General features: G+C 67.5%; 51 protein-coding genes and 1 pseudogene (2 of these 52 only partly in view). 27 read left to right on the top strand and 25 right to left on the bottom strand.

Going from position 1 to position 55525, the window contains the following annotated elements; all coding sequences use genetic code 11:
* On the bottom strand, positions 1 to 635 hold the 5' portion of the coding sequence (locus tag ACA097_RS25575; RefSeq protein ID WP_043252887.1) for an efflux RND transporter periplasmic adaptor subunit. It extends 508 nt beyond the left edge of the window; the window shows 635 of its 1143 coding nt (coding positions 1–635); it begins with the start codon at positions 633 to 635; the stop codon falls past the left edge of the window.
* The gene (locus tag ACA097_RS25580; protein WP_371366864.1) at positions 625 to 3825 is read right to left on the bottom strand and encodes an efflux RND transporter permease subunit; all 3201 of its coding nucleotides are present in this window, start codon (positions 3823 to 3825) and stop codon (positions 625 to 627) included. Before ACA097_RS25580 ends, ACA097_RS25575 begins: the two co-directional genes overlap by 11 nt.
* 196 nt (positions 3826 to 4021) lie before the next feature.
* Here ACA097_RS25580 and ACA097_RS25585 point away from each other — a divergent pair, with 196 nt between their 5' ends.
* Positions 4022 to 4432, top strand: a complete 411-nt coding sequence (locus tag ACA097_RS25585; protein ID WP_371366867.1) for a hypothetical protein — start codon at positions 4022 to 4024, stop codon at positions 4430 to 4432.
* Positions 4433 to 4494: 62 nt separating this feature from the next.
* Complete coding sequence (locus tag ACA097_RS25590) at positions 4495 to 4902, top strand: hypothetical protein (protein WP_371366869.1); 408 nt, start codon at positions 4495 to 4497, stop codon at positions 4900 to 4902.
* Between the two features lie 82 nt (positions 4903 to 4984).
* On the opposite strand, the gene ACA097_RS25595 is transcribed toward ACA097_RS25590, so the two are convergent.
* From ACA097_RS25595 to potE, 6 genes are all read right to left on the bottom strand, one after another.
* Positions 4985 to 5620 (bottom strand): winged helix-turn-helix domain-containing protein, encoded by a 636-nt coding sequence (locus ACA097_RS25595; protein WP_052355296.1) that lies wholly within the window; start codon positions 5618 to 5620, stop codon positions 4985 to 4987.
* Positions 5621 to 5628: 8 nt separating this feature from the next.
* Positions 5629 to 7008: a sensor histidine kinase gene (locus tag ACA097_RS25600; protein WP_371366871.1), complete on the bottom strand. Its 1380-nt coding sequence runs from the start codon at positions 7006 to 7008 to the stop codon at positions 5629 to 5631.
* Positions 6986 to 7669 (bottom strand): response regulator transcription factor, encoded by a 684-nt coding sequence (locus ACA097_RS25605; protein ID WP_043252883.1) that lies wholly within the window; start codon positions 7667 to 7669, stop codon positions 6986 to 6988. Before ACA097_RS25605 ends, ACA097_RS25600 begins: the two co-directional genes overlap by 23 nt.
* Before the next feature lie 126 nt (positions 7670 to 7795).
* Positions 7796 to 9112: an OprD family porin gene (locus ACA097_RS25610; RefSeq protein WP_371370575.1), complete on the bottom strand. Its 1317-nt coding sequence runs from the start codon at positions 9110 to 9112 to the stop codon at positions 7796 to 7798.
* 298 nt (positions 9113 to 9410) lie between these two features.
* Positions 9411 to 10307 (bottom strand): amino acid ABC transporter substrate-binding protein, encoded by an 897-nt coding sequence (locus tag ACA097_RS25615; protein ID WP_371366874.1) that lies wholly within the window; start codon positions 10305 to 10307, stop codon positions 9411 to 9413.
* Positions 10304 to 11641, bottom strand: coding sequence for a putrescine-ornithine antiporter (gene potE / locus ACA097_RS25620; RefSeq protein WP_371366876.1), 1338 nt, complete (start codon positions 11639 to 11641; stop codon positions 10304 to 10306). The genes ACA097_RS25615 and potE overlap by 4 nt, the downstream gene beginning before the upstream one ends.
* A gap of 312 nt (positions 11642 to 11953) precedes the next feature.
* Here potE and ACA097_RS25625 point away from each other — a divergent pair, with 312 nt between their 5' ends.
* From ACA097_RS25625 to ACA097_RS25655, 7 genes are all read left to right on the top strand, one after another.
* Complete coding sequence (locus ACA097_RS25625; RefSeq protein ID WP_371366878.1) at positions 11954 to 12934, top strand: quinone oxidoreductase; 981 nt, start codon at positions 11954 to 11956, stop codon at positions 12932 to 12934.
* A gap of 11 nt (positions 12935 to 12945) precedes the next feature.
* The gene (locus ACA097_RS25630) at positions 12946 to 13794 is read left to right on the top strand and encodes a TauD/TfdA dioxygenase family protein (RefSeq protein ID WP_371366880.1); all 849 of its coding nucleotides are present in this window, start codon (positions 12946 to 12948) and stop codon (positions 13792 to 13794) included.
* A gap of 53 nt (positions 13795 to 13847) precedes the next feature.
* Positions 13848 to 14900 (top strand): 3-keto-5-aminohexanoate cleavage protein, encoded by a 1053-nt coding sequence (locus ACA097_RS25635; RefSeq protein ID WP_371366882.1) that lies wholly within the window; start codon positions 13848 to 13850, stop codon positions 14898 to 14900.
* An 88-nt stretch (positions 14901 to 14988) separates the two neighbouring features.
* Entirely contained in the window at positions 14989 to 16272 is a 1284-nt protein-coding gene (locus tag ACA097_RS25640) for an MFS transporter (protein ID WP_371366884.1), read from the top strand.
* The gene (locus ACA097_RS25645) at positions 16266 to 16931 is read left to right on the top strand and encodes a DsbA family oxidoreductase (RefSeq protein ID WP_371366886.1); all 666 of its coding nucleotides are present in this window, start codon (positions 16266 to 16268) and stop codon (positions 16929 to 16931) included. Before ACA097_RS25640 ends, ACA097_RS25645 begins: the two co-directional genes overlap by 7 nt.
* The gene (locus tag ACA097_RS25650) at positions 16928 to 17263 is read left to right on the top strand and encodes a Rieske (2Fe-2S) protein (protein ID WP_371366888.1); all 336 of its coding nucleotides are present in this window, start codon (positions 16928 to 16930) and stop codon (positions 17261 to 17263) included. The genes ACA097_RS25645 and ACA097_RS25650 overlap by 4 nt, the downstream gene beginning before the upstream one ends.
* Positions 17260 to 18270, top strand: a complete 1011-nt coding sequence (locus tag ACA097_RS25655) for a YeiH family protein (RefSeq protein ID WP_371366890.1) — start codon at positions 17260 to 17262, stop codon at positions 18268 to 18270. Before ACA097_RS25650 ends, ACA097_RS25655 begins: the two co-directional genes overlap by 4 nt.
* Positions 18271 to 18417: 147 nt before the next feature.
* Here the strand turns inward: ACA097_RS25655 and ACA097_RS25660 are convergent, their stop codons facing one another.
* From ACA097_RS25660 to ACA097_RS25675, 4 genes are all read right to left on the bottom strand, one after another.
* Complete coding sequence (locus tag ACA097_RS25660) at positions 18418 to 18939, bottom strand: DUF3304 domain-containing protein (protein ID WP_371366893.1); 522 nt, start codon at positions 18937 to 18939, stop codon at positions 18418 to 18420.
* A 37-nt stretch (positions 18940 to 18976) separates the two neighbouring features.
* Positions 18977 to 21520, bottom strand: a complete 2544-nt coding sequence (locus tag ACA097_RS25665) for a phospholipase effector Tle1 domain-containing protein (protein WP_371366895.1) — start codon at positions 21518 to 21520, stop codon at positions 18977 to 18979.
* The gene (locus tag ACA097_RS25670; protein WP_371366897.1) at positions 21508 to 22119 is read right to left on the bottom strand and encodes a DUF3304 domain-containing protein; all 612 of its coding nucleotides are present in this window, start codon (positions 22117 to 22119) and stop codon (positions 21508 to 21510) included. The genes ACA097_RS25665 and ACA097_RS25670 overlap by 13 nt, the downstream gene beginning before the upstream one ends.
* Before the next feature lie 297 nt (positions 22120 to 22416).
* Positions 22417 to 23430, bottom strand: a complete 1014-nt coding sequence (locus ACA097_RS25675) for an AraC family transcriptional regulator (RefSeq protein WP_371366899.1) — start codon at positions 23428 to 23430, stop codon at positions 22417 to 22419.
* 347 nt (positions 23431 to 23777) lie between these two features.
* On the opposite strand from ACA097_RS25675, the gene ACA097_RS25680 reads away from it, so the two are divergent.
* The 6 genes and pseudogenes from ACA097_RS25680 to ACA097_RS25705 form a co-directional block, all read left to right on the top strand.
* Positions 23778 to 24341 carry an RBBP9/YdeN family alpha/beta hydrolase gene (locus ACA097_RS25680; protein ID WP_371366902.1) on the top strand — a complete coding sequence of 188 codons (564 nt, stop codon included), beginning with the start codon at positions 23778 to 23780 and terminating at the stop codon, positions 24339 to 24341.
* A gap of 131 nt (positions 24342 to 24472) precedes the next feature.
* Entirely contained in the window at positions 24473 to 26320 is a 1848-nt protein-coding gene (locus ACA097_RS25685) for a DUF1302 domain-containing protein (RefSeq protein ID WP_371366904.1), read from the top strand.
* Positions 26321 to 26360: 40 nt separating this feature from the next.
* The gene (locus ACA097_RS25690) at positions 26361 to 27719 is read left to right on the top strand and encodes a DUF1329 domain-containing protein (protein ID WP_043252870.1); all 1359 of its coding nucleotides are present in this window, start codon (positions 26361 to 26363) and stop codon (positions 27717 to 27719) included.
* A 61-nt stretch (positions 27720 to 27780) separates the two neighbouring features.
* Entirely contained in the window at positions 27781 to 28845 is a 1065-nt protein-coding gene (locus ACA097_RS25695) for a WD40/YVTN/BNR-like repeat-containing protein (RefSeq protein ID WP_371366907.1), read from the top strand.
* A gap of 26 nt (positions 28846 to 28871) precedes the next feature.
* Complete coding sequence (locus ACA097_RS25700; RefSeq protein ID WP_371366909.1) at positions 28872 to 31307, top strand: RND family transporter; 2436 nt, start codon at positions 28872 to 28874, stop codon at positions 31305 to 31307.
* Positions 31308 to 31578: 271 nt separating this feature from the next.
* Positions 31579 to 31788 (top strand): annotated as a pseudogene (locus ACA097_RS25705) (transposase); the annotation flags it as partial.
* A gap of 96 nt (positions 31789 to 31884) precedes the next feature.
* Here the strand turns inward: ACA097_RS25705 and ACA097_RS25710 are convergent.
* Complete coding sequence (locus tag ACA097_RS25710) at positions 31885 to 32256, bottom strand: hypothetical protein (RefSeq protein WP_160287367.1); 372 nt, start codon at positions 32254 to 32256, stop codon at positions 31885 to 31887.
* A gap of 215 nt (positions 32257 to 32471) precedes the next feature.
* On the opposite strand from ACA097_RS25710, the gene ACA097_RS25715 reads away from it, so the two are divergent.
* Positions 32472 to 32786, top strand: a complete 315-nt coding sequence (locus ACA097_RS25715) for an I78 family peptidase inhibitor (RefSeq protein ID WP_371366911.1) — start codon at positions 32472 to 32474, stop codon at positions 32784 to 32786.
* Between the two features lie 41 nt (positions 32787 to 32827).
* Here the strand turns inward: ACA097_RS25715 and ACA097_RS25720 are convergent, their stop codons facing one another.
* Positions 32828 to 33754: a LysR family transcriptional regulator gene (locus ACA097_RS25720; protein ID WP_371366913.1), complete on the bottom strand. Its 927-nt coding sequence runs from the start codon at positions 33752 to 33754 to the stop codon at positions 32828 to 32830.
* A 118-nt stretch (positions 33755 to 33872) separates the two neighbouring features.
* Between ACA097_RS25720 and ACA097_RS25725 the strand changes: the two genes are divergently transcribed.
* Entirely contained in the window at positions 33873 to 34631 is a 759-nt protein-coding gene (locus ACA097_RS25725) for a 3-oxoacyl-ACP reductase family protein (protein ID WP_371366915.1), read from the top strand.
* Between the two features lie 17 nt (positions 34632 to 34648).
* Here ACA097_RS25725 and ACA097_RS25730 read toward each other — a convergent pair whose 3' ends face one another.
* Positions 34649 to 35746: an FUSC family protein gene (locus tag ACA097_RS25730; RefSeq protein ID WP_371366917.1), complete on the bottom strand. Its 1098-nt coding sequence runs from the start codon at positions 35744 to 35746 to the stop codon at positions 34649 to 34651.
* Positions 35747 to 36004: 258 nt separating this feature from the next.
* Here ACA097_RS25730 and ACA097_RS25735 point away from each other — a divergent pair, with 258 nt between their 5' ends.
* Both ACA097_RS25735 and ACA097_RS25740 read left to right on the top strand, forming a co-directional pair.
* The gene (locus ACA097_RS25735) at positions 36005 to 36970 is read left to right on the top strand and encodes a metallophosphoesterase (protein WP_242411174.1); all 966 of its coding nucleotides are present in this window, start codon (positions 36005 to 36007) and stop codon (positions 36968 to 36970) included.
* 90 nt (positions 36971 to 37060) lie between these two features.
* The gene (locus ACA097_RS25740; protein ID WP_043252861.1) at positions 37061 to 39127 is read left to right on the top strand and encodes a bifunctional diguanylate cyclase/phosphodiesterase; all 2067 of its coding nucleotides are present in this window, start codon (positions 37061 to 37063) and stop codon (positions 39125 to 39127) included.
* Here ACA097_RS25740 and ACA097_RS25745 read toward each other — a convergent pair.
* Positions 39102 to 39977 carry a LysR family transcriptional regulator gene (locus ACA097_RS25745; protein WP_371366920.1) on the bottom strand — a complete coding sequence of 292 codons (876 nt, stop codon included), beginning with the start codon at positions 39975 to 39977 and terminating at the stop codon, positions 39102 to 39104. The genes ACA097_RS25740 and ACA097_RS25745 overlap by 26 nt on opposite strands.
* Before the next feature lie 112 nt (positions 39978 to 40089).
* On the opposite strand from ACA097_RS25745, the gene ACA097_RS25750 reads away from it, so the two are divergent.
* Both ACA097_RS25750 and ACA097_RS25755 read left to right on the top strand, forming a co-directional pair.
* The gene (locus tag ACA097_RS25750) at positions 40090 to 40545 is read left to right on the top strand and encodes a nucleoside deaminase (protein WP_371366922.1); all 456 of its coding nucleotides are present in this window, start codon (positions 40090 to 40092) and stop codon (positions 40543 to 40545) included.
* Positions 40542 to 41762, top strand: coding sequence for a CynX/NimT family MFS transporter (locus ACA097_RS25755; protein WP_371366924.1), 1221 nt, complete (start codon positions 40542 to 40544; stop codon positions 41760 to 41762). Before ACA097_RS25750 ends, ACA097_RS25755 begins: the two co-directional genes overlap by 4 nt.
* Here the strand turns inward: ACA097_RS25755 and ACA097_RS25760 are convergent.
* From ACA097_RS25760 to ACA097_RS25790, 7 genes are all read right to left on the bottom strand, one after another.
* On the bottom strand, positions 41732 to 41908 hold the full coding sequence (locus ACA097_RS25760) for a hypothetical protein (protein ID WP_167333370.1): 177 nt from the start codon (positions 41906 to 41908) through the stop codon (positions 41732 to 41734). The genes ACA097_RS25755 and ACA097_RS25760 overlap by 31 nt on opposite strands.
* 109 nt (positions 41909 to 42017) lie before the next feature.
* Positions 42018 to 42983 carry a biotin/lipoyl-binding protein gene (locus tag ACA097_RS25765; protein WP_371366926.1) on the bottom strand — a complete coding sequence of 322 codons (966 nt, stop codon included), beginning with the start codon at positions 42981 to 42983 and terminating at the stop codon, positions 42018 to 42020.
* Position 42984: 1 nt separating this feature from the next.
* Positions 42985 to 43191, bottom strand: a complete 207-nt coding sequence (locus ACA097_RS25770) for a DUF1656 domain-containing protein (protein ID WP_043252857.1) — start codon at positions 43189 to 43191, stop codon at positions 42985 to 42987.
* Entirely contained in the window at positions 43181 to 45343 is a 2163-nt protein-coding gene (locus tag ACA097_RS25775; RefSeq protein ID WP_371366928.1) for an FUSC family protein, read from the bottom strand. The genes ACA097_RS25770 and ACA097_RS25775 overlap by 11 nt, the downstream gene beginning before the upstream one ends.
* Before the next feature lie 80 nt (positions 45344 to 45423).
* The gene (locus ACA097_RS25780; protein ID WP_043252855.1) at positions 45424 to 45822 is read right to left on the bottom strand and encodes an OsmC family protein; all 399 of its coding nucleotides are present in this window, start codon (positions 45820 to 45822) and stop codon (positions 45424 to 45426) included.
* A gap of 51 nt (positions 45823 to 45873) precedes the next feature.
* The gene (gene ycaC, locus ACA097_RS25785; protein ID WP_160287357.1) at positions 45874 to 46497 is read right to left on the bottom strand and encodes an isochorismate family cysteine hydrolase YcaC; all 624 of its coding nucleotides are present in this window, start codon (positions 46495 to 46497) and stop codon (positions 45874 to 45876) included.
* 216 nt (positions 46498 to 46713) lie between these two features.
* Positions 46714 to 48117 carry an MATE family efflux transporter gene (locus ACA097_RS25790; protein ID WP_371366931.1) on the bottom strand — a complete coding sequence of 468 codons (1404 nt, stop codon included), beginning with the start codon at positions 48115 to 48117 and terminating at the stop codon, positions 46714 to 46716.
* A 146-nt stretch (positions 48118 to 48263) separates the two neighbouring features.
* Here ACA097_RS25790 and pdxB point away from each other — a divergent pair, with 146 nt between their 5' ends.
* The gene (gene pdxB, locus ACA097_RS25795) at positions 48264 to 49412 is read left to right on the top strand and encodes a 4-phosphoerythronate dehydrogenase PdxB (RefSeq protein ID WP_371366933.1); all 1149 of its coding nucleotides are present in this window, start codon (positions 48264 to 48266) and stop codon (positions 49410 to 49412) included.
* Between the two features lie 49 nt (positions 49413 to 49461).
* On the opposite strand, the gene ACA097_RS25800 is transcribed toward pdxB, so the two are convergent.
* A complete protein-coding gene (locus tag ACA097_RS25800; RefSeq protein WP_160287354.1) occupies positions 49462 to 49641 on the bottom strand; it encodes a PA1571 family protein in 180 nt (59 codons plus the stop codon).
* Between the two features lie 204 nt (positions 49642 to 49845).
* On the opposite strand from ACA097_RS25800, the gene ACA097_RS25805 reads away from it, so the two are divergent.
* The 4 genes from ACA097_RS25805 to ACA097_RS25820 all read left to right on the top strand — a co-directional run bounded on the left by ACA097_RS25805 (position 49846) and on the right by ACA097_RS25820 (position 53911).
* Positions 49846 to 50967, top strand: a complete 1122-nt coding sequence (locus ACA097_RS25805) for an ATP-NAD kinase family protein (protein WP_371366936.1) — start codon at positions 49846 to 49848, stop codon at positions 50965 to 50967.
* A gap of 167 nt (positions 50968 to 51134) precedes the next feature.
* The gene (locus tag ACA097_RS25810) at positions 51135 to 52256 is read left to right on the top strand and encodes a saccharopine dehydrogenase NADP-binding domain-containing protein (protein WP_371366938.1); all 1122 of its coding nucleotides are present in this window, start codon (positions 51135 to 51137) and stop codon (positions 52254 to 52256) included.
* Positions 52257 to 52371: 115 nt separating this feature from the next.
* Positions 52372 to 53544, top strand: a complete 1173-nt coding sequence (gene ubiM / locus ACA097_RS25815; protein ID WP_371366940.1) for a 5-demethoxyubiquinol-8 5-hydroxylase UbiM — start codon at positions 52372 to 52374, stop codon at positions 53542 to 53544.
* Between the two features lie 34 nt (positions 53545 to 53578).
* Positions 53579 to 53911: a DUF2025 family protein gene (locus ACA097_RS25820; protein WP_160287350.1), complete on the top strand. Its 333-nt coding sequence runs from the start codon at positions 53579 to 53581 to the stop codon at positions 53909 to 53911.
* 31 nt (positions 53912 to 53942) lie between these two features.
* Here the strand turns inward: ACA097_RS25820 and ACA097_RS25825 are convergent, their stop codons facing one another.
* A complete protein-coding gene (locus ACA097_RS25825) occupies positions 53943 to 54701 on the bottom strand; it encodes an SDR family NAD(P)-dependent oxidoreductase (RefSeq protein ID WP_371366943.1) in 759 nt (252 codons plus the stop codon).
* A gap of 122 nt (positions 54702 to 54823) precedes the next feature.
* On the opposite strand from ACA097_RS25825, the gene ACA097_RS25830 reads away from it, so the two are divergent.
* Positions 54824 to 55525, top strand: partial view of a LysR family transcriptional regulator gene (locus ACA097_RS25830; RefSeq protein WP_371366945.1) — the 5' portion only. It continues 198 nt past the right edge of the window; only the first 702 of its 900 coding nucleotides appear in the window; its start codon is at positions 54824 to 54826; its stop codon lies off the right edge, out of view.

The following is a 55525-nucleotide window of genomic DNA, read 5'->3' on the forward strand; positions in this document are numbered from 1 at the left end:
AACAGCTCGGGGCCGCTGGCGCTGTCGGCCTGGATCAGCTGGCCGACGTCGGTGCGCCGTGCGGTCACCACGCCGTCGAAGGGCGCCTGCAGGGTCTTGTACGCGCTCAGCGAGGCCAGGCGCGCGAAGTCGGCCTGCGCGGCGGCGACGTTGGCCGTGGCCGCTTCGGCGTTGGCCTGTTTCTCGTCGGCCTCCTGGCGCGCCACCGAGTGGCTGGCCAGCAGGTTGCGCCAGCGCGCCGCGGTGGTCTGCGCCAGGTGTGCATTGGCCTGTGCCTGCTGCAGGCGTGCGCGGGCCTGCTGCAGTTGCTGGTCAAGGTCGGGGCTGTCGATCTCGCCGAGCACCTGGCCGGCCTTCACCGGTGTGCCGATGTCGCTGCGCCAGTCCTTGAGGTAGCCGCTGACCCGCGCGTGGATCGCCGCTTCCTGCCAGGCCTCGAGGTGTGCAGGCAGGTCGAGGGCGTCGCCGGCGCCGGCTGCCCCCGGAAGGAAGGTATTTACCACCGGCAGGGCCTGGGCCTCGGTCCAGGCAGCCACGGCGTGGGCGTGTCCGGCGCGCAGGGCCAGGCCGCCGCCTATCAGGGTGGCGGACAGGCCGAGGGCGCCGATGAACAGGAACGTGTGCTTAGCGGGCATGGTTTTCGACTCCAGCGGCCAGGGAAGTTGAACGGTGGGCCAGGCTGAACACCACCGGCACGAAGATCAGGGTGGCGACGGTGGCGGCGAGAAGGCCGCCGATCACGGCGCGGCCGAGCGGCGCGTTCTGCTCGCCGGACAGGGCCAGCGGCAGCATGCCGATGATCATCGCCAGGGCGGTCATGCAGACCGGGCGGAAACGGGTGAAACCGGCCTCAAGCGCGGCCTTCACGGCGTCGCCATGTTCGGCCAGGCGCTCGCGGCAGAAGCTCACCACCAGGATCGAGTTGGCGGTGGCCACGCCCATGCAGAGGATGGCCCCGGTGAGCGCCGGTACCGAGATCGTGGTGCCGCTGAGGAACAGCATCCAGACGATGCCGGCCAGGCCCGCGGGCAGGGCGGTGATGATGACGAAGGGATCGAGCCAGGACTGGAAGTTCACCACGATCAGCAGGTAGATCAGCACGATGGCGCCGGCCAGGCCGAACAGCAGGCCGCCGAACGCCTGGTGCAGGGCATCGATCTGTCCGTGCAGGCTGACCTCGGCGCCTTTCGGGCGTTGCGCGGCCATGCCGTCGATGACGTGCTGGATGTCCGTGGCCACTCCCGCGAGGTCGCGGTCCTGCACGTTGGCGTAGAGATCCAGGGTCGGTTCGATGTCGTAGTGGCTGATCACCGCCGGGGTCGTCACCCGGTGGATGCGCGCCAGTCCGCCGAGGATCTGCGCCAGTCCGCTCGCACCGGTCACCGGCAGCGTCTGCAGCGCTTGCAGGCTGTCGAGGCGGTACTGCGGCGTGGCGGCCACCACGCCATAGGACACGCCATTCTTGGGGTTCAGCCAGAACACCGGCGCCACCTGCGAGCTGCCGGCCAGCGAGGCGACCATCGAGTTGGTGACGTCGCGCTCGGTCACGCCCAGGCCCTCGGCGCGGCGGCGGTCGACATCCACCTGCAGCGCCGGATAACCGGTGGACTGCTGGATGCGCAGGTCGGCGATACCCGGCACATGGCGCAGGCGTCGCTCCAGTTCGATGGCATAGGCACGGTTGGCCGGGCCATCGGGGCCGGAGATGCGGACGTCCAGCGGCGCCGGCGCGCCGAAATTGAGGATCTGGCTGCTGACGTCGCCGGGCAGGAAGGCGAACTGGCTTCCGGGGAAGCGCTGCGGCAGCACCTCTCGCAGGCGCTTCACGTAGTCGGCGCTGGGTGCGTGGCCGGGCCGGAGGGCGACCTGGATATCGCCATCCTGTGGGCCGATGGTGCCGCTGCTGGCGTAGGCCATGTCGATGCCGCTGAGCGGAATGCCGATGTTGTCGAGGATCACCTCGCGTTGGTCCGCCGGGATCACTTCGCGGATCGCCGCCTCGATGCGGTCGAAGGCCGCCGCGCTCTCCTCGATGCGCGTGCCCAGTGGCAGTCGCACGTGCAGCGCGAGGGTCTCTGCATCGGTGGCGGGGAAGAAGTCCTCCCCCAGGCTCGGCAGCAGCAGGAAGCTGGCGAGCACGGCGCCGAGGAACGCCACGACGAAGCGCCGTCGATTTTCCAGTGCCAGGCCCAGCAGGCGGTGGTAGGCGTCGCGGGTGCGGCTGAAGCGCGCCTCGAAGGCCTGCTGGAAGCGCACCGGCGCCGAGCGCCAGATGGCCCGGTCGCCCTCGTGGTGGTTCAGGTAGTCGTCCTCCGGGTGCTGGCCGCTCCCGCCCTCGACGTGATGCGGACGCAGCAGGTAGAGGGCGAGCGTGGGTACCAGGGTGCGCGAGAGGAGGAACGAGCTGCCCATGGCGAACATCACCGCCAGTGCCATCGGCCGGAACAGGTAGCCGGCCACGCCCTGGAGCATGAACATCGGCACGAAGACGATGCAGATGCACAGCAGCGAGACGAACGCCGGTCCGACGATCTGCCGCGCGCCGTCGAGGATCGCCTCGCGTACCGCCTTGCCCTGTTCCAGGTGCCAGTTGATGTTCTCGATGGTCACGGTGGCGTCGTCGACCAGGATGCCCACCGCCAGCGCCAGGCCGCCGAGGGTCATGACGTTGAGCGTCTGCCCGCTGGCGGCGAGCAGGGTGATGGCCGACAGCACCGCCAGCGGGATCGAGGCGGCGATGATCAGGGTGCTGCGCCAGCTGCCGAGGAACAGCAGGATCATGGCGCTGGTCAGCAGCGCGGCGATGATCCCCTCGCGGGCCACGCTGCCCACCGACTGGCGGACGAAGGTCGAGGCGTCGTCCAGCAGCGAGGTCTTCAGCTCCGGCGGCAGCACCTCGCCGATGCGCGGCAGCATGGCGCGGATCTGCCCGACGATGGACAGGGTCGAGACCTCGCCGTTCTTCAGCGCCGGCATCAGCACGGCGCGGTGGCCGTCCACGCGCACCACGTTGGTCTGCGGCGGCGAGCCGTCGCGCACGTGGGCGACCTGGCCGATGGTGATGACGGTGCCGTCGACGGTCTTGATCGGCAGGGCGTTGAGCTCATCGATGGCGCTCGGGCTGTTGTTCAGCAGCACCGTGTATTCCTTGTGGCCGAGCTTGGCGGTGCCCACCGGGATGATCTGGTTCTGCGCCGCCAGGGCGTTGCCGACGTCTTGCGCGGAGAGGCCCTTGGCGGCCAGCGCCTGTGGATCGAGATCGAGGGTGATCTGCCGCTGCCGGCCGCCCATGGGAGTGGGCAGCGCGAGGCCGGCGATGGAGGTCAGCGGCAGGCGGATCTGGTTCTGCACCAGGTCGCGGATCTTCGCCTCCGACAGGCTCGGACTGGAAAAGGCCATCTGCAGGATGGGCACGGTGGAGGCGTTGTAGTTGAGGATCAGCGGCGGGGTGATGCCCGGCGGCATCTGCTTGAGCACCGTCTGCGACACCGCGGTCACCTGGGCGTTGGCGGTGCGGATATCTACCCCCGGCTGGAAGAAGATCTTCACCACGCCGATCCCGGGCAGCGATTGCGACTCGATGTGCTCGATGTCGTTGACCGTGGTGCTCAGCGAGCGCTCGTAGGTGAAGAGCACGCGCCCGGCCATGTCCCGCGGCGAAAGGCCGTTGTACTGCCAGACCGCGGCGATCACCGGGATGCCGATGTCGGGAAACACGTCGGTGGGCGTGCGCAGCGCCGCCAGCGGGCCGAGGATGCAGATCAGCAGCGCCATGACGACGAAGGTGTAGGGCTTGTCCAGTGCGGTTCTTACCAGCCCGAGCATCGATGAAACCTCTTTCGCGGTTGCGGAAGCGCTCTAGTCTGGGCGTCTTCGCCTAACAGGAAGGCGCGCCGCGGATGAAGGTTCTTTCATCGAGGGCCTAAAGATTCCTTCATGGGGATTCATTTGTCTGTCATCTGCCCGGCTCGCACCCTGCAGCTCATCCCGGCCGCCCTGGCGGTCCTGCAGAGGTGATGACATGTCCCGCAAGCTGATGCCTTCCCTGGCCCTGCTGTCCCTGCTCGGTTCCCTCGGCGCCTGCGCCGGGCGCGAACCGGCGCCCCGCCCAGACCTCGCCCGCGTCGACCTCGGCCAGGAGGCGCCCAACCAGCTCTACGCGGTGGCGCTGGACGGCCGTCCGGTCAAGGACCTGCGTTACTTCGATGTCGGTCCCGGCAGCCACCGCCTCGCCGTGGAACTGGACAAGAGCGGCGACGACTCCCCCGACCAGGGCCTGTGCAAGGCGAGCCTGGACTACCCCGGTTTCGTCGCCGGGCAGCACTACCGCCTGCGCGAAAGCACCCTGGGCAGTCGCCTGGTGGTGCGCCTGTACGGCGCCGACGGCCAGCCCCTGGACGATCCGCAGCCGCTGAGCTGTTTCCCCGGCTGATTTCCCCGAGCCATCCGCCAGAGGTGGCCCTTTCCACCAAGTCCCAACCCTGAGGTGATCCCATGTCCCGCGCTCGTTACCTGGCCATTCCGTTGCTGTCGCTGTTTGCCGTTCTTGCCGGCTGTGCCGGTCCCATGCCCAAGCCGAACCCCTCCGAAGCCTGGGTCAGCCTCCAGGAGGAGACCCCCGAGGTGCTGCTGGCCGAGAAACTCGATGGCCAGCGCCTGGACGACGGCCGCTTCTTCGAGGTGCCGCCGGGCGCCCACAGCCTGCAGGTGCAGCTTTACGACAACCAGGACAGCAACGCCTCGCAGTTGTGCGACGCGACCTTGAAGTACGACGGCTTCCAGGCCGGCGGCCATTACCGCCTGGAGGAAACCAGCCTGGGCCGGGAGTTCCGCGCCAAGCTGTATGACGGCCAGGGCCACAAGCTGGCCGAGACTGATCATTTCAGCTGCATGCCGAGTTGATGGTCAGGGTGCCGGGGTTGGCCTCTGCGCCAATGTCCGCAGCACTCACCTGCAGGAGCGAGCTTGCTCGCTCCTGCAGGGGCTAGCGTTCGCGCAATAGCAGTGGGCGGGTCAGGCGATAGCCCGATCCGCGCAGGGTTTCCAGCGAGTCGTCCAGGCCCAGCAGGGCCAGCTTGCGCCTTGCCCCGCCAACCAGGCGCTGCAGGCGGTGCGGGCCGGCTTCCTGGGTTTCTCCCCAGAGCCATTCCTCCAGCCTTTCCCGCGGCAGGACCCCGCCGTGCCTTGCCAGGGCTTCCAGCAGGCGTTGCTCGTCGCGGGTCAGCGTGACCTGGCGGGTACCCAGGCCCATCAGCGGGAAGCCCGGCGAGAGCCAGGGTGTTTCGTCCGCCGGTGGTTGGCCTTGCAGGCGCAGCAGGGCTTGCAGGCGCGCACGCAGCTCGCGGGGAGTGACCTCGGCGGGCAGGCACAGGTCGGCGCCGGCGCGCAGGCAGGCCACCGGGTCTGGATTGCCCAGTACCAGCAAGGCCGTACGCCCGCGCGGCGCGGCACACAGCGGCAATAGCCATGGGTCGTTGGCCGGCAGCTCCAGCACGGCCAGGCGAAACTGGCCGTCGGCCAGGCGTGGCGCGGCTTGGTCGGGGCGGACGTGGCTGCTGGCGAAAGCCAGCCCACGCAGGCGCGCGGGGGCGGGCTCCAGCGCTACGTAAAGGAGTGACATGCGCTCATTCAATCCAGCGGCGAGGTGCTGTGGCAGAGCACCCCGAAGTGTGCGCCGCCCAGCTCGCTGTCCTCGATGCGGTAGGCGAAGCCATGCAGGCTGAAGATCGCCGCGACTATGGACAGGCCCAGGCCGAAGCCGGCGGACTCCACCTCGCGGCCGCGGTAGAGACGGCGGAAAACCACCGTTCGTTCGGCCTTGGGCACGCCGGGGCCGGAGTCGAGCACGCTGATGTGGCACTGGCCGTCGTGGCATTCGCCGAGCAGGCGGATGCAGCCGCCTTCGGGAGTGAACTTGATGGCGTTGCTGAGCAGGTTGCCGAAGGCTTCGAAGAGCAGCGCGCGGTCGCCACGCAGCGCCGGCATGGCATCGACCCGAAGCTCCAGGCGTTGCCCGCGTTCCTCGGCCAGCGGCAGGTAGAAGTCGTGCAGTTCCTGCAGCAGCGGTGCAGCCTGCAGGGTTTCGAAGGATGCACGGCGGCGGTGGTCTTCCAGTTCGGAAATGCGCAGCAGCGCGCGGAAGCGCAGCATCAGCGAGTCGGTCTCGGCGATCAGCTCGTCGAGTTGCTCGGCCTGCTCGCCGTGGGCGTCCTGCTGCAAGTGATGCAGGCGCGTGCGCAGGTGGGTCAGCGGTGTGCGCAGGTCGTGGGCCACGCTGTCGCACACGCCCTTGACCTCCTGCATCAGCTGGACGATGCGGTCGAGCATGCCGTTGACGATGGCCGCCAGCATGTCCAGTTCGTCGCGTCGTGGCGACAGCGGCAGGCGTCGCTCCAGGTCGCCGGCGACTATCGCCTCGGCGCTGCGCTGGATCTGGCGGATGCGTTGCAGCGGCCGGCGGCGCAGCAGATGCCAGCCGACGATGCCGGGGATCAGCGTCAGGGAGAAGCCCCAGAGCAGGGCGTGGAAGATGATCCGGGTAACCGCGCTGAGTGAACCGTTGTCGCGCACCAGGACCAGTTGGCGGCCGTCTTCCAGGTAGATCAGCAGGGCGTCGCAGCTGCTCGTCACCTGGCTGCCCTCGACCAGCCGGTCGCAGCGTTTCAAACGGTGCACCTGGGCGTCGCGGCGCAGGTCGTTGGGGACGTGGTTGACCTTGCCGCTGATCGGCCGCCCGTCCCGGTCGAACAGGCCGTAGGCATCGTTGGCCCGTTCGTCGAAGCTCTGGCTGGTGCTCAGGGCTGCGTCCAGCTTGTCGCCCTCGAAGCGTGAGAACAGGTGCGCGCGGGAGATCAGCGAATGCGCCGAAAGGCTGTCCAGGTAGCTCGAGACTTCCCAGTAAAGGGTGCCCATCAGCAGGCAGCCCCAGGCGATGAAAAGGAAGCTGTACAGCGCCAGCAGCCGGCTGCTGGACGAGCGCCAGCCCCTAGAGGGGTTCGGCAAGGACATAGCCCGCTCCGCGCACGGTCTTGATCAGCGGCTCGAGGCCGGGCTGGTCGATCTTCCTGCGCAGCCGGCCGATGTGCACGTCGATCAGGTTGGTGCCGGGGTCGAAGTGGTAACCCCAGACCTCCTCGAAGATCATCATCCGCGACAGCACCTGGTTGGCGTTACGCATCATGAACTCGAGCAGCTTGTACTCGGTGGGCAGCAGGCTCAGCAGCAGGCCGTTGCGCCGTGCCTCGTGCTCGATCAGGTCAAGCTCCAGGTCGGCCACGCGCAGGACGGTCTCGCTGGCGCTGGCCTGTTGCTGGCGGCGCAGCAGCACTTCCACGCGGGCGGCCATCTCGTCGGGGGCGAAGGGCTTGGTCAGGTAGTCGTCGCCGCCAGCGCGCAGGCCGCGGATGCGCTCGTCGACGTCGGAGAGGGCACTGATCATCAGCACCGGGGTCATGATGCCGAGCGTGCGCAGGGTGGTGACGATGGCCAGGCCGTCGAGCTCGGGCAGCATGCGGTCGAGGGTGATGGCGTCGTAGCCGCCGCCGACCGCCTTGACCAGGCCTTCGCGGCCGTTGCGCACCCAGTCCACCTGCAGGCCGTGGCCGAGCAGCTCGGCACGGATCGCCTGGCCGGTGATTTCGTCGTCTTCGATGGTGAGGATGCGGCGCATGCGGGCTCCCGTCGTTCTCCAGGGGGCCGTATTCTGCAACGGAAGCCCTTAGCGCTTCCTTAAAAGATATTTCACGCAAAGGCCGCAGGACGGGCGATGGGGGGCCCGGCCCACGGCGCGGTGGCATCAGAAGATGTTCAGCGGGTACTCGGTGATCAGGCGGGTCTGCTCCAGGTGGCCGCCGGTGGAGGCGTCGCCGGCGTGCCAGGCTTCGCGCAGGCGGAAGCTGAGGTTCTTCGCCGGACCGCTCTGCACCACGTACTTGGCTTCGGCGTCGGTCTCGTGCTCGCGGTCGTCGCTGCCATAGGCGCCGTAGTAGGCAGAGTCGGCGTTCAGGTGGCTGCCGTCGATGCCGTAACCGCGGATGTGGCGGGCCATGAAGCTCAGGCCGGGCACGCCGAGGCTGCCCATGTCGAGGTCGTAGCGCACCTGCCAGGAGCGTTCGCCCGGACCGTTGAAGTCGGAGTACTGCACCGAGTCGGCGAGGTCGATGGAGTTACCGTAGCGGCCTGCGGCGTTGCCAGCGTCCATGCTGCCGAAGCCCATGTAGTCGAAGGGCTCGTCGCCATGCACCTTCTGGCCGGCGAGGGTGAAGGTGTGCGCGCCCAGGGTGTAGGCGGCGGCCAGCGAGTAGGCGGTGGTGTCGATCTGGCCGGCGCGGGCGCTGCCGCTGTCGAGGGTGCGGTAGAGGTTGAAGTCGAGGTTCAGCGACTGCTGGTCGGCCAGCGGCTGGGTGAAGTCGAGGTTGACGTAGCCCTGGTCCCAGATGTCCTGCAGCCGATCGGCATAGAAGCTCGCGTTGAACTGCTTGTTGAATTCGTACTTGGCGCCGGCATAGCTGGCCGCCGAGCTGCTGACCCCGGCGTAGCTGGCGAGCAGGTCGCCGTCGTGGCGTGTGGTGGTGTTGCCGGTGCCGGCGGTGAAGCGTCCGGCATCCAGGTTCAGGCCCTCGATCTCATGGCTCTGCAGGCGGAAGCCGGTGGCGGTCTGCGGCACCAGGTAGTTGTCGGCGGTGGCGAATACCGGGGCGTCAGGCTTCATGTCGCCGTAGGCCAGGGTGCTGTTGGAGATGCGCATCTTCACGTCGCCGCCGGCCTTGCCATAGGACTTCTGCGGCTCGCCGTCGCCGTCGAATGGCACGTTCGGCGAACCGGCGCGACCGGCGCCGCCGTCGAGCTTCAGGCCCAGGTAGCCGAAGGCGTCGATGCCGAAGCCGACCGTGCCCTGGGTGAAGCCGGAGCTGTAGTCGAGCATGAACGCCTGGCTCCAGTCGCGCTGGTGCGATCCGGGGCCGGTCTGGTGCCAGAACAGGTTGCGGCTGAGCAGGTTGAGGCTGCCGTCCTCGATGAAACCCTTGGCATCGGACTGGTCGCTGGCGCTGGCCAGGCCCGGCAGGCCCAGGGCCACCGACAGGGCCAGGGTGCTCAACTTCATTGGTTCCACTGAACGCTTCATCGAAAGGTATCCCCCACGCCGGGATCATGGGCCCGGCAAGAATTGTTGGTTGTGCTGCGCGGCAATGCCGGCCGGCTGCCATTAGGAAGGGCGGGGGAAGGGCGGACAAATGAATCCGGATGAAACTTTTTTCAGGTTCGCCGACGCCGGCGGCGGGCAAAAAAAATGACCGTCCCGCGAACGGGATCGGTCACCAAGGAGCGGCTTCACTATGGATCAGGCGGCGCTCCGTCGGGGTTAAAGATGTTTCATGCAGATTCATTGGCCAGTGGGCCCGACAGAGCCTTCAAGGCAGGCTGTACAGCCGCAGCAGCATCAGCTGCTGTTCGCTAGGCGCGCCGAAGTAGCGGGTGTACAGCGCCTGGCCCATTTCGCCGCGCAGGCTCTGGCTCAGTGCGCGGTCGACCAGAAGGCGGAAGTCGTCGTCGCCGCGGGCCAGGACCAGGCTGGCATGGGCCGCTTCGAACAGGCGGTCCGACACCCGCAGTTGCGCGCCGTCGGCCTGGCGGGTCTGGTAGTGCAGCAGCGACAGGCGATCGCCGAAGAAGGCATCGACCCGGCGGTTCAGCACCTGCTGCACGCCCTCGTCGTAGCTGCCGACCTCCACCAGGTTCGACTGCAGGCCCAGTTCGCGGGCGCGCTGCCGGACCCAGGTGGCGCCGAGGGTACCCTTGAGCACGGCGAAGGTGCGCTTGCTCAGGCCCTGGTTGACCGTCGCCCGCCAGGTCGGGCCACGCTCGCGCGGCGCACCTGAGAGGGCGTCACGCAGGTCCGCCGGAGCGTCGCTGCGCAGGATCGCGCCGATCCCGGCGGTGATCACCGGCAGCGAGAAGCTCACCGTCTCGCGGCGCTGCAAGGTTTCCACCAGCGGGCTGCAGAGCAGGTCGACCTGGCCGCCGCTGACCGCGTCCAGCGCCTGCGCCAGTTGCACCGGGCGATAGCGCGTCTGCAACTGGGCGAGGGCGGGGTCCTTGCGCAGTTCAGTGGCCACCGCCTGGCAGAGGTCGATGCCGTAGCCGCTGGCCTGCTTTTCATCGCCATCGGTGAAGGGCGCATCGCCGGCGATGAAGCCCAGCACCAGCTCATGGTTCGCGCGGATGCGCTCGAGGCTGCCGGCGGTGGCCGGCAGGGTGAACAACGCGCTCAGGCCAAGGGCCAGCAGGGTAGGGATGGTCCGCTTCATTGGGCCTCCGATGCGGCGGGGCGACGGGAGAGGATCTTCACGAAGCGCTTGGCGATGAAACCGAACAGCAGGTAGCCGACCACCATCACCATGGCCGCGCCGAACACCGCGTCCACACCCGAGGCATAGAGCGCGTAGAAGCAGTAGGCGGCGGCGATCAGCGCCACCAGTGTGTTGCGGCGGAACACGTCGAGGCCGACGTTGGCCTTGTACATGATCACCCAGAGCCCGGTGAGCGAGGTGATGTAGGGAATGATGTTGGTCACCGCCGCGAGGCTGACCAGCTTGGTGAACTGCGCGGTGGCGTTGGGCGAGATGGTCGAGAGGGCGATCAGGCTCTGCATCACGGCGCAGGTGATCAGGCCCGGGAGCGGCGCGCCGTGGCGGGTGACGCGGGTGAACAGGGGCGGGAAGAGCTTTTGCTGGGCGGTGACCCGCGCAGTCTCGGCCAGGGTGAACTGCCAACCCAGCAGCGAGCCGGTACAGGCGATCACCGCCAGCGCCATCACCACGTTGCCCACACCGTCGCTGAACAGGTGCGCATAGACCAGCGCGAAGGGTGCGCTGGAGTTGGCCAGCTCGGGGTTCGGCACTATGCCCTGGATGACGGTCGTGGAGAGCACGTAGACCACCGCCGCGCCAAGAGTGCCGAACAGGCAGGCGAGCGGCACGTTGCGCTTGGGGTTCTCCACGGCGTCGGAGTTCTGCGCCGCCGACTCCATGCCGAGGAAGGCCCAGAGGGTAAGCGGGATGCTGCTGCTGATGGCTTCGCCGACCGGCAGCTTGTTCGGGTTCCAGGCGGCGGCGAAGACCTGCGGGTCGAACCACAACCAGCCGATCAGGCCGAGCCCGGCCACCGGGATGATCACGCCCCAGACGGTGATCGAGCCGAGCCGCCCGGTGATGCTCGGGCCGCCGAAGTTGGCCAGGGTGGTCACCCAGATCAGCACCAGCGTGCCGATGAACAGCGGGATGGCGCCGCTGCCGAGCCAGGGCACGAAGGGCGTAAGGTAGCCCACCGCGGAGATGCTGATGGCGACGTTGCTGATCACCAGCGAGAGGAAATAGAGGTACGAACAGAGGAAGAACGCCGACTTGCCGTGGGCCTCTTCGCTGTACGCCGACATGCCGCCGGAGCGCGTGCAGTAGATGCCGCACTGGGCGAAGCAGTAGGCGATGGCCATGGAGCCGATCGCGGTGAATATCCAGGAGAGCAGCGACACGGCGCCCAGCTGGGCCATGCTCGAGGGCAGCATGATGATGCCCGAACCCATCATGTTGACCATCACCAGGGTCGTCAGCCCTGTGAGTCCCATCTTCCGTGTCGCCGCCATGCGCGTCTCCCGCTTCGGTCAGAAATGACTCGCCCGACGGTCAGGCATTTCGCCGCGGCCGGGCTGATCCAAGGATAGGCACAGCTCGATGCACCAGCCATCGAATCCCTTCTTTTCTAGCTACGCCTTTGCCTTGGCGACGCCTTGATCGCCGTCAATTTCCGCGCGTGGCGTCCCCTGTCATGAAATGAAAAGTCCCTGTCGTGCCATGAGAAGCGCCTGCCAGGCCGCATCCCTAGAGTCGTTTGCACAAGGGGAAATACCCCCCCAAACAAGTATCAAGAACAAGCATCCACACGGGAGACAGGGCACATGGCCAAGGCGGTTCGCTTCTACGAGGTCGGGGGACCTGAGGTTTTGCGTTACGAGGACGTCGAGGTCGGCGACCCGGGACCCGGACAGGCACGCCTGCGCCACGTGGCCGTCGGCTTGAACTACGCCGACACCTACTTCCGTAACGGCACCTATGCCGTGCCGCTGCCCAGCGGCATGGGCGTCGAGGCCGCCGGCGTGGTGGTTGCGGTGGGCGAGGGCGTTAGCAACGTCAAGCCCGGCGACCGCGTCACCTACACCGGCTTCGTCAACACCCTCGGCGCGTACAGCACCGAGCGCCTGGTACCGGCCGCGCCGCTGATCCGCCTGCCGGAGAACATCGCCTTCGAGACCGCCGCGGCCATGACCATGCGCGGCCTGACTTCCGCCTACCTGCTGCGTCGCATCCACGACTTCAAGCCGGGCGACAGCATCCTCCTGCACGCCGCTGCCGGCGGTGTCGGCCTGATCGTCTCGCAGTGGGCCAAGCTGCTCGGGCTGAACGTCATCGGCACCGTCTCCAGCGCGGCCAAGGCGGAGGTCGCCTACGCCCATGGCTGCAGCCATGTCATCAACTACAGCGAGGAAGACGTCGCCAAGCGCGTTCGCGAGCTGACCGATGGCCGTGGCGTCGACGTGGTATTCGACAGCGTCGGCAAGGACACCTTCATGGCCTCGCTGGACTCGCTCAAGCGCCGTGGCCTGATGGTCTGCGTCGGCACCGCTTCCGGCCCGATCCCGGCCTTCGATCCGGTGCTGCTGGCGATGAAGGGTTCGCTGTTCCTGACCCGCCCGGCACTGGCCGACTACATCGCCGACCCGGCCGAGAAGCAGGCGCTGCTCGACGAGCTGTTCGGCCATGTCGGCAACGGCGACATCCGCATCGAGATCAACCAGCACTACGCGCTGGAGGACGCCGTGCAGGCGCACCGCGATCTCGAATCCCGCAAGACCACCGGCTCGTCCATCTTCGTCATCTGAGGAGCGTCGCCATGCATGTAGAACAACTGACCTGCAGCATCGGTGCCGAACTCTCCGGCGTCAGCCTGGCCGACGCCGCCCACGACGAAGGCCTGTTCGCCGAGATCCGCCAGCTGCTGCTCACGCACAAGGTGCTGTTCCTGCGCGACCAGGACATCAGCCGCGCCGACCACGTGGCCTTCGCTCGCCGCTTCGGCGAGCTGGAGGACCACCCGGTGGCCGGCAGCGATCCGGAGCACCCGGGCCTGGTGCGTATCTACAAGAACCCCAACCAGCCCAACGACCGCTACGAGAACGCCTGGCACACCGATGCCACCTGGCGCGAAGTGCCGCCCATGGGCTGCGTGCTGCGCTGCGTGGAGTGCCCGCCGGTAGGCGGCGACACCATGTGGGCGAACATGGCCCTGGCCTACGAGAACCTGCCGACCGAGATCAAGGAGAAGATCGAAGGCCTGCGCGCCCGCCACAGCATCGAGGCGAGCTTCGGCGCGGCCATGCCGATCGAGAAGCGCCTGGCGCTGAAGGCCCAGTACCCGGACGCCGAGCATCCGGTGGTGCGCACCCACCCGGAAACCGGCGAGAAGGTGCTCTTCGTCAACGCCTTCACCACCCACTTCAGCAACTACCACACCGCCAAGAACGTGCGCTTCGGCCAGGACGCCAACCCGGGGGCGAGCGACCTGCTGCGCTACCTGGTCAGCCAGGTCTACATCCCCGAGTACCAGGTGCGCTGGCGCTGGAAGAAGAACAGCGTGGCGATCTGGGACAACCGCAGTACCCAGCACTACGCGGTAATGGACTACCCCCCCTGCGTCCGCCAGATGGAGCGCGCCGGGATCATCGGCGACAAGCCTTACTGAGCCGGGCCGCAAGCCCGCGCGTCGATCCAACAAGAACAATCCAGGAGACCGACATGCAATTCTTCGACGATTCGCTGCACCCCGAAAACCAGGAAAAAGTCGTCATCACCGTGGCCCCCTACGGCCCCGAGTGGATGCCGCAGGATTTCCCCGAAGACATCCCGGTGACCATGGACGAACAGGTCCAGAAGGCCGTGGATTGCTACGAAGCCGGCGCCACCGTGCTGCACCTGCACGTGCGTGAGCTGGACGGCACCGGTTCCAAGCGCCTGTCCAAGTTCAACGAGCTGATCGCCGGCGTCCGTGAAGCCGTGCCGGACATGATCATCCAGGTCGGCGGCTCGATCTCCTTCGCCCCGGAAAGCGAAGGCGAGGCGGCCAAGTGGCTGTCCGACGACACCCGCCACATGCTCGCCGAGCTGACCCCGAAACCCGACCAGGTCACGGTGGCCATCAACACCACCCAGATGAACATCATGGAACTCCTGTATCCGGAGTACCTGAAGGGCACCTCCCTGGAGCACCCGGCCTACCAGGCCGCGTACAGCGAGATGACCGTGCCGGCCGGCCCGGCCTGGGTCGAGGAGCACCTCAAGCGCCTGCAGGCCAACAATATCCAGCCGCACTTCCAGCTGACCGGCATGCATGCCCTGGAAACCCTCGAGCGCCTGGTGCGCAAGGGCGTCTACAAGGGCCCGCTGAACCTCACCTGGATCGGCATCGGCGGCGGCTTCGACGGCCCCAACCCGTTCAACTTCATGAACTTCGTGCACCGCGCGCCGGATGGCGCCTGCATCACCGCCGAGTCGCTGCTGAAGAACGTGCTGCCGTTCAACATGATGGCCATGGCGATGGGCCTGCACCCGCGCTGCGGCATCGAGGACACCATCATCGGCCAGCACGGCGAGCGCATGACCTCGGTCGAGCAGATCCAGCAGTGCGTGCGCGTCGCCCACGAGCTGGGCCGTGAAGTCGCCAGCGGCCAGGAAGCCCGCGCCATCTACAAGATCGGCGTGCAGTACAAGGACGTCGAGGAGACCCTGCGCATGAACGGCATGGCGCCCAACCGCCAGCCGGGCCAGAAGTCCGTCCCGCAACGCGCGTGACGAACTCCGGGCCGGGGTCTGCCAGTACCCCGGCCCGGCTTTAATTCCTATAAGAACAAGACACCCCCACGCCTGGAGAGGTAGCGCCATGGCCTTCCACACCGTCGCCACCGGCGATGTCCAAACCGCCGCGCCGAGCGTGACGCGCCGCTATGCCTGGGTCGTTTTCGCCCTGACCTTCGGCCTGCTGATTTCCGACTACATGTCGCGCCAGGTGCTCAACGCCGTATTCCCCCTGCTCAAGGACGAATGGGTCCTGAGCGACGCCCAGCTCGGCCTGCTCAGCGGCATAGTCGCGGTCATGGTCGGCCTGCTGACCTTCCCGCTCTCGCTGCTCGCCGACCGCATGGGGCGGGTGCGCAGCCTGGCCCTGATGGCCATGCTCTGGAGCCTCGCCACCCTCGGCTGCGCGCTGGCCGAGAACTTCCCGCAGATGTTCGCTGCGCGCTTCCTCGTCGGCGTCGGCGAGGCGGCCTATGGCAGCGTCGGCATCGCCGTGGTGATCTCCGTATTCCCGGCGCACATGCGCGCCACCCTGACCGGTGCCTTCATGGCCGGCGGCATGTTCGGCTCGGTGCTGGGCATGGCCCTGGGCGGTGTGCTCGCCGCGCACCTGGGCTGGCGCTGGGCCTTTGCCGGCATGGCGCTGTTCGGCCTGCTGCTGGCGCTGCTCTATCCGCTGGTGGTGCGCGAGAAGCGCATCGGCCAGGTGCGCGTCGCCCACCAAGGCGGCGGACACCCGCTGCGCAGCCTGTTCAACAGTCGCTCCGTGGTCGCCGCCTACGTGGGCAGCGGCCTGCAGCTGTTCGTCGGCGCTGCCGTGATGGTCTGGTTCCCCAGCTACCTGAACCGCTACTACCACATGGGCACCGACCAGGCCGGCGCGGTCTCGGCGATCATCGTCCTGGTCGGCGGCGCCGGCATGGTGCTCTGCGGCATCCTCAGTGACCGCCTCGGCCGCCAGGCGCCGCAACGCAAGATCGTCCTCGCCATCGCCTTCTGCGCCATCAGCTGCCTGCTGCTGTCGCTGGCCTTCCGCCTGCCGCCGGGCGCCGCGCAACTGAGCCTGATCGCCCTCGGCATGCTGGTCACCACCGGCACCTCGGGCCCGGCCGGCGCGATGGTCGCCAACCTCACCTACACCGCCGTGCACGGCACCGCCTTCGCCACCCTGACCCTGGCCAACAACCTGCTGGGCCTGGCCCCGGGGCCGCTGCTCACCGGTGTGCTGGCCGACCACCTAGGCCTGGACCGCGCCTTCCAGCTGATCCCGCTGATCAGCATCGCCGCCGCCCTGGTGTTCGCTTTCGCGCACCGTCACTACCACGCCGACATCAAGCGCCTGCGGGCGGAGGAGGCCACCCGATGCTGACCCTGAACCTGGAGATGACCTTCGACTTCATCTGCCCCTGGTGCCTGATCGGCAAACGCAATCTGGATACCGCGCTGCAGGCGTTGCGGCGCGAGCGCACGGACGTTGACGTGCGGATCAACTGGCTGGGCCTGCAGCTGCTGCCGCAGATTCCCCTGGAAGGCGAGCCCTTCGCCGAGTTCTACGTGCGCCGCCTGGGCGGCAAGCGTGCGGTGCGCGCACGCCAGACCGAAGTGCGCAACGCGGCGAAGAAAGCGGGCGTCGAGATCGACCTCGAACGCATCCGCACCATGCCCAACACCACCTATGCGCACCGCGTGTTCGCACGTGCTGCCCAGGTCGGTACCGAAGCACAACTGGAAACGCTGCTGGAGCAGATGTTCCGCGCGCACTTCGTGCTCGGCGACGACATCGGCCAGCGCGAGTCGCTGCGCCGCATCCTGCGCAGTTGCGGGTACATGGCGGCGGACTTCGAGGAAGCGCTGGCCGAAGGCGCCAGCTACTTCATCGGCCGCCGCGTCGGCCTGGCTGACTCCAGCGTGCCGCTGTTCATGCTCGACGGCCGGCCGTTCGCCCTGGGCGCGCAGCCGCCGGAAGTGTTGCTGACGTCGCTGTGTCGTGCGGTAGAGCGGCAGCGCCAGGCGGGGCAGGCGGCATGAGCGAACGCTTTGCCATCGCCGCCGAGCGGCTCCCCGAGCCGGGCGGACGCCGGCTGTTCCTGCGCGGCGAACGAGGCCTGCTGCTGTTCAACGTCGCCGGCGAGTTCTACGCCATCGACGACGGTTGCCCGCACAACGGCGCCTCGCTGTTCTCCGGCCAACTCCAGGGCCGCCTGCTGCAATGCCCGGCCCATGGCCTGCGCTTCGACCTGGCCAACGGCTGCGCCGCCGGCATCAAGGGCTTCGGCGTACGTCGCCACGCCATCGAATGGGATGGCACCACCTGCATCGTCGTAATCACCGATTCCGCGCCCCAGGAGATCTCCGCATGAGCGCCACTGCCATCACTGCGCTGGGCACGCGCAGCCGCACGCTGCTGCCCGGCTTCCTGGTCAGCGCCATGGTCGCCGCCGCGGCGACCTTCCTCTCCGAACACTACGGCGCACCGGTGATGCTCTTCGCGCTGCTGCTGGGCATGGCGCTGAACTTCCTCGCCGGCGACAGCGTGTGCAAGACGGGCATCGAGTTCACCGCCCGCGAAGTGCTGCGCCTGGGCGTGGCGCTGCTGGGCATCCGCATCACCCTCGGGCAGATCGCCGCCCTCGGCTGGCAGCCGGTGGTGATGGTGATAGTGCTGGTGGTCGTGACCATCCTGGTGTCCATCGCTGCCGCCCGTGCGATGGGCTTCAACAGCCTGTTCGGCCTGCTCTCCGGCGGCGCCACCGCCATCTGCGGCGCCTCGGCGGCACTCGCCCTGGCAGCGGCGCTGCCGGCCCACGAGAAGAAGGAAAAGGCCACGCTGTTCACCGTGCTCGGGGTGTCGGCGCTGTCGACCCTGGCGATGATCCTCTACCCGATGATCGCCCACGCTCTGGGGCTCTCACCGCTGCACGCCGGGATGTTCCTCGGCGGCACCATCCACGACGTCGCCCAGGTGGTCGGCGCCGGTTACGGCATGGGCCGCGAAACCGGCGACGTGGCCACGGTGGTCAAGCTGATGCGGGTAGCGATGCTGCTGCCGGTAATCCTCTGCGCAGCGATGATCACCCGCGCCCAGGGCGTCGAACCCGGCACCAAGCGCCCGCCGCTGCTCCCCTGGTTCGCCGTGGGCTTCGTGATCCTCGCCGCGCTCAACAGCACCGGCGTGATCCCCGAAGTGGTCCAGCAAACCGGCGGCAAGCTGTCGCAATGGTGCCTGGTCATCGCCATCGCCGCCCTGGGCATGAAGACCCAGCTGCGCGAGCTGGCGGCGGTGGGTATCAAGCCGATTTTGCTGATGGTGGGGGAGACGACTTTCCTGGTGCTGTTGGTGTTGGCGATGTTGCGCTGGGGGATGTAACGGCGGGGTGTTGCACTGATTGGAAGAGGCCGGCGCAGGGAGTACCTGCGCCGGCTTTTTTTCTGCACTGCCGAGCTTTAGTTTTTGTTGGCTTGCCAACTGCCTCCGGATTGCTAGTTGAATTCCCCGTCATCCATGGGAAGCCAGTTACTTCGCCGGACACGTCTTGGGCACCGGCAACCGCAGCGGGGTCTTGATCGGATATTCGGGCGCGCCGTAGGGGTAGCAGGAGGTGGTGATCTGCAACTGGTCGCAGGGCAGGAAGTGCACGGTGATGCCGCAGACCTTCTGGCCGGTGTAGTCCGGGACCGGGACTAGCTGGGTGTGTTGGCGTTTTTGCGCGTTCACTTTTCTCTTCCAAGCCTTGTACTTGTCCCAGTCAGCGAAACCTGGGAAATCGTCCGAGTATGCCGTCCCGGTTTCCCAGTCCACCCGCACCATCAGCCCAGGCCGCCATTGCGCAGGAGGTGCGTAGCCCCAGCCCCCGCCGCCACCCTGGAAGGCACCAATGATGTCGACGGCCGAATGGCCATCGACGCTGAAGTGGTTGATCGCCCACTGGGTGTGGTTGATCCCGTAGATGGTTCCGGCCTGGGCCGTGGCGGCGAGCCCGGCGGCGAGGCCGCCGAGTAGGGCCCGTAGCGCGCGGCAGCGAACGGTTGGAAACATACGATTCCCTCCTTGGGCGGGACGACAAAGGTGTGGATCAAGCCGGCACATCGGGCACCTCGCGGGTCTTGGCCTCATGGGCGGCCCACAGCTCGGCGATTTCCCGCTGGGCCTGGGCGATGCGTTGTTGGCGGATGGCCGGGCGTTGCTCGCGCACCAGGGTGCCGATGGCCTGGGTCGGCGCGCGTAGTTGCGCGGCGTCGTCGCGCATGGGCAGCGCCAGCCCCGTGGCCTTGTCCAGCACCGAGACCAACGCGGTCAGGTCTTTCGCCCCGTATTGAGTCGCGGCGCCGGCCAGGGCCAGGCGCTCGGCCGGGCTGCTGCGGCGGATCACATAGACCACGGACGCGCTGAGCGTCGCTGCGCCCACCACGCCGCCGGCCACGCTGAGCAGCGACAGCGGCTTGTTGCAGGCCTCGCCGAAATACACCATGCGTTCGCGGAAGTAGCTGGTCCACGGCTCGCGCGAACCCTTCAGGGCGTAGTGCAGGAACCAGGCGCGCGAGTCGTGCACCTGGTCGTCGAACAGCGCGCGCAGCAGGCCGCTTTGCAAGTGGGCGTTGCGGCTTTCATCCACCTGGCCGCGCTCGGTTTCGTTGTCATGGCAGCTGTATCCCGATCGGGGCGGGAACAGTTCCTTGACCAGGCGCTGGCCGGCTTTCTTCATGCGCTCGTACTCGACTTGTTCATCGTCGCTGTTGAGCAGGTAGATGGCAGTGGTCGGGATGCTGTCCAGCGCCCATTCGAAGGTGCCGGTGGGCGTGCGGCGGGTGCCGCGATAGTCCTCGCCGAACTCCTGGGCGGCCTGGCGCAGCTGGGTCTTGGCCATGTCCGGGTCGAAGTCCTTGGGCCCCGGTTCCAGCGGTTTGCTCGGGCGCCGCGGGTCGTCCTCCTGCTCCAGTTGGGCGAGCCGACGCTTCTCGACCTCGCGCTGTTCGTCGTTGCGCAAGGTTTCGGCCAGCTTGCGGACCTGCTCGTCGCTCTGGCTGTCGGTGGCCTCCTGGTAGAAGGAGCAGCCCTCCAGGCTCAGGAAGGCATAGCGGTCGATGCGCCAGGCGGTGATCCAGCCCATCTGCTCCTGCAGGGCCTTTTCCAGGCTGGTGGCGGCGCGGACCGGTTCGTAGTGGTTGGCCAGCGAATCGCGCAGGGGTTGCGGATCGGCGTGCAGGCCCAAGGTGACTTGGCGCCAGGCGTTGAAGCGGTCGACTAACTCTTGAGAGACGTCAAACTCTTGAAGTACATCAAGCTCCATCTTTCTCCAGCGATAATGTTGGAGCGAGTCTGGCAATTGCTCTTCCGGTACTTTCATGGGGGCGCCATGAGCAAGAGCATCGGCATACATGTCGTTAAGCGGAATTTGCGATAGCAGCAAGCTATCGCCATCCGTCTTGTCGTCGCTGTAGGCCTTGCCTTGGTCCCCCGGCGGATAACCCCCACCTAGGTCCGAATGCACACCGGGATACAGCACCTCAACCCCACAGGACGGGTAATGCCCATTGGTACGGCGAATGGAATCCAGGGGGAAACACAGGCGCTGTTCGTGGCTGGCTACAAGGTGCAGGCAGCGCTTGATCCAGCCGCCATAGCCGGCTTCATCGGGCAACTCCATGGTGCCGTCAGCCCAGCTCATATGGCCCTCAGCGACCGGGGCGATATGGGCAACGCCGACCGAAGCCACGGTGTCCAGCAAACCTAGGTACTCCACGCTCAACGGCAGCTTCTGCGTGCCGAGCAGCAGGCAGTGCTCGGCCGGCTGGTCCGGATCTGGTCGATGGAGGAATTGCGCCAGCCAGTTGACGAAGGCCCGCGCTGCGGCAGCGCCACGGGAGAAGCCGTAGACGTAGAGCTTGATGCCGAGCAGCTTCGAGGTGCCTGGTGTTGGCTGGGCCAGCGCGATACGCAGTCGTGGTGCCAGATCCGGCGCGTTCAGCAATCGTTCGAACACACGCCGGCGCAAGCTGGTGCCGCCCATGTCCAGGGCTGCCATCGGTGTGGTCATGGCGGCCACCGATTCCTTCAAGGTCGGCACATCCAGGCTGGGCAGATTGGCCATGCGCCGCAGGGCATCGACGATCATCAGCAGGCCCCAGTTGATGCGCTCCTCGCCATACAACGCCGTGGCCAGGCCAAGCCCGCTGAAGTCAAGGTCGCCGATCTCCGGGAACGGCGTGCCGACACCGGGCATGTAGTACTTGAAGAACTGATTGCTGCCCTCGTCCAAGCTGTCGGTCAGTCCCTGCGCCTGGCTACCGGTACTGGCGGTGCCACCGGCATAACCGGCACCAATGGTGGCGCGGAACAGTCGGCCGATATTGGTTGGGTGCTGTGGTTCAGCTACGAAGAGGTCGTTGTTCAGGTTGTTGCCGGTGCCGTCGAAGAACAGGCTGATATGCACGGTCTTGCAGCAGGGGCGCTCCACCCGACGCTGAGCTGTCTGGCACAGGGTGTCGTGGTAACCGACCTCCCAACTGTGCTGGAGCCGCAAGTTGTTCAGTACTTGCACCAGGTTGCGAGGTAAACGCCCCTTCAAGGGCTGTTGTGGTGGATACCAGAGCAGGTCGGCAAACATCATTTCGGGCATGAGGTCGGCTCCGGTAGGTGCAGCGGGGTCTTGATCGGGTACTCGGGAGCGCCATACGGGTAGCAGGAAGTGGTGACCTGCAGCTGGTCACAGGGCAGGAAGTGCACGGTAATTCCGCAGACTTTCTGCCCGGTGTAGTCAGGGACCGGGACTTCGTTACTGAGCTGCCGATCATTGGCCTTCATTTTCTTCAACCAGGCTTTGTACTTGACCCGATCATCAAACCCGGGAAAGCCCTTGGTGCTTGCTTCCCCTCGCTCCCAATCCACCTGCACCGTCATCCCCGGCCGCCATTGCGCCGGCGGCGAGTAACCCCAGCCACCCCCTCCGCCCTGATAAGGACCGATGATGTCGACGGCCGAATGCCCATCGACGCTGAAGTGGTTGATCGCCCACTGGGTGTGGTTGACCCCATAAATGGTTCCGGCCTGGGCCTCGGCAGCGAACAGGCAGGTGATGAGTCCGCAGATGATGGTGAGCCAGGGCGGCGCAGCAGTGGGCCGGGCGTCCTTGTCTCTATGTATGAAAGAGATTGGCAGCTTGCGCCGCGAGCAATCCCGAGACTGGTCTGTACTTTGTGGAGCTATGCGAAGTGGCATGGGGCCTCCGTGTGTGCGCTGGATGACACGAGCGACAGAGGTTTCGATGAGGTCCGGGCGAAACTGCCGAGGAGGGGCAGGGGACGCGAGGCGGAGATCAGGGGGAGTTGCCAGAACGGACGGGCCTGCTGTGCTCGAGGCCGGGGATGCTTTCAGGCGGGGAGGCGGGTGTCTTTCGGGTGGGTCTGAGGGGGTTGTACGAGATTTCTTATTCCCGACGAGGATTGACCTCGGGCGGGTTGAATAAGGTTCGCGAGCAAGCTCGCTCCTACGAAGAGCGGCTGCTCGCGTCGCGCCTTACTCCTGTTCCTTGCGCCCGTTCTCCCTTCGCCAGGCGGCGGGGGCCATGCCGAATTGCAGGGCGAACCAGCGGGTGAAGGAGCTGGGCATGGAGTAGCCGAGCAGGTCGGCTATGCGGCCTAGGGTGTAGCGGGGGTTTTCCAGGTAGCGCAGGACCAGTTCGCGGCGGACTTCGTTGATCAGGTCGGAGAAGGTCACGCCGTTGTCTTCCAGGCGGCGTTGCAGGGTGCGGACGTTGAGGCCTAGGGACTGGGCGATCTGTTCGATGGTCGCGCGGCCCATCGGCAGGAACAGGTAGATGGCCTTGCGCACTTCGTTGAGGGTGCTGCCGTCGCTGGCGCCGGGCAGCGAATCGACGAAGCTGCGCGCGTGGCGGACCATTGCCGGGTCGGCCAGCGGGTTGGGTGCGTCGAGCGCCAGCGCCGGGCAGACGATGCCGTTGAACTCGCTGCCGAACTCGATCTTGCAGGCGAACAGGCGGCGGTGCAGTTGCAGGTCGGCCGGGGCGTCGTGGGTGAAGTTCACGCTCAGCGGCCGCCAGTGTGCGCCGAGAAGGGCGCCGCAGAGGCGGTAGAGCACCCCGACGGCCAGTTCGATGCCCTGGCGCATGGGCATCGGCGGCACGGTGAGCAGCTCTTCGCGCAGGATCACCGTGCGGCCTTCTTCGTCGACGTACAGGGCCAGGGACTCGTTGATCAGGTGGCGGTACTGGACGATGGTGTCCAGCGCATCGCGCAGGGTCGCCTGGTGAGTGAGCAGCAGGCTGATCACGCCGAAGTCGGCGAGTTGCCGCGACTCGGCCATGCGCAGGCCGAAGGTGTCGCAGCCGCTGGCGCGCGCCGACTCTTCCAGCAGGCGCACCGCCGAGGCGGTGGGGATGCGCTGCTCGGGGTGTTCCAGCATCGACTGGCTCAGGCCGACCTGGCTGAGCATCAGCTGCGGATTGAGGCCCTGGTGGCGGGCCACTTCCAGGTAGTTGGTGAGGGCCGCGATACGAACCATTGGAGTCATGCAGATCGCCTTCTTCTTCTTGTTGGCCGGGAGGACCGTGTCGCGTATTGAAAAGCGCGGGGGCCGTGCATACCCGATTCCGGCTTGTGCCGAGACGACAGATTCTATCGATGGCCGCCTCGTGCGTGTTCGAAAGATTAGCCCAGGGCGGCTGCAATACCTTGTTCCAAATGCTCGCCAATGGCCGGAAAGCCAACAGTGGCAAGGCCTGCGCCAGGGCTGAAGGACGCGCCTGCCGGCGCCCCTGTCATCAATTGCGAAGTGCCTGACGCTCTATGCGAAGCACCACCCTCGGCTCGCCCGTACTGTCTTTCCAACATCTTCGAGAAGCCCTGCAAGGTGATCCGGTGAGCCCTAACAAAGACACGACCGTCCTCATTGTTCCCGGACTGCGCGAGCACGTCCCCGGACACTGGCAGACCCTGCTGGCGGCGCGCCTGCCGAACGTGCGTTCGGTGCCGCCGCTGACCGAGGACAAGCTCAGCCTCGACGCCCGCGTGGAAGCCATCCAGCGCGAGGTCGAGCAGATCGACGGGCCGCTGATCATGGTCGCCCACAGTGCCGGCGTGCTGATGGTGGTGCACTGGGCGGCGCGCTACGACCGCCCGGTCAAGGGTGCGCTGCTGGCCACCCCGCCGGATCTGGAAGCGACCTGGCCGGAAGGCTACCCGACCCCGGAAAGCCTGCGCGAGAACGGCTGGTCGCCGCTGCCGCAGCAGCGCCTGCCGTTCCCCAGCCTGGTGGCGGCCAGCGAGAACGATCACCTGGCCAGCCTCGCCGCGGTACAGCGCATGTCCCGCGCCTGGGGCGGCACGCTGGTGGAACTCGGTTGCGTCGGGCACCTGAACCCGGCTTCCGGGTTCGGCGACTGGCCGGGCGCCGATGCGCTGATCCAGCGCCTGGATCACTGATTCAACACGGTAAGACGGAGCCGGCGCCTGGCGCCGGCGACGGGTCGCGCTCGCCTTCAGGCGGGCCGACAGGGGCCGAACCCGGCCCTGGAGCAAGTCGATACAACAACAAGAAACCACGGAGCAACCCCATGCATCACGCGAAGTACCAACCGCGGCCGCTGCGCCGCTGCCTGCTGGCTTCGGCCATCGTCGCCGCCATCGGCAGTCCGCTGGCCCAGGCGGTGGAGATCGACACCGGCAACCCGGACATCAGCCTGCGCTTCGACAACACCGTGAAGCTCAGCTACGGGCAGCGCGTAGAAGGGCAGAACAGCAAGATCGCCCGCACCGCGAACGTCAACGACGGCGACCGCAACTTCGCCGTTGGCAGCGCGGTGACCCAGCGTTTCGACCTGCTCAGCGAGCTGGATTTCGTCTACCGCGAAAGCATGGGCTTCCGCGTCAGCGCCGCCGGCTGGTACGACCACGCCTACGACGATATCGACAGCAACAACCCGTTCCCGGGCCAGGCCGGCAACCAGGGGCACCTGGTCGGCGCCAACGGCAACATCATCGCCCCGCGCGGCGCCAAGCCGGCCACCCATGGCTCGAGCAACTTCGCCGATCGCTACTACAACGGTCCGTCCGGTGAAATCCTCGACGCCTTCATCTTCGGCAACCACGAAGTGGGCGACGGCATGCAGCTCAGCGGCAAGCTCGGCCGCCACACCGTGTACTGGGGCGAGACGCTGTTCAGCGCCGCCAACGGCATCAACTACGGCCAGTCGGCCCTGGACCTGGGCAAGCTCTACAACGTGCCCGGCACCGAGGCGAAAGAGCTGTTCATGCCGCGTAACCAGTTGTCGGCGTCGCTCACGGTCAACCCGGAGCTGACTCTGGGCGCGCAGTACTTCCTCGAGTTCCAGAACTCGCGCTTCCCCGAAGGCGGCACCTACATGGGCCCCTACGACATGCTCAACGACGGCGGCAACGTCTTCTGGCTGCCGGTGCCGGCGCTGAACGCCTTCTACGGCGCGCCGCGCGGCCATGACCACGAGCCGAGCAACACCGGCGACTTCGGCCTGATGGCCAAGTGGAGCCCGGAATGGCTCGACGGCACCCTCGGCTTCTACTACCGCAAGACTTCCGACACCCTGCCGGCGGTCCTGGTGGACGCGCCCAACCTGCAGAAACCCGGCCTGGCCGGCCTGCAGGGCATGAACTACATCACCGCCTATGCCGACGACATCGACATCTACGGCATCAGCCTGTCGAAGGAAGTCGGCCCGGTGAGCGTCGGCATGGACGTGAACTACCGCGAGAACATGCCGCTGGCGAGCAACTTCACCACCGTCAACCCGACCCTCTACAAGCTGGCCCAGGCCGGCCGGATCAATGGCGCCAACCTGATCGGCGAGCTGCCGAGCGACGGCGAAACCGGCCTGGCCCGCGGTCGCACCTTCCACGTGGTGCTCAACGGCCTGGTGACCTTCGGCGCCACCCCGCTGTGGGACGCCTCGTCGCTGGCGGTGGAGGGCACCCTGACGCACCTGGTGGACGTCACCGAGGGCGAGCAGACCTTCAAGGGCGACTCCACCTACCGCGGCGTCGACAAGGTCACGCCGAACGCCTACGCCATGTCGACCAACTTCACCCCGACCTGGTACCAGGCCTTCCCGGGCGTCGACCTGTCCATGCCGCTTTCCTACAACGTTGGCCTGCATGGCAACTCGGCGGTGCAGTTGGGCGGCAACGAAGATGCCGGCAGCTACTCGGTCGGCCTGGCCGCCGACTACCACCAGAAGTACCGCTTCGACCTCAAGTACGTCGATGCCTTCGGTCCCTTCGATACCTGCAAGACCGGACGCGACAACAACACCCCGGGCGCCAACGGCCAGTACCAGTGCATTCCCGGACAGATCACCTCCCAGGGAGGCCTCGCGCCTCTGCTGAAGGATCGCGGCATGGTGACCGCCTCGTTCAAGGCGACCTTCTGACTTACCTGACGCTCCCGACCCGGAGCAGGAGAGCAACACGATGAACTTCAAGCCCACCTTGATCGCCATGGCCCTCGGCCTGGCCATGAGCGGCGCAGCCCAAGCCGCCGTATCGCAACAGGAGGCCGCCCAGCTGGGCGGCGCCCTGACCCTCGTCGGCGCCGAGAAAGGCGCCAACGCGGACGGTTCGATCCCCGCCTACGACGGCGGCCTGACCACTGCGCCGGCCGCCTTCAAGGCCGGTGATTCCATGCGTCCGGACCCCTTCGCTGGCGAGAAGCCGGTGATGGTCATCGACGGCAAGAACGTCGACCAGTACAAGAACCAGCTCAGCGCCACCACCCTGGAACTGGCCAAGCGCTACCCGAGCTTCCGCGTGGACGTCTACCCGACCCACCGCAGCGCCGTCCTGCCCGACGCCGTGCTGGCCAACAGCAAGAAGAACGCCGTCGCCACCCAATCCCTGGAAGGCGGCACCGCCATCGACAACGCGCTGCCGGGCGTGCCGTTCCCGATTCCGAAGACCGGTGCGGAAGCCATGTGGAACTTCCTGCTGCGCTACCAGGGCGTGAACATCAAGGCCAAGTACGACTCGTGGAACGTCGACTCCTCCGGTAGCGCCAACCTGGCCACCACCGGCCAGGCGTTCATCAACTACCCGATCTACGAGAACCTCGATCAGCCGGTGAAGGGCACCGAGGTCTACTACCAGATGAAGCTGTACTACAGCGGCCCGGCGCGCCGCGCCGGCGAGGCGATGATGCTCAAGGACGCCGCCAACCCGCTGCAGCAACCGCGCCGCGCCTGGCAGTACCTGCCCGGCCAGCGCCGCGTGAAGCTGGCGCCGAACCTGGCCTACGACACCCCGAACCCGGGCATGGCCGGCGCCGGCACCTACGACGACGTGTTCGTCTTCAACGGTGCGCTGGACCGCTACGACTGGAAGCTGGTGGGCAAGCAGGAAATGATCGTGCCTTACAACACCTACCGCCTGACCTACGCCAACGACATCAAGCCGGTGGTCACGCCGAACCACCTGGCGCCTGACTTCGTGCGCTGGGAGAAACACCGCGTGTGGGTAGTCGAGGGCACGCTGAAGTCGAATGCGCGGCACATCTACGCCAAGCGCCGCTTCTACCTCGACGAGGACAGCTGGGTCGCTCTGGCCTCCGACGAATACGACGCCCGTGGCCAGCTCTATCGCGGCTCCTTCGCCTTCCTCAGCCAGAGCTACGACAAGCACATCCCGGACGCCACTCCGTTCATGATCTACGACCTGACCGCAGGCTCGTACAACATCAACGGCGTCGTCGGCCCGTACGGCGGCATCAACTACATCGAGCCGCTGGCCGCCACCCAGTGGTCGCCCGAAGCCCTCGCCGGTAGCGGTATCCGCTAAGCGGATGAGCCCGGACGCGGCGGCCCTCGCGGCCGCCGCAACCTAGTACCGAGGAAGCCGTATGCAAACTCCCCTCAAGCTCGCCCTGGCCGGCGCCGGGCTGGGTCTGGCGCTGCTCGCCGCGCCGCCGGCCACCGCCGAGTACGTCGATGTGCTGGACCTGCCCGCGCAGCACAGCACCCTGGCGCTGGGCAGCCCGCTGTCGGCGATTACCCGGGCCGGCAAGCGCCTGCTGGTGGTCGGTCAGCGTGGCCACATCCTTTATTCGGACAACGACGGGCGCGACTGGCAGCAGGCCGAGGTGCCGGTCAGTTCCGATCTCACCGCGATTCGCTTCGCCGGCGAACGCGACGGCTGGGCCGTCGGCCATGACGGTGTGGTGCTGCACAGCGACGACGGCGGCGCGCACTGGACGCGCCAGCTCGACGGCCGGCGCATCGGCCAGCTGATGCTGGACTTCTACGCGGCCAATCCGCAGGCGGACAACGCCGCGCTGCTCGACCAGGCCCAGCGTATGAAAGAGGAGGGCGCCGACAAGCCATTCCTCGACGTCTGGTTCAAGAACGCGAAGGAAGGCTTCGTGGTCGGTGCCTTCAACCTGATCCTGCACACCGCCGACGGCGGCTTGACCTGGACGCCGTGGAACCATCGCGTGGATAACCCGCAATCGCTGCACCTGACCGCCATCGCGGCAGTGGGCGAGGACCTGTTCATCGTGGGTGAGCAGGGCCTGATCCTGAAGCTGGACCGCCAGAGCCAGCGCTTCGTCGCGCTGACTTCTCCCTACAAGGGCACCTTCTTCGGCGTGGTCGGTGAACCCGGCCTGATCTTCGCCTATGGCCTGCGCGGCCATGCCGTGCGCAGCGTCGATGGTGGCGCGAGCTGGAGCGAAGTGAACACTGGCCTGCCGGTCAGCCTCACCGCCGCCAGCGTCGGCGGCGACGGTCGCCTCTACCTCTTCAGCCAGGCCGGCCAAGGCCTGGTCAGCCGTGACCTGGGCGCCAGCTTCACAGCGCTGGCGCTGAACGAACGCACGCCCGTCAGCGGTGTGCTGGCCAGCGGCGACAGCCTGCTGCTGGTCGGCAACCGTGGCCTGCAGCGCAGCGCGCTGCCGGCCGGACAATAAGAACAAGACAGCGAGATAGCCTCAAAATGGTCGACCTCAAGCAAGGCGAGATGCCTGTAGTCCGCGAACTGCGGGACTTCGATACGCACAGCGGCAACCTGCTGGAGCGCCTGGTGTTCAATCACCGGGTGCTGTTCGTCAGCCTGATCGCGCTGGTCACGCTGCTGCTGGGCTGGATGGCGGTGACGCGGCTGGAGGTCAAGCCAAGCTTCGAGAAGATGATCCCGCAGAGCCAGCCTTACATCCGCAACTACCTGGAGAACCGTGCCGCCCTGCGAGGCCTGGGCAACTCGGTGCGGGTGGTGGTGGAGAGCAACAGCGGCGACATCTTCGCGCCGGCCTACCTGGAGACGCTCAAGCAGATCAACGACCAGTTGTTCCTCAGCCCGGGCGTCGACCGCGCCTGGATGAAGTCGCTGTGGTCGCCCGCCGTGCGCTGGACCGAAGTGACCGAGGAAGGCTTCCAGGGCGGCGCAGTCATGCCCGACGGTTATGCCGGCGACGACGCGAGCATCGCCCAACTGCGGCAGAACATCGCCCGCGCCGGCATCGTCGGCAGCCTGGTGGCCAACGACTTCCGTTCGAGCATGCTGGTGGTGCCGCTGCTGGACCATGACTCGGCGACCGGCAAGGGCATCGACTACCGGACCTTCTCCCACGAGCTCGACGAGCTGCGCATCAAGTACGAGTACCAGGGCGACCGCAAGGCCTTCGAAGCCGGCGAGCCGGGCAAGGGCGCGGTACGCATCCACGTGATCGGCTTCGCCAAGCTGGTGGGCGACCTGATCGATGGCCTGATGCGGGTGATGCTGTTCTTCGGCCTGGCGGTGATCTCGGCGTTCTGCATCATCTTCTTCTACACCCGCTGCCTGCGCAGCAGCCTGCTGGTGATCTTCTGCTCGCTGCTGGCGGTGGTCTGGCAACTGGGCCTGGTCGCCTGGCTCGGCTTCGCCCTGGACCCGTATTCGATCCTGGTGCCGTTCCTGATCTTCGCCATCGGCGTATCCCACGCCACGCAGAAGATGAACGGCATCATGCAGGACATCGGCCGCGGCACCCATCGCCTGGTGGCGGCGCGCAACACCTTCCGCCGCCTGTTCCTGGCCGGGGTCACCGCGCTGCTGTGCGACGCCGTGGGCTTCGGCGTCCTGCTGTTGATCGACATCCCGGTGATCAAGGAGCTGGCGCTCACCGCCAGCATCGGCGTCGCCGTGCTGATCTTCACCTCGCTGCTGATGATGCCGGTGGCGCTGTCCTTCGTCGGCGTCAGCCCGCGTGCCGCTGCCCGTGCGCTGCGCGAAGACCAGCTGGAGTCACACGAGCAGGGCATCGGCCGGCTGTGGAGCCTGCTCGACCACTTCACCGAACGGCGCTGGGCGACCATCGCCCTGGTGGTCGCGGGAGTGATCGGCGGCGGCAGCTTCGCCATCAGCCAGCACCTGCAGATCGGCGACCTCGACGCCGGGGCGCCGGAGCTGCGTGCCGACTCGCGCTACAACCGCGACAACGCCTACATCACCAGCCACTACGCGCTGTCCAGCGACCTCTTCGCGGTGATGGTGAAGACGCCCGCCGAAGGCTGCCTGAACTACCGCACGCTGATCCTCGCCGACCGCCTGGGTTGGGCGCTGCAGCAGCATCCGGGCGTGCAGACCACGGTTTCGCTGACCAACGCGGTACGCCAGATCACCGCCGGCACCTACGAAGGCAACCCGAAGTTCGCCAGCCTGCAGCGCAACCAGGACGTGCTCAACTACGCCGCGCAACAGGCCTCGGTGAACGCGCCCGAGCTGTTCAACACCGAGTGCTCGGTGATGCCGGTGATCGCCTTCCTCAAGGACCACAAGGCCAAGACCCTGGAAGAAGTGACGGCGATCGCCGAAGACTTCGCCAAGGCCAACAGCACGCCTGATCGGCAGTTCCTCCTCGCCGCCGGCAGTGCCGGTATCGAGGCGGCGACCAACAGCGTGGTGCACCAGGCGAACCACACCATGCTGCTGTACATCTACGCGGCGGTCAGCCTGTTCTGCCTGATCACCTTCCGCAGCTGGCGCGCGACCGTGGTGGCGATCCTGCCGCTGGTGCTGACCTCGATGCTCTGCGAGGCGCTGATGGTGTTCCTCGGCATCGGCGTGAAGGTGGCGACGCTGCCGGTGATCGCGCTGGGCGTGGGGATTGGCGTCGACTACGCGCTCTATCTATTGAGTGTGCAGTTGCAGTTGCAGCGCGCCGGCCTGCCGCTGGCGATGGCTTACCGCCAGGCGGTGGCCTTTACCGGCAAGGTGGTGGCGCTGGTCGGCGTGACCCTGGCCGCTGGCGTGGTGACCTGGGCCTGGTCGCCGATCAAGTTCCAGGCCGACATGGGCATCCTGCTGACCTTCATGTTCATCTGGAACATGCTCGGCGCCTTGCTGCTGATCCCGGCGCTGTCGCACTTCCTGCTCAACGGCAAGCGCCTCTGAAGCCGCGCTGATAAAGAAGAAGCCCCGCATCTCAGACTGTGTGAAAACCTAGCGGTCTGAGTGCAGGCCAAACAATGCCCGTATCGATCGATACGGGCATTGTCGTTCATGGGCTATATCCGCGGTGAAGGGCGTGGTCAGGGCAGCTTGTTTCCGGTGTCGCTGGATGAGTTGGTCCCTGAAGAACATCTGGTCCGCGTGATCGAGGCCTATGTGGCGCGACTGGATCTGCAGCGACTTGGCTTCAGCAAGGCGCAGGCGAGCAAGGTTGGACGCTCGGCCGGAGATGATGGCCAGGCGCCGGGCGATCGTCGAACACCCCTTTGGCAACCTGAAACAGTGGATATTCGGCAACGGCCGCTTCCTGCTGCGGCAGTTAGCGGGTGCCAGGACAGAGATGGCCCTGGCCGTGCAGGCCTACAACCTCAAACGTGCGATTCAGGTACTCGGCGCTCGGCGCCTGATTGAGCTGATGGGATGAACCCTCAGAAAAGCAAACGCCCCGAACCAGTCGGGGCGTTTGATTAGCCTTGCTCACAGCGTGTTTTCACACAGTCTGATGTACGGGGCTTCTTGCTTACCAGCGACCGTAGCCGTGGCGGTAATGGCCGGGCGGACCGTAGTAACGCGGGCCACCATAGTAGCGCGGGCCGCCGTAGTACACCGGGCGGTACACGGGCCCGCCATACACCACAGCAACCGGCGGCGGAGGGGCGTAATACACCGGAGGCGGCGGATAGTACGCGGCGGGCGGTGGGTAGTAAGCCGGCGGCGCGTAGTAGACCGGGGCAGGCGGGGCGACAGCGCTGGCGACGATGGCTCCACCGACTACCGCACCGAAGATCGCACCGGCAGCGGCGGCGTCGCCATTGCCGTGTGCCGATGCCTGCCCGGCAAGGGCGAGCGAACCGCACAGCAATACAGCGAGTTGAGGGAACCGGCGAAGCATCTGTCTTACCTCCTGAAATGCCCGAAATTTGCGTCGGGTACTTCCTAAGACAATGGGGTAAGAAAAAGTGTAATCAGCCTTCGGTAAAGGTTGTGTAAACCCTGCCGGACGGTCGTTTCGGACATTTCACGCAGTAGCTGGTAACACTTTCCTCCATGGTCCTAAGGCAAGCCTTGCTAAGGTTGCCGCCTTTTCACTCAAGCCACGGAGGCCTTATGTCCTTGATTCGAGTCCTGCCCGTCCTGCTTCTGGGCACCACCCTGCTGGCCGGGTGCAGCAGCGCCGCCAAGCCCGGTGCTTTGACCGAGCCCACGGCAGCAGAAGATGCTCGCTGCAATGCGGAGTCCCTGCAGGCGCTGGTGGGCAAGTCGCAGACCCAGGCGCTGGTGGATCAAGCCCGCCAGCAGGCCGGGGCGAAGACCGCGCGGGTGCTGCATCCGCAAGACGCCGTGACCCTGGAATACAACCCGCAACGCCTGAACATCCACGTCGACGACAGCCTGGTGATCCGCAGCGTCAACTGCGGCTGACCGCACAGTACGCGCCCGCTGCGCAATGCACGGGCGCTGAGTCAGCGCGCGGAGAAACGCTGTTCCAGCCCCTGGGCGCGAAACCGCTCCAGGACGAACTCGACGAAGCAGCGGGTCTTGGCCGGCAGCAGCTTCTGCGCCGGGTAGTAGAGGCTGGTGCTGCCGGCGTCCACGTACCAGTCCGGCAGCACCCTTTGCAGCCTTCCGCTGTCCAGCCAGGGCACGGCGTGCTGCATGCTCACCAGGGTTATTCCGAGGTCCTGCAGGGCGGCGTAGCAGGCGGCTTCTGGGTCGCTCATGTACATGCGCTCGCGCAGTTCGATGGATGCCTGACCCTTGCCTTGCCGATGCGTCAGCGCCCAGGGGCGCACGCGCCCGGTCTGCGGCGAGCGGATGCGAATGCCGTCGTGTTGCGCCAGGTCCTCGGGATTGCGGATCGGCGTGTGTGTATCGAGGTAGGCGGGGGTGGCGAGCAGCACCAGGTGCGCCGGCGACAGCTTGCGCGCGACGACGCCGGGCGGCAGTTCGAAGCCACCGCCGATGGCGGCATCGAAGCCTTCGGCAATGAGCTCGACCTGGCGGTTGTCGAAGTGCCAGTCGGGGCGGATCGCCGGGTAGCGGGAAAGGAAGTCGCCGAGCAGCGGCAGGATGTAGTCGCGGCCGAACGCCAGGCCCATGCTCACCTTGAGCGTTCCACTGGGCTGGCCGCCGGCGCTGGCCAGGTTGGCGATGGCGTTGCGGATGCTGCCCAGGCCGCCGGAGACCTCCGCGAGAAAACGTTCGCCGGCTTCGGTCAGGCTCAGGCTGCGGGTGCTGCGCTGGAACAGCCGCACGCCCAGATTGCCTTCCAGGCGGGCGACGTTCTTGCCCACGGCGGCGGGGGTCAGCCCCAGGTGCCGTGCGGCAGCGGCGAAGCTGCCGGCCTCAGCGCTTCTGACGAAGCACTCTATGCTGTTCAGGGTTTCCATGTCGGGCTCGCGTAAACCATTTGGATCGACTGAATATAGCGATTAACGACTACCGGTTGTGTATTCCGGGGAGGAAACTGAGCCCGTCGTTTACCCCATTCCCTTTCGGAGCACGTCCATGAGCACTAGCACCCAGAATGTTTCCCTCGCCGGCAAGGTCGCCTTCGTCCAGGGCGGCTCGCGCGGCATCGGCGCCGCCATCGTCCAGCGCCTGGCCCGCGACGGCGCCGCCGTGGCCTTCACCTACGCCAGCTCGGCGCAGAAGGCCGAGGAGCTCGCCTCCAGCATCGAAGCCGCCGGCGGCCGCGCCCTGGCGATCAAGGCCGACAGCGCCGACGCCGCGCAGCTCAGCGCCGCCGTCGACCGTGCAGCGGCTCATTTCGGCCGCCTCGACATCCTGGTGAACAACGCCGGCGTACTGGCCGTGGCGCCGCTGGAAGACTTCAGCCTGGAGGACTTCGACCGCACCGTGGCGGTCAACGTGCGCAGCGTGTTCGTCGCGACCCAAGCCGCCGCGCGGCACCTGGGCGAGGGCGGCCGGGTCATCACCATCGGCAGCACCAATGCCGAGCGCATGCCCTTCGCCGGTGGCGGCGTCTACGCCATGAGCAAGGCCGCCGTGACCGGGCTGACCCGTGGCTTCGCCCGCGACCTGGGCCCGCGCGGGATCACCGTCAACACCGTGCAGCCCGGCCCGGTGGACACCGACATGAACCCGGACAGCGGCGACTTCGCCGAGAGCCTCAAGCAGATGATGGCGTTGAACCGTTATGGCCACGCCGAGGAAATCGCCTCCTTCGTTGCCTACCTGGCAGGCCCGGAAGCCGGCTACATCACCGGCGCCAACCTGACCATCGACGGCGGTTTCGCCGCCTGAGTCCGGGGCGCCGCCGCTCAGCCCTGCGTGGGGCGGTCGCGGCTCTGGATGTTCCAGTGGCTGGCGCTGCCGGCGAGCAGGGCGGAGAGCTGTTCCACTTGTTCGAAGAGGCGCAGCGTCAGCCAGTAGTAGCCCTGTTTCTCGAAGCTGTCGGAGAGGTTGTGCGGACGCGGCGGCAGCCGCTCCAGGCCCTGGCATTCCTGCACCAGGCGCGTGGTGCGGCTGAACTTCAGGGCGTGCGCGCACTGCAGCAGCAGGCGCGTGATGGCCTGGCGATGCTGGTCGAGACTGGGCGGAATCGCTTCGATTTCGCCGGCTTCGGCGGCGAACTGACGGGAGGCGATCAGCGATTCCAGGGTGCCCATGATGGCCCGGTGGGCGCGCTGGATCAGCTCCAGTTGGCGCAGCGGCAGGGCCGTCTCGCGCGCCACCGGCGCCAGGTGCGCGCGGGCCGAGACCAGGCGCATATCGAGTTCTTCCATCTGCGCGGAGAAGTGCTCGGCGCGCAGGTCGCGGCTGCTGCTCAGCTGGCCGTAGAGGCGGGCGCAGGCGCGCAGGTTGTCCGACATCAGGTAGCGCCAGACGTACACCGCGCGCAGCGGGTAGATCTGCGCGAAGACCAGCGCCAGGGCCGTGCCGATCAGCACGTTGAGCATGCGCCAAAGGCCCTCGGTCATGTCGTTGCCGCCGTGCCCGGCGACGGTGCACATGGTGATCCCCGCCAGCAGCGCCACGTAGCCGGGGCGGCCGATGGCGAAGTAGGCTGAAGCGGCGCCGAGTGCCGACATCAGCAGGTAGGTCAGGGTGTTCGAGCCGCTGATCTGGTGCACCAGGATCACGCCCAGGCCGAACAGCGCACCCAGAAGGGTGCCCAGTACCCGTTCGTAGGACTTGCCGCGAATGGTGCCCTGGTGCACCAGGCCGCCCATCACCACCAGCACGGTGACCGAAGCCCAGAGCCCATGGGGGATGTCGATGCCGGTGGTCAGCAGGATCGACGCCAGCAGCGCCAGGCCGACGCGCGCGCAATGGATCCAGGCCGCGTAGCGGTAGCGGGTGTAAGGGTTGGCCAGGCGGCGGAAGGGCACGGCCAGTGACTGCGGGACGTTCGCCAAGGGGCGCGGGCTCCTCACCGGGTTCGGGACTTCACCAGCGTAGCGCAGGCGCACTGGGCAACATGGCGGTAACGAAGCCTTGACGCCGGATTCACATTCGATCTGCTGAAGTGCGCCAAACAACAAACGACGGCCCGCACATCGATGTTCGACGGCACCTCCGATCCTCTCTCGTCCTCCAATCCATCCTCCTCAAAGCGCCCGGGCCGGCGGCCACGGCGCATCGGCCGTGGGCTGGTGGTATCGCTTGTGCTGCTCGTGTCCGCTGTTGCGGGCGCCATCGCCTGGCTGCTCACGCCGCCGCCGCCCTACACGCCATTGACCGGCCAGGACCCGCAGAAGGTCGCGCTTTTCGCCCTGGGTGACCAGGGCTCCGGCGACCTGCAGCAATGGCGCGTGGCCATGGGTATGGAGCGTGCCGCCGAGCGCAACGGCGGGGTGAACGGGGTGTTGCTGCTGGGCGACAACTTCTATGGACCGGCGCTCAAGGGCACCTCCGACCGCACCTGGCAGTTGCGTTTCGAGCGCGTCTACTGGGGCAAATGGCTGAGTCACGTGCCTTTCTATGCGGTGCTCGGCAACCATGACTTCCCCAAGTCCTCGAGCGTGGAGCTGGCCTACAGCCGCGAGGCCCGGGGGTCGCGGCGCTGGCAGATGCCCGACTATTTCTATACGCGCGACTTCGGCCTCGTGGATGGCCGGCCGCTGCTGCGGGTGGTCTTCCTCAACAGCTCGGCGCCTCGTGAAGGTCTACTGCAACAGGCCGAATTCATCCGCCAGACCTTCTCCGCACCAGGACCTGCGCCGATCTGGAAGGTGGTGGCGGCGCACATTCCGCCGCGCAATCTCGGCGACCACGGCAATGACGACGCCTTGCTCGGCGACCTGCTGCCGGCGCTGCAGCAGAGCGGGGTGGACCTCTACGTCGCCGCCCACGATCACGACCAGCAATTGATCGTGCGACCCGGCGAGCCGGCCTGGGTGATCTCCGGTGGCGGCGGACAGAAGCTCGACGCCTTACCCCCGAGCGCCAGCCAGGAGGCGCTTTACGCGGCCTCGCGACCGGGCTTCACCGGCCTGCAGTTCACCGCGCAGCGCGTGCAACTGGCGTACTACGACGAGAACGGCAAGCCCGATCACGGCTTCGCCTGGAATCGCAATTGCCCGTGGATGGCGAAGGGCTGCCTGCTGCCTGAGACGGATGGCCAGTTGGCGGGCAACTAAGCAGACAAACGTATCTGGTTTGACATAGTGGCAATTGGCTAGAATCTCGCCCCTTTTGCGCGGACTTCAAACGCGCGTTCGAGATTCGAGATGTTGACTGGTAGTTACGATCTTTCGCTGGTGCTGATTTCGCTGTGCGTGGCGGTGCTGGCGTCCTATACCGCCCTTGACCTCGCCGGGCGCATCGCCCGGGCGAGCGGCTGGGGCGCGCTGCTGTGGATCGGCGGCGGGGCGGTGGCCATGGGGATCGGCGTCTGGTCGATGCACTTCATCGGCATGCTGGCCTTCAGCCTGCCGATTCCGCTGGGCTACGACCTCGCCCTGACCCTGCTTTCCCTGGCCCTGGCGGTGCTCAGCTCCGGCTTCGCCCTGGCCCTGGTCGGCCAGGAGCGGCTGCCCGCCTGGCAACTGGGCGCCGGTGCCCTGGTGATGGGCTGCGGCATTGCCGGCATGCACTACCTGGGCATGTACGCGATGCTCATGCAGCCGGGCATCGACTACGACCCGGTGTTGTTCGGCCTGTCCCTGGTGATCGCGGCCCTGGCTTCCGGGGCGGCGCTGTGGATCGCCGTCCGCCTGCGCAAGCGCACGCCCTATGTGCGCCTGATGCGAGCCGGCGCCGCGCTGCTGATGGGCCTGGCCATCGTCGGCATGCACTACACCGGCATGGCCGCCGCGCGCTTCCCGTTGGGCAGCTTCTGCGGCGCCGCGCCGAGCGGGCTGGACAGCCACTGGCTGGCGATCCTGGTGATCCTCGTGACCCTCGCCGTGCTGGCCATCGCCTTGCTCACCTCGATCCTTGACGCGCGCATGGAAGAACGCACCGCGCAGCTGGCGAAGTCGCTGGCCCAGGCCAACCTGGAACTCACCCAACTGGCCCTGCACGACACCCTGACGCGCCTGCCGAACCGCCTTTTGCTGGAAGATCGTATCGGCCAGAAGATCGCCAAGGCCCAGCGCGACGGCGGGCACTTTGCGCTCATGTTCCTCGATCTGGATGGCTTCAAGCCGGTGAACGACGCCTTCGGCCACCACGTCGGCGACCAGCTGCTGCGCGCCGTGGCGCAGCGCCTGCGCGACAACATGCGCACCGAAGACACCCTGGCGCGCATCGGCGGCGACGAATTCGTCCTGCTCATGAAGCTGCGCGACCCCGAAGACGCAGCCAGCGTCGCCAGCCAGCAGATCGCCCTGCTGGCCGAGCCGTTCCACGTCAAGGGCGAGGAGCTGCGCATCTCCGGCAGCATCGGCATCGCCCTGTACCCGGGCGACGGGCAGAACCAGCAGGAGCTGCTGATCAACGCCGACGCGGCGATGTACCACGCCAAGGGCAGCGGGAAGAACGCCTACAGCTTCTTCGAGCAGTCGATGAACACCAATGCGCGCAACCACCTGCAGATGCTCCAGGACCTGCGCTCGGCGCTGGAACGCAAGGAGTTCCTGCTGCACTACCAGCCCAAGTTTGCCGCCCATGATGGTCGCCTGATCGGTGCCGAGGCGCTGCTTCGCTGGCAGCATCCGCAACGTGGCCTGGTGATGCCGGACGAGTTCATTGCCATCGCCGAACGTACCGGGCTGATCGTCCCGATCGGCGAATGGGTGCTCGACGAGGCCTGCCGGCAGATGAGCCTGTGGTACGCCCAGGGGCATCACGACTGGCGCGTTGCGGTGAATCTTTCCGCCCTGCAGTTCTGCCACGCCGGGCTGGTCGATTGCGTCGCCGCGACCCTGGCTCGCCACGGCCTGCCGGCCAACTGCCTGACCCTGGAGATCACCGAGACCACGGCCATGCGCGACGCCGACAGCAGCCTGGCGATCCTGGGCCAGCTCGCCGACATGGGCGTCGACCTGTCCATCGACGACTTCGGCACCGGCTATTCGAGCCTGCTCTACCTCAAGCGCCTGCCGGCCAACGAGCTGAAGATCGACCGTGGCTTCGTCCGTGACCTGGAACAGGACAGCGACGACGCGGCCATCGTCTCGGCGATCGTCGCGCTGGGCCAGGCGCTGGACCTGCGCATCGTCGCCGAGGGCGTGGAGACGCCGCGCCAACAGGACTTCCTCACGCGCCTGGGCTGCGACTCGCTGCAGGGCTACCTGCTGGGCCAGCCGTGCCCACCGGAGCAGATCCTCAAGGCCGCGACCGAGCCGGTATGACGGCCGGGGCCTGGTCGCACAGTTCGCGCAGCTGCTCGCACAGGCTGCGGCCGCTGCCGGCGAGCCCGTCGCGGGCGTAGAGCGCCAGCTCCAGGCCGTCGACCAGCGGGAAGCCTTCGTCCGCGCCCAGCTCGCGCATCCCGCCCTGCAGGCAGCGCCGCGGCAGCAGGCTGACGCCCAGGCCGGCGGTGACTGCGGCGCAGAGGCTGGCCAGGCCGGCACTGCCGTAGGCGATGCGCCAGCGGCGACCCTGGGCTTCCAGGGCGTGGATCATCTCCTGGCGGTACAGCGCGCCCTGCGGGAAGGCCACCAGCGGCAGCGGATCGCGCAGGGACGCGGGTTGCGTGGCGCTGTCCAGCCAGCACAACGGCTCCGGCCAGCGCGCCAGGCAATCGCTGTCCGCCCCCCATTGCTTGACCAGGGCCACATCCAGCTCGCCATCGCGGTACTGGCGCAGCAGTTCATGGCTGAGCCCGCTGCTGACCTCCAGGCGCAGGCGCGGCCGTTGCGCGGCGAAGGCGGCGAGCAACGGCATCATGCGTTCGCCGGCGAAGTCCTCGGGCAGGCCCAGGCGCAACACGCCTTCGCTGTGCTCGTCGCCCAGCGCCTCGCGAGCCTCCTCGCCGAGCTGGAGGATGCGTCGGGCGTAGCCGAGCAGGCGTTCGCCGGACTCGGTCGGCAGCACCTGGCGCCGGCCGCGTTCGAGCAGGCGGCAGCCGAGCTGTTCCTCCAGGCGCAGGATCTGCTGGCTGACGGTGGACTGGGTGAGGTGCAGCAGCTCGCCGGCGCGGGTGAAGTTGCCGGCGTCCACCACCATGACGAAGCTGCGCAGCAGGGTCGGATCTAGCATTCAGGTTTCCACTGGAAGGCATTTTTCCATTTAATTTCACCATAACTCTTTCGGCCGGGATAATCCTCCTCGTGTAAAGGGGCGCGCCGCGCGCCCATCGAGAGGATTTCCCATGCAACACCAGGCATTCATGCAGCTGGCCCTGGCCGAGGCTCGCGCCAACGTCCTGGAAGGCGGCCGGCCGTTCGGCGCCGTGCTGGTGCGCGATGGCCAGGTCATCGCCCGCGCCGCCAACGGCATTCACCTGGACCACGACCCCACCGCCCACGCCGAGCTGCTCGCCATGCGCGCCGCCGGCCGCGCGCTGGGCAGCCCGCGCCTGGACGGCTGCGTGATCTACGCCAGCGGCCAGCCGTGCCCGATGTGCCTGGCGGCCATGCACCTGAGCGGTGTCGCCGCCGTCTATTACGCCTACGCGAATGCCGACGGCGAGCCCTATGGCCTTTCCACCGCAGCGGTCTATGCGCAGATGGCGCTGCCGCTGGCACAGCAGCGCCTGCCGGTGCAGCGGCTGACGCCGGAGGGCGAGGAGGGGCTGTATCGCGCCTGGCAGGAGCGTCGCCCATGACGTACGACAAGGCACGCGCCGGCGGGCTCGGCCTGCTGGTGATAGTCGCCCTGGGCATCAACTTGCGGCCGATCCTCACTTCCATCGGCCCGTTGCTGGCGGAAATCCGCGAGGCTACCGGCCTTGGCTTCCAGGGCGCGTCTTTGCTCACCGTGCTGCCGGTGCTTTGCATGGGCTTGCTGGCCCTGGCCTTGCCGTGGATCGGCCCGCGCCTGGGCGAGAACCGCGGGATGATCGCCGGCCTGCTGGCCATTGCCGGGGCCTGCGCCTGGCGCCTGCTGCTCGATAGCGGCCTGGCGCTGATTGCCAGCGCGGTGCTGGCTGGCGCGGGCGTTGCGATCATCCAGGCGCTGGTGCCGGGCGTGGTGAAACGCTGGTTCCCGCACAAGGTGCCGGCGGCGATGGGGCTCTATTCGGCCTCGCTGATGGCCGGCGGCGGCAGCGCGGCGGTATTGGCGCCGGTACTCGCGCAGCACAGCGGTCACTGGCAGTTAGGCCTTGGCGCCTGGGTCGGGCTGGCCGTGCTAGGCCTGTTGCTGTGGTGCCTGCTGCGTCCGCGTGAAGCGAGGGCGAAGGAGCCCGCTCGGCGTGGCACGCACTTCTTCGGTAGCCGCCGGGCCTGGTTGCTGGCGCTGTATTTCGGCCTGATCAATGGCGGCTATACGAGCATGGTCGCCTGGCTGCCGATGTTCTACCGGCAATTGGGCTGGAGCGCTGCCGGTAGCGGCCGGCTCATCGGCCTGATGACGATCTTCCAGGTGCTCGCCGCGCTGAGCATGCCGGCACTGATCCGCCGTTCCAGCGACCGTCGCCCTTGGCTGGCGCTGTGCCTGACGATCCAGCTCGCGGGCTTCGCCGGCCTGCTGCTGGCGCCGACGCTATTGCCGCTGCCGTGGGTGGCGATGATCGGCTACGGGCTGGGCGCCTGCTTCGCCCTGAGCCTGACGCTGACCCTCGACCATCTCGCCGACCCGGGTGCCGCGGGCGGCCTGGCGGCCTTCGTGCAGGGCATCGGCTTCATCATCACCGGGATCATTCCCTACCTGACCGGCTGGCTGCGCGACGCCACCGGCAGCTTCCAGGCGTCCTGGACGTTGTTGGCGCTGTCGGTGCTGCTGATGCTGGGAGTGACGCTGCGCTTCGCCCCGACCGGCTATGCCCGGGCGATGCGCGGCTGGGGCGGTGCTCAGACCGCGACGGCCGAGGTGGCGAGGTAGATGCGGTAAGTGATGATCGACAGCATGCTCAGCACGCCGATCCACATGAGGAAGACGCCCAGGCCGCGAGCGCGGAGGGTGAAGCCGATGCCGAGCATGAGCATGCCGAAGATGATGACTGCGAGCGTGACGACCACGGAATTCATGAAGTGCCTCTGTCCTTTGCGGCGATAGGGAAAGTCTAGGCCAGCGCCGCCTCGAAAGCGCTCTATCCGGCGTGGCAGACGCGCAGGATAACGGCGCTCGGGCGATGCGTCACGGTTGGTGGGCGTCCTCGACCACGCTGACCGTTGCTGTGATCCCGGCGCGCAGGCGGGTCTTGTCGGTGCTGGCCGGATCGAGGGCGATGCGCACCGGAATCCGCTGCGCCAGCTTCACCCAGGTGTAGCTGGGGTTGATGTTGGCCAGCAGCCGGCTGCCGGGGGCGTTCTCGCGGTCGGTGATGGCGTAGGCGATGCTGTCGACGCGACCCTTCAGGCGCTCCCCGCTCATCAGCTCGATGCGCACCGGGTCGCCTTCGTGGATGCGTGGCAGCTTGGTTTCCTCGAAGTAGCCGCTGACGTAGAAGGAGTCGCTGTCGACCACCGCCAGCAGTGGCTCGCCGCCGCGCGCGTAGTCCCCCGAGCGGGTCAGCAGGTTGGTCACGAAGCCGTTGACCGGGGCATAGACGCGGGTCCGCTGCAGGTCCAGGGCGGCCTGGTTGTAGGCGCTCTCGGCGAGCTGCACCTGGGCCTCGACGAGCCCCAGGCTGGCCTGCTCGCGGACCAGCTGGGCCTGGGCCACGGCGACGTCGGTGCTGGAGCGTTGCCATTCTTCGGCGGAGATCGCCGAGCGTTCCTTCAGCGTGCGGCGCCGTTGCTCTTCACTCTGGCGCAGGCGCAACAGCGCCTGGTTGGCGGCGATGGTGGCCTGCGACTGGCCGAGCGCGGCCTTGGCCACCGTCACCGCGCGCTCTGCGCGCTGCAGGGCGAGTTCGTAGGTTTGCGGGTCGATGCGCAGCAGTAGGTCGCCCTTTTTCACCCGCTGGTTGTCCTGCACGTGCAGCTCGACGATGCGCCCGGCGACTTCCGCCGCCAGGGTCACCACGTCGGCGCGCACGCGGGCGTCGCGGGTCCAGGGCGAGCGGGTGTAGTAGATCCAGGCCTGGCTGCCGAAGACCACGGCGAGGACGACCAGCCCGAGGGTGAGCAGCGGCGGGGCGATTCGGCGCAACAGGTTCATCTCAGATCAGGCCTCCCATGAACAGGACCACGACCGCGCACAGCAGGGCATAGAGGGCGCCCTCGAACAGCGCCTCGTGCCAGACCAGGCGCATCAGCCCCAGGCGCCGGAGCAGCCAGTCGAGGGCCAGGAACAGCGGTAGCGCGACTATCAGCGCCTGGGCGATGGGCGGCAGGTAGACGCCGCCAACCTCGAAATCAATGGGCATGGACGCTGTCCTCCAGGACATCGCGCGTCGAGGGGGATTCGCCGAGCAGGTCCTGGTAGCGCTCCAGCAGAGCCGCGCCTATCAGCAGGGCCACGGCGCTGGCGAACACCGGGCGCAGCAGGCCGAGGTCGTCGCGGTTGCGTTCGGCGTGCAGGGCATCGAGGCTCTCGCTGAGTGCGTACAGGCGCGGCAGCAGCGGCGCGATTTCCCCCCGAGGCGGCTGCGCCAGCGCGGCGGCCAGCTCGCCCAGCAGGGTCGCCAGGCGCGCGCGGAAGTCGGCGGGCAGGCCCTCGTGGTCGGCGCATTCGGTGTTCAGCTGGTGCAGCACCACGCCGAGGGTCATGCAGGCCAGGCTGCACTCGAAGCGCCGCGCCGAATCTTCGGCGCGCGCCGCCGGCAGCAGGCCGAGCTGGTTGGCCAGGCGGTCGACCATGCGGCTCTCGAAGGTGAAGCGGCCAGCCTCGCTGGCTGGGCTCAGCAGCACCTGGCGTACGTCCGAACGGGTCTGGCGGAACAGCCGGCGGATGCGCCGGTCAGCGTCGAAAGGGAAGAGCCAGGCGTAGCTGAGCAGCGCCAGGAGGGTGGCGAACAGGTAACCGCCGGCGAACTCGAACCACTGGGTCGCGCTGTTGTACCAGAGGCCCTGGTTCTGCGGGCCGACCAGCAGGAAGGTGTTCAGCCCAAGGCCGATGGCGATGCCGGCGGTCTGTGGATTGCCCAGGCCGATGGCGACCACGTAGAGCACCGGCAGCAGGCACAGCGCGAGCATCTCGAAGTCGCCCACTGTCGGCAGCACGCCGAACAGCAGCACGGCGGAGACCAGGCAGGCCAGCAGCACGCCGCGCAGCATGCTCTGGCAGGCCAGCAGTGGTCGCGGAAAGGTTGAGACCAGGGAGCAGAGAATCGCCACCAGGATCATCCCGGCGCGCACACCGTCCCAGGCCATCTCGATCCAGATCAGCCCGGTTGCGAGCAGGGCGACGAAGGCGCGCACGCCGTTCATGGCTGCCAGCGCAAAGTCCAGATGCAGGGCTTGGGCTCGCCCTTGGCGCACAGGGCAACTCGCCGGCCGACCGTCGCGAATGGCTTCGCCCAGTTCGAGCATCTCGTCCAGTTGCTGCAGCAGCCGCGCCTGCTCGTAGCGCAGCGCCCAGGCCAGCGAGCGCAGGGCCGCCGGCAGGCCGTCGACGAGCTGCTCGACCTCGCTGGCGGCGCTGTCGAAGCGCCAGCGCAGGCGGGTCACGCGCTTGCGCGTGGCGGCGGGCAGGGCGTTGCCGTGCTGCGCCAGTTCGCCGAGGCATTCCAGTTCGTCTTCGCGCAGGCGCTGTACCGCCGGCGGCAAGGGGCCGGTCAGGCGCTGCTGGATCAGCGCGCGTTGGCGATGGAGGATGGCCAGGCGCGAGGTCATCAGCACCAGCTGGTTGCTCAGCAGCTGCACCAGGCCATCGACACTGCGCAGGCGCGGCGCGTCGAAGTAGAGGTGCCGGCGCAGGCCTTCGAGGGCGCTGATCTCGCCGAGCAGGCGCATCTGCCGGCGCTGGAAGTCCGCCTCGGCTTCCTCGCCGCGGATGGCTGCTGCGGCGTGCTCTCCGATCAGCCGGAAGAGCAGGTCGACCTTGGCGAAGTAACTGCGCGCGACATCCTCGGGGCGGGCGAAGAACAGGCTGACCAGGGTCACGCAGGCCACGCCCAGCAGGGTTTCGGTGACGCGGGTGATGGCCAGGCTGTAGGTCCCGTCCGGGTCCGGTTGCGCGAGCATGGCGACGATCACCGCGGTGAATCCGCTGAGCACGAAGGCGTGCGAGTCGGTGTAGCGCAGCAGGGTGCCGCCGGCGGTGCACAGGCCCAGCCAGAGCGAAAGGGTCACCAGGAAGGCGAGTGGCGCCTGCGGGAAAAGCGCCATTACCACCACTGCGACGGCGCCGCCGATGGTGGTGCCGATGACTTGCGAGAAACTCTTCTGCAGGGTGATGCCGGCCAGCGGCTGGCTGATGATGACCACCGTCATGGTCGCCCACTTCGGCTGTTCGAGGTCCAGCAGGAACGCCAGGTACAGCGTCAGCAGGCAAGCCAGCACGGTGCGCAGGGCGAACAGCAGGGTGTCGCGCCCGGGGTGCAGGAGGTTATGCCAGTAAAGGAGCAGAGGCGACATTCCGGGCCCTCGGCGGCGGGTGGGGCTCCAGCAAGTCTGGCCGAGGCACGCGGCCCCGGCGGTTTTTTTCGTTCTCGGCTTCAGCCCGCCAGTTGGCTGGCGATGGCGATCTCGCCGCTGAGCACCTTGTGGATCGGGCAGGCGTTGGCGATTTCCAGCAGGCGTTGGCGCTGGCTGTCGTCCAGGGCGCCGAGCAGGCGAATGTCGCGTTCGATGCGCGAATGCCCCGGCTGTTCCTGGGCGAAGCGCAGCTCGACCTCGATGCCCTCCAGGGGCCATTCCTTGCGCCGCGCGTACATCGCCAGGGTCACCGAGGTACAGGCGCCGAGCGAAGACAGCAGCAACTGGTGCGGGCCCGGTCCGCTGTCGCCGCCGCCGACGCTTTCCGGCTCATCGGCGAACCACTGGTGGACGCCGGCGGACAGGGTGACCTGGTAGGGAATGCCGGCGTAGCTGGCATGGACGAGCGCATCGCTCATGTACTTCTCCTTGGGGAAAAGGGAGCCGCGGGGAGCGCGGCTCCCGGGGGCTCACTTGGCGGTGAGGGTACTGTAGGCAGTGATCAGGTTGCGATAGTCGGGGATGTGGTTGGAGAACAGCGCGGCCAGGCCCTCGATGTCGTTGCGCCAGTCGCGGTGCAGCTCGCAGGCCACGCCGAACCAGGTCATCAGCTGCGCGCCGGCGGCTTCCATGCGCCGCCAGGCGGCGTCGCGGGTGACTTCGTTGAAGGTCCCGGAGGCATCGGCGACGACGAACACGTCGAAGCCCTCTTCAAGCGCCGAGAGGGCCGGGAAGGCCACGCAGACCTCGGTGACCACGCCGGCGATGATCAGCTGCTTCTTGCCGGTGGCCTTGACCGCCTTGACGAAGTCCTCGTTGTCCCAGGCGTTGATGTTGCCGGGGCGGGCGATGTAGGGCGCGTCGGGGAACTGCGCTTTCAGCTCCGGCACCAGCGGGCCGTTGGGGCCCGTCTCGAAGCTGGTGGTGAGGATGGTCGGCAGCTTGAAGTACTTGGCCAGGTCGCCCAGGGCCAGCACGTTGTTCTTGAACTTGTCCGGGTCGATGTCGCGCACCAGCGACAGCAGGCCGGCCTGGTGATCGACCATCAGCACGGCGGCCTGGGTCTTGTCGAGACGAACGTAGGGCTTGGTCATGGCGTTTTCCTCTATCGATGGCAGTCGCCCGGCTGCTTGCGGGCGACCGTGGGGGAGTGCAGACAGAGGACCAGACTAGACAACGACCGGCGAACCACACGGGACTTGCTCGGCCATTTGTCCGAATAGCGGGGTTGGCGTGCGAGTGGGATCAGCGGCAGGCCGTTGCGGCCTGCCGTGATGAGAGGTGATTCACGTGGGGTGAGCGGAGGGGACTCAGGCGCCGTTCTTCAGCTGGGTCAGGCGGATGTGCCGGCGCGCGCTGCGCGTCAGGCGCACGCCGAGCATCAGGGCCGCGCAGGTCAGGCCTACGATCAGCCCCTGCCACAGGCCGCGTGGGCCGGTGGGTTCCTGGAACCAGTGGGCCAGCCCCAGGCTGTAGCCCACCGGCAGGCCGATGCCCCAGTAGGCGAACAGGGTGATGAGCATGGTCGCGCGGGTGTCCTGGTAGCCGCGCAGCGCGCCGGCGGCGGTGACCTGCAGGCCGTCGGAGAACTGGAAAAGGGCGGAGAACACCAGCAGCGAGGCAGCCAGCGCCAGCACTTCGGGGTCGCGGGTGTAGAGCGCGGCAATGTGTTCGCGCAGGAGCAGCATGGCGCTGGCGGAGATGCACGCCCAGGCCAGCGCCGCGGCCATGCCGGTGCCGGCGGAGAAGCGCGCATCGCGTGGGCGGCTGGCGCCCAGGGCCTGGCCGACGCGCACGGTCACTGCCATCGCCAGGGCATAGGGGATCATGAACACGAGGGCGCTGAAGTTCAGGGCGATCTGGTGCCCGGCCACGACTTTCTCGCCCAGTTCGCCGATCAGCAAGGCGATCACCGAGAAGATGCTCGACTCGGCAAACACCGCGATGCCGATGGGCAGGCCGACGCCGACCAGCGCACCCATCACGCGGCGGTCCGGCAGCTCCCAATGGCTGAACAGCGCGCTGGGCTTGTACACGCGGGCGATGTTCACCCAGCACAGCATGCCCAGCAGCATGAACCACATCACCGAGGCGGTGGCCCAGCCGCAGCCGGGGCCGCCGAGTGCCGGGAAACCGAGGTGGCCGTAGATCAGCACGTAGTTCACCGGGATGTTCAGCAGCAGCCCGCAGATGCCCAGCACCATGCTCGGCCGCGTGCGCCCGAGGCCGTCGCTGAAGCAGCGCAGCACGTGGTACAGCGCCACCGCCGGCAGGCCGCAGGCGATACCGCGCAGGTAGAAGCGGCTGGGTTCGATCAGCGCTTCCTCGACCTTCATCGCGCGCAGCACCGGCTCGGCGAGGAACCAGAGCACGGCCGCCGCCAGCGGACCGACCAGCAGGGCGAGCCACAGCGCCTGGCGCACCAGCGGGCCTGTGCCGGGCTGGTCGCCGGCGCCGAAGCGCTGGGCGACCTTGGCGGTGGTCGCCAGCAGGGTGCCGGTCATCAGCAGGAACACCGGAATCCAGATCGAGTTGCCCAGCGCCACGGCTGCCAGGTCGCGCGGACCTACGCGGCCGGCCATCACCGCATCGACGAAGCCCATGGCGGTGGTCGCCAGCTGCGCGATCATGATCGGCCCGGCCAGGGTCAGCAGTTCCTTGAGCTCGGTGGCGATGCGCTGTTTGCGCGACACGGCCGGGGCGATGGCGTTCATGGCCTTCCTTGAAGAGCAGGGCAGAGGGGAAAAGCCGGCCAGTCTATAGCCTGACGAGGCGGTCAGGAAAGCTCCGGCGAGGTGCCTCGCGACCACCGGGCGCGGGGCTGGTAAAGTGGCGGGATCACTTCGCGGAGTCTTCCACCATGCGCATCCTCGCCGATGAAAACATTCCACTGGTCGACGCCTTCTTCGGCGCCCACGGCGAGATTCGCCGCCTGCCCGGCCGGCGCATCGACCGCGCGGCGCTGGGCGATGCCGAGATCCTGCTGGTGCGCTCGGTGACCCAGGTCGACCGCGCGCTGCTCGAAGGCAGCTCGGTGCGCTTCGTAGGCACCTGCACCATCGGCACCGACCACCTCGACCTGGACTACTTCGCCGAGGCCGGCATCGCCTGGTCCAGCGCCCCCGGCTGCAATGCGCGCGGCGTGGTCGACTGGGTACTGGGCAGCCTGCTGGTGCTGGCCGAGGCGCATGGCGCCGAGTTGGCCAAGCGCCGCTACGGCGTGGTCGGCGCCGGCCAGGTTGGCGGCCGTCTGGTGGACGTGCTGCGTGGATTGGGCTGGGATGTGCGCGTCTGCGATCCGCCGCGGCAGGCCGCCGAGGGCGGCGACTTCGTCAGCCTGGAAGAGATCATCCGCGAGTGTGACGTCATCAGCCTGCACACGCCGCTCACCAGCATGGGGGCGCACCTCACCCGCCACATGCTCGACGCCGGGCGCCTTGCCCACCTGCGCCCGGGCACCTGGCTGATCAACGCCAGCCGCGGCGCGGTGGTGGACAACCTGGCCCTGCGCCAACGCCTGGAGAGCGGCGCCGACCTCGACGTGGCGCTGGACGTCTGGGAAGGCGAACCGCAGGTCGACCCGGAACTCGCCCAGCTCTGCCGCATCGCCACGCCGCACATCGCCGGCTACAGCCTGGACGGCAAGCTGCGCGGCACCGAGCAGATCTACCAGGCCTTCTGCGCCTGGCGCGGGGCGGCAGTCGAGGTGCAACTGGAAGACCTGCTGCCGTCGCAATGGCTGGCCGAGCTGAGCCTGGCCGAGGACTGCTCGCCGGAGTGGGCGCTGGCCTTGCTGTGCCGCGCCGTGTACGACCCGCGCAGCGACGATGCCGCCTTCCGCCGCAGCCTGGTGGGCAGCGCCGAGGCGCGTCGCGAGAACTTCGACATCTTGCGCAAGCACTATCCGCCGCGTCGCGAAATCACCGGACTGTGGGTCGACGTGCAGGGCGACGCGCCGCAGCTGGAACGGCTGGTCCAGGCGCTGGGCGCCAATCGCGTAGAGGACTGAGGGAAGCGGGGAAGGGCGCGGCCTTCTGCTCGAAGGCCGCGCAAGAGGCTCAGCGCGGACGACGTTGCACGCAACTGTTCTCCAACTCGCGGCAGGCGCGCTGGATCATGTCTTCGGTGATGGGAATTTCCCGACCCTGGGCGTCGATGATCGAACCGCCTACCGGCTGTTGCGGCGGACGCGGTTGGTCAGGGCGTTGGGCGCTGTCACGGGGGTGTTGGATGCTCATGGCCAGTCTCCTCATCGAAAGCTGCTGCAGTCTAGGCAGAACCAGGTTAAATCCCGGTGACAGCGAACCTTGCGCTCGCCAGGCCGGGTCAACGCATCACGTGCCCGGCAGCTTGCCTGCCCGGCGTGGAGGATGCCGATCGATCTTTGTTATGAGCGGGCCAGGACCGGGCCAGACATGTGGGGCAATCCCTTGAGAGGCAGTATGGACGGTTTTCGCCTGGGTCTGATCATCAATCCGCTGGCCGGTCTGGGCGGCGGCGTGGCACTCAAAGGCAGCGACGGTGTGGCCGATCAGGCTCTGGCTCTGGGTGCCATGCCGCGCGCGGCCGAGCGCACCCGAGTGGCATTGCAGGTGCTGCTGCCGCTGCGCGAGCGCCTGGAATTCCTCAGCTTCCCGGGGCCGATGGGCGGCGATCTGCTGGCCGAAATGGGCTTTCGCCATCAACTGATCGGCGAGCTCGCCGGCGATATCACCAGCGCCGAGGATACCCGCCGCGCCGTGACCCTCCTGCAGGACGCCGGCGTCGCGCTGATCCTCTTCGCCGGCGGCGACGGGACCGCACGTGACGTGGCGGCGGTAGCCCGGGAGGGGCAGCCGGTGCTCGGCATCCCGGCGGGGGTGAAGATCCACTCCGGGGTCTACGGCGTCAGCCCGCGCGCTGCCGGAGAACTGGTGCGACGACTCGCCGAAGGCGGCCTCGTGCGCCTGACCCAGGGTGAAGTGCGCGACCTCGACGAAGCCGCCCTGCGCGAAGGGCGTGTGGCGGCGCGCTGGTACGCCGAACTGAGCGTGCCGCAGGAGGGCCACTTCCTGCAGCACGTGAAGCAGGCCGGCATGGAGACCGAGGAACTGGTGCTGGTCGATATCGCCGACTGGCTGCGCGACAGCTGGGAGGACGACGTGCGCTACGTCTTCGGTCCCGGCTCGACAATGCATGGCCTCGCTCGCGAGCTGGGCCTGGAGACCACGCTGCTGGGCGTGGACGTGATCGAGAACGGCGAGGTGATCGCCCGGGATGTCACCGAACAGCAGCTGTTCGAGCTGGTCGACGATTACCCTGCGCATCTGCTGGTCACGGTGATCGGCGGCCAGGGCCACATCCTTGGCCGCGGCAACCAGCAGATCAGCCCGCGCGTGGTGCGCGCAATCGGCCTCGAGCGCTTGCGCGTGGTCGCCACCAAACGCAAGCTCGGCACCCTCGAAGGGCGGCCGCTGCTGGTCGACAGCGGCGACGAGACGCTGGACGAGAGCTTCCCCGCGGTGATCCGCGTCTGGGCCGGTTACAAGGAAGAACTGCTCTATCCGCTGGCGTCATCCCACTAGAGCGCCGACACCGAACGCGCGACAGGCGGCAATTCACGCAGGACTCCTCTAGACTGCCGGCTCTCGTCGAACCGCCCGCTGCCTGCATGGCAGTGGGGCGGTTTCTTTCCCGAGAGGCGCGTTGCCGCATGGCGGCAGGTGTCGCGGTGTTTCATCAAGGAGGAAGAATGACGGCAACATCCCCTGGCCTGCGGGTGCTCGTGCTCGGCGGCTACGGCAATTTCGGCACCCTGATCGCGCGACGGCTGAGCAGCATTGCCGGTATTCGCGTGCTGGTCGGCGGCCGCGACCAGAAGCGCGCCAGCGCCCTGGCCGATGAAATCGGCGGCGAAGCCGTGTGCCTGGACATGAACCAGCCGACCCTGGCCAGCCGCTTGCGCGAGCTGCGGGTCGACCTGCTGATCTCCACCGCCGGGCCCTTCCAGGGCCAGGACTACCGCGTTGCCCGCGCCGCCATTCAAGCCGGCGCGCATTACGCCGATCTGGCCGATGCGCGTGAATTCGTCTGCGGGATCACCGAACTCGACCGCGCGGCGCGCAGCGCCGGCGTGCTGGTCTGCGCCGGCGCCAGTTCGGTTCCGGCGTTGAGTGCGGCGGTAATCGACGAGTTGCTACCGCGCTTCGCCCGGCTCGACAGCATCGAGCACGGCATCAGCTCCTCGGCGAAGATTCCCGGCCTCGCCACCCTGGAAGCGGTGCTCGGCTATTGCGGCAAGCCGATGGACCAGTATCGCGACGGGCGCTGGCAGTCGGTGCATGGCTGGCAGGGGCTGAGCCGCCATCGTTTCCCCACGCCGCTGGGCACGCGCTGGCTCGCGCACTGCGACGTACCCGACCTGGCTTTGTTCCCGGCGCGCTATCCGAGCGTGCGCCAGGTGAGCTTCTCCGCCGGCCTTGGCCTGCGCATCACGCACTTCGGCACCTGGGCGTTGGCCTGGCTGGTGCGCATGGGCTTGCTGCGCAATGTGGCCAGCCTGAGCGAGGGCCTGCATCGCCTTGCACGCGTAATGGAGCCGCTGGGCGATGGCCACAGCGGCATGTACGTGACATTGCGCGGGGAGGGTACCGATGGCCGCCCGCTGGCGCTGTGCTGGGAGCTGCAGGCCAGCGACGACCAGGGCCCGAACATTCCTTCCATGGCCGCCGTGGCTCTGGCGCGCAAGCTGGCGGGTGGAAACCTGGCGGCACGCGGCGCGCAGGCCTGTGTCGGGCTGCTCAGCCTGGACGAGTACCTGGCGGAGCTGGAAGGACTGCCCATCCGCCACGGTGTGCGCGAGCTGGATGCCTGAGCCTGCGCGCACGCGTCGCAGGGCCGGGTGCTACCGGATACTGATCCACGGCAAGGAACGCTGCGATCCGCCCTCCTAGACTCCCCGGCTTTCCGCCCTCGAAAGGAGTCGCCCCATGCATGTGGACATCGCCATCATCGGCGCCGGCCCGGCCGGCCTGTGCCTGGCCCGCGCACTGTCCGGCCAGGGCTTGTCGATCCTGCTGGTCGAGCGCCAGGCGCTCAACGCGCTGGCGGAGCCCGCCGAAGATGGTCGCGAGATCGCCCTGACCCACGCCTCGCGCGCCGAGCTGGAGCGCCTCGGCCTGTGGACGCGCTTTGCCGCCGAAGACGTCTCGCCGCTGCGTGACGCCCAGGTGCTCAACGGCAGCTCGCCGTTCGCCTTGCGCATCGACGCCGCGCTGGCCGGCGCCGGGCAGCTCGGCTACCTGGTGCCGAACCAGGCGATCCGCCGCGCCGCCTTTGCTGTGGTGAGCGAATGCGCCGACATCGGCCTGCGCGACCAGCGTTCACTGCAAAGCGTGGAGATCGGCGCGGAGTCCGCCCGGCTGGAGCTATCCGATGGCGAGGTGGTGCATGCCCGCCTGTTGGTGGCCGCCGACAGCCGCTTCTCCGAGACCCGCCGTCTGCTCGGGATAGGGGCGCGCATGGAGGACTTCGGCAAGACCATGCTGGTCTGCCGCATGGCCCACGAGCAGCCCCACCGGCAGGTGGCCTGGGAATGGTTCGGCTATGGCCAGACCCTGGCGCTGCTGCCGCTCAATGGCGATTGCTCGTCGGTGGTGCTGACCCTGCCGCAGCGGGAAATGGCGGTCATGCAAGCGCTCGACGAGGAAGCCTTCGCCCGCGACATCGAACGCCGCTTCGCCTATCGCCTCGGCGGCATGCGCCTGCTCGGCGAGCGGCATTGCTATCCGTTGGTGGGGGTGTATTCCGATCGCTTCGGCGGCCCGCGCAGCGTATTGATCGGCGACGCCGCGGTGGGCATGCACCCGGTCACCGCCCACGGCTTCAACTTCGGCCTGCAGAGCGCGCGGCGCCTGGCCACCGAAGTGCTTGACGCCCACAGGAAGGGGCAAGACATAGGCGCGCAAGCGCCACTGCTGAAGTACGCCCTGCGCCATCGCCTGGCGACCTGGCCGCTGTACCAGGCCACCAGCCTGATCGCCGGGCTCTACAACGACCGCCGGCCGCCGGCGCGCCTGCTGCGCAATGCCGGCCTGCGCCTGGCCCAGGGCCTGCCGCCGCTGCGCCAGGCCATCGCCCGGCACCTCACCCAGCACGCCTGACCGAACACCATCCGCCAGAACAGGGAAGGACAGCATGAGCCTGACATCCAGCGACATCTGCGCCGCCGCCGAACGCCTCAAGGGCTTCGTCGGCTACAACCGCAAGACCGGCAAGTACCTGGTGCGCTTCAGCGAGGACTCCTTCGGCCTCGACGTGGCCGAGGACAGCATCACACCAGCCTGCGAGTTCGTCTGGGCCGCGCACAACGACACCTTCATGGTGCTCAGCCGCGAATGCCTGCAGATACTCCAGGCGCAGAACATCAACGAGCGCCTGGCGCTGGGCGACGAGCTGCTGACCTACCTGCGCCGCACCGACCTGCCGGAAATCCGCGCCCAGCGCAGCCTCAAGCAAGCCAACGGGTAAAGCGCCCCGCCGTGGCCGACGGGGTGTCGCTTCAGAGGAACATGCCGCCCGAGGCTTCGACCCGCTGGCCGTTGATCCAGCGGCTGTTGTCGGCGAGCAGGGCGACGATGGCGCCGCCGATGTCGTCCGGCAGGCCGACCCGGCCCAGGGCGGTGTTGCTGGCGATCTGCCGGTTGACCTCGGCGTTGTCGCGCACCAGGCCGCCGCCGAAGTCGGTCTCGATGGCGCCGGGCGCCAGGATGTTCACCGAGATGCCGCGCGCACCCAGCTCCTTGGCCTGGTACCTGGTGAGGACTTCCATCGCACCCTTCATGGCCGCGTAGGCGGCGTAGCCGGGCAGGGCGAAGCGCGTCAGGCCGGTGGAGACGTTGAGGATGCGCCCGCCGTCGGCGATCAGCGGCAGCAGCTTCTGGGTCAGGAAGAACGGGCCCTTGAGCTGGATGTTCAGCAACTGGTCGAACTGTTCCTCGGTGGTTTCGGCAAAGGCCGCGTGGATGCCGATGCCGGCGTTGTTCACCAGGTAGTCGATGTGCGTACTGTCGAAGCGGTCTTCCAGCTCGGCGCCGACGCGGTGAACGAAGTCGGCGAAGCTGGCGCTGTCGGCCACGTCCAGCGGCAACATCAGCGCGCGCACGCCGAGTTTCTCGATTTCCGCGGCGACCGCCTGGGCCTCGTCGGCCTGGCTGCGGTAGGTGCCGATGATGTCGACGCCAGCGGCCGCTAGGTGCAGGGCGGCGTTCTTGCCGAGGCCGCGGCTGGCGCCGGTGATGAGTGCGATCTTGCGGGTCATGGCTGAGCTCCTGTGGGGTGGGGACTGACGACAAGGTTATTGTCCGAGCTAATGCAGATAAATGCGGCAAAATCGGAAATACTGGTCGTTACGAGCGAACAATCGACGGCCGGAACCGCCCCATGATCAAGCCCGAATTGCTGCGTACCTTCATTCGCGTCACCGAGCTGTCCAGTTTCACCCAGGCCGGAGAGCAACTGGGCTTGCCGCGCTCGACGGTCTCCGAGCAGGTCCAGGCGCTCGAGGAATTGCTCGGCACGCGCCTGCTGCAGCGCACCACGCGGCGGGTCCATGCGACCCAGGATGGCCTGGTGTTCTACGAGCGTAGCAAGGAGCTGCTGGCGCAGATGGACGAGCTGCAGGGCCTGTTCCGCCAGGACAGCGCGGTGCTCGCCGGGCGCCTGCGGGTGGACCTGCCGACCATTCTCGCGCGCAAGGTGGTGATGCCGCGCCTGGGGGAATTCACCGCGCGTTATCCGGGCATCGAGCTGGAAGTGAGCAGCACCGACCGCCGCGTCGACCTGGTGCGCGAAGGCTTCGATTGCGTGCTGCGGGTCGGCGGCGGCCTCGACGCCTCGTTGGTGGCTCGGCGCCTGGGCGGTTTCGCCCAGATCAACCTGGCCAGCCCGGCGTACCTGCGCGAGTTCGGCATGCCGCACAGCCTGGACGATCTCGCTGGCCACCGGCTGGTGCATTACGTGCCGGTGCTCGGCATGCGGCCGATGGGCTTCGAGTACGAGCAGGACGGGCAGACCCGCTACCAGCCGATGGCCGGCAGCGTGACGGTGAACAATGCCGAGGCCTACGAAGGCGCGTGCCTCGGC

The sequence above is a fragment of the Pseudomonas sp. QL9 genome, from assembly GCF_041409665.1.
In the GTDB taxonomy this organism is placed as follows: Bacteria; Pseudomonadota; Gammaproteobacteria; order Pseudomonadales; family Pseudomonadaceae; genus Pseudomonas; species Pseudomonas knackmussii.

What these genes read in the sequence shown, in the direction of transcription:
- ACA097_RS25650 (WP_371366888.1), top strand. Translation starts at nt 16,928, where the DNA reads ATGAGCGAACGCTTTGCCATCGCCGCCGAGCGGCTCCCCGAGCCGGGC.
- ACA097_RS25710 (WP_160287367.1), bottom strand. Translation starts at nt 32,256, where the DNA reads ATGCTTCGCCGGTTCCCTCAACTCGCTGTATTGCTGTGCGGTTCGCTC.
- ACA097_RS25595 (WP_052355296.1), bottom strand. Translation starts at nt 5,620, where the DNA reads ATGTCACTCCTTTACGTAGCGCTGGAGCCCGCCCCCGCGCGCCTGCGT.
- ACA097_RS25655 (WP_371366890.1), top strand. Translation starts at nt 17,260, where the DNA reads ATGAGCGCCACTGCCATCACTGCGCTGGGCACGCGCAGCCGCACGCTG.
- ACA097_RS25585 (WP_371366867.1), top strand. Translation starts at nt 4,022, where the DNA reads ATGTCCCGCAAGCTGATGCCTTCCCTGGCCCTGCTGTCCCTGCTCGGT.
- ACA097_RS25790 (WP_371366931.1), bottom strand. Translation starts at nt 48,117, where the DNA reads ATGAACGCCATCGCCCCGGCCGTGTCGCGCAAACAGCGCATCGCCACC.
- ACA097_RS25775 (WP_371366928.1), bottom strand. Translation starts at nt 45,343, where the DNA reads ATGTCGCCTCTGCTCCTTTACTGGCATAACCTCCTGCACCCCGGGCGC.
- ACA097_RS25635 (WP_371366882.1), top strand. Translation starts at nt 13,848, where the DNA reads ATGCAATTCTTCGACGATTCGCTGCACCCCGAAAACCAGGAAAAAGTC.
- ACA097_RS25605 (WP_043252883.1), bottom strand. Translation starts at nt 7,669, where the DNA reads ATGCGCCGCATCCTCACCATCGAAGACGACGAAATCACCGGCCAGGCG.
- ACA097_RS25685 (WP_371366904.1), top strand. Translation starts at nt 24,473, where the DNA reads ATGCATCACGCGAAGTACCAACCGCGGCCGCTGCGCCGCTGCCTGCTG.
- ycaC (WP_160287357.1), bottom strand. Translation starts at nt 46,497, where the DNA reads ATGACCAAGCCCTACGTTCGTCTCGACAAGACCCAGGCCGCCGTGCTG.
- ACA097_RS25800 (WP_160287354.1), bottom strand. Translation starts at nt 49,641, where the DNA reads ATGAGCATCCAACACCCCCGTGACAGCGCCCAACGCCCTGACCAACCG.
- ACA097_RS25665 (WP_371366895.1), bottom strand. Translation starts at nt 21,520, where the DNA reads ATGCCCGAAATGATGTTTGCCGACCTGCTCTGGTATCCACCACAACAG.
- ACA097_RS25720 (WP_371366913.1), bottom strand. Translation starts at nt 33,754, where the DNA reads ATGGAAACCCTGAACAGCATAGAGTGCTTCGTCAGAAGCGCTGAGGCC.
- ACA097_RS25615 (WP_371366874.1), bottom strand. Translation starts at nt 10,307, where the DNA reads ATGAAGCGGACCATCCCTACCCTGCTGGCCCTTGGCCTGAGCGCGTTG.
- ACA097_RS25820 (WP_160287350.1), top strand. Translation starts at nt 53,579, where the DNA reads ATGAGCCTGACATCCAGCGACATCTGCGCCGCCGCCGAACGCCTCAAG.
- ACA097_RS25765 (WP_371366926.1), bottom strand. Translation starts at nt 42,983, where the DNA reads ATGAACCTGTTGCGCCGAATCGCCCCGCCGCTGCTCACCCTCGGGCTG.
- ACA097_RS25600 (WP_371366871.1), bottom strand. Translation starts at nt 7,008, where the DNA reads ATGTCCTTGCCGAACCCCTCTAGGGGCTGGCGCTCGTCCAGCAGCCGG.
- ACA097_RS25625 (WP_371366878.1), top strand. Translation starts at nt 11,954, where the DNA reads ATGGCCAAGGCGGTTCGCTTCTACGAGGTCGGGGGACCTGAGGTTTTG.
- ACA097_RS25760 (WP_167333370.1), bottom strand. Translation starts at nt 41,908, where the DNA reads ATGAATTCCGTGGTCGTCACGCTCGCAGTCATCATCTTCGGCATGCTC.
- ACA097_RS25745 (WP_371366920.1), bottom strand. Translation starts at nt 39,977, where the DNA reads ATGCTAGATCCGACCCTGCTGCGCAGCTTCGTCATGGTGGTGGACGCC.
- ACA097_RS25810 (WP_371366938.1), top strand. Translation starts at nt 51,135, where the DNA reads ATGACGGCAACATCCCCTGGCCTGCGGGTGCTCGTGCTCGGCGGCTAC.
- ACA097_RS25670 (WP_371366897.1), bottom strand. Translation starts at nt 22,119, where the DNA reads ATGCCACTTCGCATAGCTCCACAAAGTACAGACCAGTCTCGGGATTGC.
- ACA097_RS25640 (WP_371366884.1), top strand. Translation starts at nt 14,989, where the DNA reads ATGGCCTTCCACACCGTCGCCACCGGCGATGTCCAAACCGCCGCGCCG.
- ACA097_RS25630 (WP_371366880.1), top strand. Translation starts at nt 12,946, where the DNA reads ATGCATGTAGAACAACTGACCTGCAGCATCGGTGCCGAACTCTCCGGC.
- ubiM (WP_371366940.1), top strand. Translation starts at nt 52,372, where the DNA reads ATGCATGTGGACATCGCCATCATCGGCGCCGGCCCGGCCGGCCTGTGC.
- ACA097_RS25580 (WP_371366864.1), bottom strand. Translation starts at nt 3,825, where the DNA reads ATGCTCGGGCTGGTAAGAACCGCACTGGACAAGCCCTACACCTTCGTC.
- ACA097_RS25755 (WP_371366924.1), top strand. Translation starts at nt 40,542, where the DNA reads ATGACGTACGACAAGGCACGCGCCGGCGGGCTCGGCCTGCTGGTGATA.
- ACA097_RS25825 (WP_371366943.1), bottom strand. Translation starts at nt 54,701, where the DNA reads ATGACCCGCAAGATCGCACTCATCACCGGCGCCAGCCGCGGCCTCGGC.
- ACA097_RS25750 (WP_371366922.1), top strand. Translation starts at nt 40,090, where the DNA reads ATGCAACACCAGGCATTCATGCAGCTGGCCCTGGCCGAGGCTCGCGCC.
- ACA097_RS25660 (WP_371366893.1), bottom strand. Translation starts at nt 18,939, where the DNA reads ATGTTTCCAACCGTTCGCTGCCGCGCGCTACGGGCCCTACTCGGCGGC.
- ACA097_RS25695 (WP_371366907.1), top strand. Translation starts at nt 27,781, where the DNA reads ATGCAAACTCCCCTCAAGCTCGCCCTGGCCGGCGCCGGGCTGGGTCTG.
- ACA097_RS25780 (WP_043252855.1), bottom strand. Translation starts at nt 45,822, where the DNA reads ATGAGCGATGCGCTCGTCCATGCCAGCTACGCCGGCATTCCCTACCAG.
- ACA097_RS25645 (WP_371366886.1), top strand. Translation starts at nt 16,266, where the DNA reads ATGCTGACCCTGAACCTGGAGATGACCTTCGACTTCATCTGCCCCTGG.
- ACA097_RS25725 (WP_371366915.1), top strand. Translation starts at nt 33,873, where the DNA reads ATGAGCACTAGCACCCAGAATGTTTCCCTCGCCGGCAAGGTCGCCTTC.
- pdxB (WP_371366933.1), top strand. Translation starts at nt 48,264, where the DNA reads ATGCGCATCCTCGCCGATGAAAACATTCCACTGGTCGACGCCTTCTTC.
- ACA097_RS25715 (WP_371366911.1), top strand. Translation starts at nt 32,472, where the DNA reads ATGTCCTTGATTCGAGTCCTGCCCGTCCTGCTTCTGGGCACCACCCTG.
- ACA097_RS25805 (WP_371366936.1), top strand. Translation starts at nt 49,846, where the DNA reads ATGGACGGTTTTCGCCTGGGTCTGATCATCAATCCGCTGGCCGGTCTG.
- ACA097_RS25690 (WP_043252870.1), top strand. Translation starts at nt 26,361, where the DNA reads ATGAACTTCAAGCCCACCTTGATCGCCATGGCCCTCGGCCTGGCCATG.
- potE (WP_371366876.1), bottom strand. Translation starts at nt 11,641, where the DNA reads ATGGCGGCGACACGGAAGATGGGACTCACAGGGCTGACGACCCTGGTG.
- ACA097_RS25770 (WP_043252857.1), bottom strand. Translation starts at nt 43,191, where the DNA reads ATGCCCATTGATTTCGAGGTTGGCGGCGTCTACCTGCCGCCCATCGCC.
- ACA097_RS25675 (WP_371366899.1), bottom strand. Translation starts at nt 23,430, where the DNA reads ATGACTCCAATGGTTCGTATCGCGGCCCTCACCAACTACCTGGAAGTG.
- ACA097_RS25590 (WP_371366869.1), top strand. Translation starts at nt 4,495, where the DNA reads ATGTCCCGCGCTCGTTACCTGGCCATTCCGTTGCTGTCGCTGTTTGCC.
- ACA097_RS25740 (WP_043252861.1), top strand. Translation starts at nt 37,061, where the DNA reads ATGTTGACTGGTAGTTACGATCTTTCGCTGGTGCTGATTTCGCTGTGC.
- ACA097_RS25700 (WP_371366909.1), top strand. Translation starts at nt 28,872, where the DNA reads ATGGTCGACCTCAAGCAAGGCGAGATGCCTGTAGTCCGCGAACTGCGG.